Below are 57,671 nucleotides of genomic sequence, written 5' to 3'. Positions count from 1 at the left end.
ACCTCCTTATCAAGCTTAACGGGAGTAGTTTTACGCGTTTTTATCACTTCTTCAATATCATGTCGTGACCAACCAGGCATGTTTTTAAGAAGCCATACGTTTAAATCGATTATATTTTTTACACGAACACACCCTGAGGTTTCAAAGCGTGCAGTTTGACTAAACAAAAAAGGTTCTGGAGTATCATGCATATAAGAGTTATTTTGACTATAGAATTCAATCTTAGTCGAAGCCATTGCATTATTCTTCCCAGAATCCTGCCGAAAAATGAAATGAGGAAGATCCGCACTATTCCAATCCACATCTTCTGGAAGAACTTCTTTCCCCTTATCATTTATTATATGGATATTGCTCTCTTTCAAATATTCAGGAGATTCCCGCACTAACTCCACCAAATCTTTCTTAATAATAGAGCGTGGAATAACCCAATATGGATTTAACATAATACGATCTATTTTAGAATGCAGAATAGGAGTCTGACGATCAATTCTTCCAACTATAGCGACACTACGTAATGCCACCTTATCATTTTCAACAGCTTCCATCGACGCAGAAGGAATATTAATTAACACATAACGACTACCCATCTTTCTTTTTAAAAGATTGCTAATGCGCAAAAGATTTACACGCAATTGTCTAAGTCTCAGATCCGCAGGAACGTTGATAGCCTTGAGAGTTGCTATATCAACAACTCCATCAGGAAATAGCCCATGCCTAGCTTGAAAAAATTTTACCGCAGATTCAACATATGAATCAAATACCGAAGAAAATCCTTTTGAAGAATCAAGATCACCTGAAATTATTAATCTTTCGCGTAATTTCTGTACTAAAACACTAGAATCACCTAAACGCAAAGGACGATTTGCCAATTGTTGCCAGCCACCCCTGCTAACTATATCTTGATAAAATACAATCGCCTTTTCAGTATTGGTAATTGTTTCATTACTAACAATTGCAGCATATGAATCAATCCCAATATCCGGACGAGAAAGCAACGTATCAAAACGATTATCCACATTAGCATGATACGATTCTTTAGTAATTTCATCTAATATATCAGCACGAACAGGATATTTCACAAGAAATAAACCCATAAGTAATATTAAATAAGTAAAAAAACGATGTACAACATTAATTATTTTTAAATAACTAATCATATTCCCTTCCCTATACAAGCCTTGTAACTAGAACATTATGCGAAAATAATATTACATATTTGCAACAATAACATAAAATAAAATAAAATCGCGAACATAATTATAAATACAAAGCAAACTACGGAATATTATGCATGGAAAGGGAAAATTGCTAACTTAAGCAATAAATACCTAATCAATTATTCTCATAAATTATATCTCTATTTGTCAAAGACGATATGCAATTTGATCTCCCCAAAAACGATTTAAACGCTGTAATAGTTTGTTCATTTCAATAAAGTCATCAACAGACAATCCTCCTACTTTATCAATCGACTCTATATGACGTTGATAGAGCTTAGAAATAGTTTCTGCCACCTCTTTCCCCGATGGAGTGAGACTAATCCGAATCGACCTCTTATCAATATGTGATCTTTGGCACTTAATGAAGTCAAGATCTATCATTTTCTTTAAATTATAGGATACATTAGACCCCAAATAGTATCCTCTCGAACGCAATTCACCAGCAGTTAATTCAAGGTCACCAATATTAAAAAGTAAAAGAGCTTGTACAGCATTGACATCACTGCGACCCTGCCTCTCAAATTCGTCTCTTGTAACATCCAAAAGACCTCTGTGTAAACGTTCAACTAAACGCAAACATTCCACATATAAAGAGGATATATTATTTTCCATATTACCATCTGTTTTTAAAATTATTTTTGATCCTATATTATTTTTCATAAATATGCCTCTTTGGTTTTAAAAATCATAGTTCTCGGAACCATGTAAAGAGAGATATTAACGCATAACTATTCAAGTTCTAATTAAAACTCAGCCTTAATTCCTCGTTATCAAATATAATATTTATATTATTAATATGAATTTTATTCCTACATACCAAAATGTTATAAATGTTACATGTTAAAAATACACATTTACTTTTAATATATTAAAATTAATATATCAAAATAAATATTTGTCAAAAAAAATCGCTCATTCCCATCATCTGGTTTTTAAATTTTTAAATGTTAATCTGGACAAATAACAAAATGAGCAGAGTCAAAAAACCACATTCTAAGATCGCTTAAAAACATACAATGAGCCATCCTTACACTCCAAAAATTAGTATTAACAGTATATTTTAATTTGATATTTTTAACTTTTCTCTTTATATTTTATATGATACTCCTTGATTAAATAGTACGAGAGGACAAGCATTTGTGCGATGCCAAATACAATGAGTCATAATATATGCTGCCATAAACGTATGAGACGCAATCGTAAAGCCATCTGGATACGAGAACTTGTTCGTGAACATCAGCTGTCCGTTAATGATCTCATCTTCCCTATGTTTTTAACTTCTGGGAAAAATATAATAGAACCAATAGACTCTATGCCTGGCATTAGTCGTATGAGCATTGATATGGCAGTAGAAAAAATAAAACAGGCTGCCGATTTAGGAATACCCGCTATTGCCATATTCCCTAACATACCAATAGACTTACGCGACAATACAGGATCACATATTATTGATCCTCATAATCTTATTAATGAAGGTATTCATGCTATTAAAAAAAATATTCCTGATATAGGTGTCATCACAGATGTTGCCTTAGATCCTTTTACTATACATGGGCATGATGGCATATTACGCAATGGTCAAATTATTAATGATGAAACCGTAGAGATCATCTCACAGGCAGCAGTAATACAAGCAGATGCAGGTGCGGATATCATTGCTCCATCAGAAATGATGGATGGACGCGTGCGCGAAATTAGAAAAAGACTTGATGATAAAGGACATATAAACGTTTGTATTATGCCTTATGCTGTCAAATTTAACTCTTCCTTCTATGGACCATATCGCGATGCAATTTCTACACGAGGACTTTTGAAAGAGGATAAGAAAACTTATTATCTTGATCCTGCTAACGCACAAGAAGCAATTCGTGAAGCCTCTATGGATATTCAAGAAGGCGCCGATATGCTTTTAATAAAGCCAGGATTGCCTTATCTAGATATCTGCTTTCGTATCAAAGAAAAATTCGGATTACCTACTTTTGCTTATCAAGTATCAGGTGAATACGCTATGATCAAAGCCGCTTCTATCCAAGGATGGATCGATCAAAATGACGCAATGATGGAAAGTCTGTTATCTTTTAAACGCGCAGGATGCGACGGTATCTTTACTTATTTCGCAATGGAAGCAGCTCATATTCTTAATCATTCTTAATTGCAACATCAGATTAAAATACCAAAAACAATCAGTTCACGATTACAATAGCGCGCGTAATATCTAAAACATCCGCCCTACAAAAATCTTGTTTTTAAAAAATATCCCAAGAAAAAATCAATAACATTATTTACTAAAAAAATTACCTGAACGGGGGAATCCTTTCGGAACTAGAGATCCTGCCCCTCCACGCTTACCCAACCATCTTATCAAATCATCTTTGGATCGATTAAAAGAACGCCCCGCACTATCTACCCAGGTGAGCCCTTCACTTATATTAAAACATACAACATCAGAAACACCACCATCTTTATATGATTGCAGACGCACACCTTTTCCTCGATTCATTTCAGGAATCTGATCTATTGGAAATATCAAAAGCTTACGATTTTCTCCAACCACAGCAACATTATCACCAATTACTTTGACAACTAACTTCATTGAATCTCCAGAAGAAACCTTGAAAAATTGTTTGCCTTTACGAGTATTGGGAATAATCTGCGATTCCTGTACTATAAAAGCGTTGCCCTTATTGGATACAAACAATAATTTACATGTCGGATCCTGAACAAATGCAGCCATGATGTCTTGATTATGGTTAATATCAATTAAAAGCTGTATCGCTTCTCCATGACCACGTCCACTCAATAAATTTCCAACAGGAAGGGTATATGCTCTTCCATCAGTTGAGAAAAGCAATATTCTTTCGGTAGTATAAGCATGGAATGCTATTTTTAAACCATCACCTTCTTTGAAATTAAGGGCAGATAAATCTATAGAATGTCCTTTTAAAGATCGAATCCAACCTCTTTTAGAAATCACGACCGTTACTGGTTCTTTTTCAATCATAGCTTGTTGCACTGCTACTTTATCAGTTTTCAATGCCTCACAAAATACTGTGCGTCTTCTACCCAAATCCGTTGATTTAGAAAAAATCTCTTTCACCTCACGAATCTCGCAAGCTATTTGATCCCATTGTTTTTTTTCTGAGTTCAACAATAAATTAAGATTGTCTTTTTCAAGAAGCAAATTATCTAATTCCGATTTTATCTGATATTCTTCTAACTTACGTAACGAACGCAATCTCAAATTGAGGATAGCATCAGCTTGATTCTCCGTAAGAGAAAAACGTGATATCATCACCGATTTTGGCTTATCTTCATTTCTAATAATAGCAATGATCTCATCAATATTCAGATATGCAATTGAGAGACCTTTCAATACTTCTACTCGACGATCAATCGCTTGCATACGAAAAGATGATCTCCGCAAAAGAACTTCCCGGCGATGTACAAGCCATTCTTTTAATACCCCATCAAGTGACATAACTTGAGGAACGCGACCCATTGAAAGAACATTCATATTCAATGGAAATCGTGTTTCCAAATCACTTAATACAAACATTGATTCCATCAATAAATCTGGATCTACTGAACGATTTTTAGGAAACAATACAATTCGTATATCTTCAGCTGATTCATCACGAATATCCTCTAACAGAGGGATTCTCTTCGTCATAATGAGATCAGCAATTTTTTCAATTAATCGTGATTTTTGAACTTGATAAGGTATCTCACTAACCACAATACACCATGAACCACGCCCAAGGTCTTCAACGCACCACTTTGCACGGACTCGGAATCCCCCTCGTCCTGAACGATAGGATTCAAAAATGCTTTCCCGACTTTCAACAATGATACCACCCGTTGGAAAATCAGGTCCAATAATATGCTCAAGCAACTTTTCTAGCGAAGATTCTGGATCATTAATCAATATGAGAGCCGCTTCACAAATTTCTTCAACATTATGTGAAGGAATAGAGGTCGCCATCCCAACAGCAATGCCAGACGAACCATTAGCTAAAAGATTGGGGAACTTGCCTGGGAAAACAACCGGTTCAGAATCTTCTTCATTATATGTATCACGAAAATCAACCGCATTTTCATCTACTCCCTGCAAGATCAAGTCAGCGACTTGAGTCATACGTGCCTCTGTATAACGATAAGCTGCCGCACTATCACCATCAATATTACCAAAATTACCCTGTCCCCTAATAAGCGGATACCTTTGAACAAAAGATTGGGCCAGACGTACTAACGAATCATAAACCGATTGATCTCCATGCGGATGCAACTTACCTATCACTTCGCCAACAATACGAGCACTCTTTTTAAAAGCAGCATTGAAATCCAAACCCATTTCACTCATTGCATGGATAATACGTCTATGTACGGGCTTAAACCCATCCCTAGAATCTGGAATTGCGCGCTCCTTAATTGTAGATAGCGCATAGGCAAGATATCTCTCTTCAAGAGCTGATTTTAAAGAAACAGAGTTAAAATTCTCTTCAACCAAATCATCTGAATTAGGTGTTTTATCAGAGCCCATAGACCTCATCCATCATAGAAAAATACCTCAATCAATCCCCCTAAAAGTTATCTATTCTCATATATTTTTTAACACTGACTGTGTGACACGCAATTACTTATTTCTAACAAAAGATATATATGCGCAATATTGTTTCTTAAAATCAGAAAAAACAAAAAACAACGCATCTTTCAAAAAACAATGAAATGTTCAATAGAAAAACACTAACCTCTAATGCTCGTTACAACAACACCTTTCCATTTTAATCTCTCTTAGCTCTTTCCTCTAAAGGCACATAATCACGCTTCACAGATCCTGTATAAAGTTGACGAGGACGACCTATTCGACGAGATGGATCCATTATCATTTCTTTCCACTGCGCAACCCAACCTGCCGTACGAGCCAATGCAAATAATGCCGTGAATAAATTGGTTGGAAAGCCTAAAGATTTTAATGTTATCCCAGAGTAAAAATCAACATTCGGATAGAGTTTTCGCTCAATAAAGTACTCATCGCTAAGAGCAATTTTTTCTAATTCAATTGCAACTTGTGCTATTGGGTCATTGATATTCCCTGTGGCCTCCAATACTTCATACATGGTCTCTCGCATAATGCGACATCTAGGATCATAATTTTTATAGATACGATGCCCAAAACCCATAATCCGAAATGAATCATTTTTATCTTTAGCGCGCATTATATACTGAGGAATACGTTCGGGAGAACCAATCTCCTTCAACATATTAAGCGCTTCTTCATTCGCTCCACCATGTGCACGCCCTCCAAGACAAGCTATACCAGCAGCAATGCATGCAAAAGGATCTGCCCCAGAAGAGCCCGCTAAACGCACCGTAGATGTAGAGGCATTTTGTTCGTGATCAGCATGCAAGATAAATATACGATCCATAGCACGGGCTAGCAAAGGATTAACATGATATTCTTCACAAGGAACCGAAAAACACATGTGTAAAAAATTCGACGCATAATCAAGATTGTTTTTTGGAAATACAAAGGGCTGCCCTATAGAATGCTTATAAATCATTGCAACTATAGTGGATATTTTGGCAATCATCCGCAAGGATACAGTCACACATTGCTCAAGATCTTGAACATCGGAGGGACTGTAATAAAAAGCCGACAAAGCACCTACCGCACTAACCAACATGGCCACAGGATGTGCATTACTTGGAAATCCTGTAAAAAAACGAGACATATTCTCATTTAATAAAGTGTGCCTTGAGATTTTATAATCAAAGTCCTTTTTTTGTTCTGCGTCGGGAAGCTCTCCATGTAACAATAAGTAACAAACTTCTAAAAAATCACTCTTCTCTGACAACTGTTCAATCGGATAACCGCGATACAACAATGTTCCATTATTACCGTCAATAAAAGTTATTTTCGATTCACAAGAGGCTGTGGCAGAAAAAGCAGGATCATACGTAAAAATCCCACTCTTATTAAGAGACGATATATCTATCACAGAAGAGCCGAGACTACCTCTCCTTATAAGCAGATCCATCTGCTCATTTTCTAAATAGAGTTTTGCAAATTTATCCATCATAAACAACTTTCCTCAAAATAATCTTATGTCGTATTTAAAAGCGAAATTAATAATCAAAATACCTAGTATCCGAATACACAAAATTGTGTATGCTACATAATAGAAATGTTCTTAATATAAATACTAAAATATTATTTCAATCTTATAAAAATAACTTCGAGACAACCTATCTTCCATAAACCAATCAATCATATGCTTCAAAAAAAAATTTTTAATAATTTTCATTATACTATACAACATTTAAAGCACCTTATACAACTAGAACAAGAATATGGACGTTTCTTCTTATTTATTCCTGTTTTTATGGCATTTGGAGCAACATTTTGGTTTACAAAAAAAACAGAAATACCCACTTGGGTAATTGTATTTAGTTGCATTATTACAACTCTCATATCACTCAAAATTCGATATTCGCACCCTAATACATTTCTTATAGCAAGCATCCTGACATATTTTCTAACAGGAATGACCCTTGCTGTTATTGAAACTCTACGCAATCCTACTATCATGCTTTCTCACCCTATTACAACTACTTTACGTGGAATAGTAAAATGGCGTGAACCTATGCAAGATGGAAAATGGCGTTATCTAGTTAAAATCCTTGAAACAAATCATTATCATTCAGAATTGTTGTCTCAACAGGTAATGTTATCCGTCACTAAAAAACATGACCCCTTTCCTTCTGGAAACATAATAGAAGGAACCGCAAGACTATCCCCTCCATCTGGACCTGCCCTCCCGGGGCTTTTTGACATTAGTTTTTTTTCTTATTATAAGGGCATTGGTGCTGTTGGCTATTTCTATTCCACTCCAAGAACAATACCTTTCTCTGATTCACATAATAATTGGAAACAATTTTTAATCACACCACAATCTTTTTTGTATGATATTCGAGCAAAAATAGGAATATACATTCGCACAAAACTTTCCGGCGATATCGGTGCTCTTGCTGCGGCTCTAATAACCGATGAACGCCGAGCCATATCTAGCGAAACTATAGAATCTCTTCGCAAATCTGGATTGGCGCATATAATAGCCATTTCCGGAATCAATATGACAATAGCGGCGGGTCTTTTTTTTTTCGGCATGCGCTCAATCCTTGCTTGCTTTCCAATTTTTGCAGAAAGATTTTCAATCAAGAAAATATCATCTTTCGGCGCTCTTTTAACAGTAACTACTTATTTTTTAATATCGGGGGCGAGTATCTCTGCTCAAAGAGCCTATTTTATGACCGTAATAATTCTATTTTCTTACTTATTTGACGCATATTTCATCGGATTACGTAGTATAGCAGTAACCGCCATTTTCATGATTTGCATTGCTCCCTCAGAAGTAATGGGACCTAGTTTTCAAATGTCTTTTGCAACAACCGCCGCTCTCATAGCAAGCGGATCTATCTGGCAAAACGAAATTATCCTCACCCTTTACTCAAAATGATGCCCGATCAAGGAATCATTCTGACTGCAATAATCCATTTTTTTAAAGTGATTTTTCTCACATCGTTAGTAGGAAGCGTTGCGGCTTCAATTTTTTTAATCAAACATTTTCACTGCATACCTATATACGGTTTAATCGCAAATATTCTTGCGATACCAATCCTATCATTTGTTGTTATGCCAGCAGGGCTTATAGCAGCCTTATTAATGATTTTTTCTTTAGATGATATCCCCTTACATGTGATGGGCTGGGGAATTAATATCATTATTCACATTGCACATACAATTTCAAAAATAGGCAATGAATTCTGCATAGGAAGAATATCCCAAACTTTATTCATTAGCATAGTCATTGGATTTCTATTATTAGCGTTTCTCAAAACAAATATTCGCCATATTGGAACTGCAATTATCGGGATTGCAATAGCCATTCTCTTTATTTATCCCTATCCCCCTCTCCCTGACCTTCTCATATCCGAAGATGGAAAACTTGTTGCATTTGTGAACAAAAACACTCTTATGTCCAATTATGTAAATCCTCCACCTTTTATATTTTCTCAATGGAAATCAGCCTTAGTAACTCCATTCCACGAAGCACCTCAGGTACAAAAAGAAGATATCCATAACATAAGTCAATCTACCTTAAAAGAAATCCTTCAATCAATGCAGCCAGGAAAATTTATCTGCATCAACAAATCACTTTGCATCGGATACCATAAAAGTGGCATCATTGTGGGCGCTCTTAAAAAGAAAGAAGCAATCCGCCTAGCTTGCCAATTATCCGATATTCTCATAACGACAATAAGGGATATAAATACTAAATTATGCAATGTTTCTCTCTTAATTTCACCAGAAATGTTAAATAAGAATGGATCTTTAGAAATAACAATAATTCCACCGTCTAATAACAATGATAGAGTGAAATTTATTATTCAAAGAACAATAGAAAATATCAAACTTCCATGGACTAAGAATAGAATAGACAGTTTATTTTGAATTTTAAAAGTCAAAACTATGATAGATTATAATAGAATTTTTTCTACGAATAGTAGTGACGTATTAATCCTACTAATTTTCCTTGAATTTTTACACTATTCAAGGGGAATATCCGTGTTTTATATGCAGGATGAGCGGATTCTAAAGCGATAGAATCACCTTTTTGTCGGAATCTCTTAAGAGTAGCATTTTTATCATCTAAAAATGCCAAAACTATATCTCCCGGATCAGCAGATTTACTACTACACATCACGACGATGTCTCTTTGTAAAATACCAACTCCAATCATCGAATCATCTTCCATTTCAAAAGCATAATGCTTTCCTTCCCTCAACATTGTCGAAGGAACAAGAATATCACGCATCCTTTTTTGAACAGAAGAAATAGATACTTCTGCCGCTATACAGCCCATAAAGGGCACCGGTGAATAACAAAATTTCTCTTTTCCCCTTTCCCCACCTACGCCAGAATCTTGCGTAGATCGTTCAGATAATTTCAAATTTTCTGGAATTTTAACAATCTTCAAGGCACGAGCTCGTTTAGGAATTCTGCGAATAAAACCTCGATCTTCCAAAGAAAGGACAAGACGATATATTCCAGACTTAGAAGCAATGCTCAAAGCTTTTTTCATTTCATCAAAAGACGGAGAAAGACCTGTAGCTTCAAAATATTCTTGAATAAAATCCAAAAGCTCTTTTTGCTTAAGCGTCAACATTTTAAGGATTTCTCCTCAAGCGAATATCCACATGGCATATACTGAAAAAACACAATACTAACAACAAAACTCAAATACCCCCTACTTTTCCCCCATTTAAGAATATATCGTGTTGAAAGAAAAAAGATAGCCACCTTTTACTAATTCTATTTTATACAAAGGATTGTACACTCCTTATATATTCTTTAATTTACACAATGCACGGTAAAAATTAAGATCAATAGGAAGAACATGACACATACTAACCTAGAAATTCAACTTGGACATGGTAAAAAACAGGTCACATTTTCTAATCAAAAACGTCTTGTACTCATTGCTGGACCATGTCAAATAGAAAGCCGCGAACATGCTTTTATGATGGCAGAAAAACTGTATGCAATTTGTCAATCTCTCAACATAGGATTGGTATATAAATCTTCGTTTGATAAAGCCAATCGCAGTTCGCTGGCAGGAAAACGCGGCATAGGGCTTGAAAAAGGACGAGAAATTTTTCTGGATTTGAAAAAAAAATATGGCTTTCCTATACTCACAGATGTTCATACTGAGCAACAATGTAAAGCCATAGCAGATAGCGTTGATATTTTGCAAATTCCCGCCTTCCTTTGTCGCCAAACTGATTTATTGATAGCGGCAGCTCAAACAGGACGTGTCATTAACGTCAAGAAAGGACAATTTTTATCTCCTTGGGAAATGCATAATGTTCTACAAAAACTCCATGCCAATGGAGCAATGGACGTGCTTTTTTGTGAGCGTGGAACTTCTTTCGGCTATAATAACCTAGTTACTGATATGCGTTCTTTTCCTATCATGGCATCCATGGGAGTGCCTGTCATTTTTGATGCTAGCCATTCCGTTCAACAACCTGGAATACGTGGAAATTGTTCCGGAGGAGAAAGAGAATTCATCGCCCCCCTTGCAAAAGCTGCGGTTGCTATAGGAATTGCTGGAATATTTTTAGAAACACATCAAGATCCTGACAATGCCCCATCCGATGGCCCAAATATGATCAACATAGACGATCTTCCAAAACTATTATCCCAATTGCTTTCTATCGACAAAGTTATAAAATCACTATAGAATCGATCGGATACAACCATAGTCCAAATATGACAACATTATTCTAGGATCAATTGGAAGAAGACATTATGTTCATTAACAATATTATCGCCCGCGAAGTTATTGATAGCCGAGGAAACCCAACTGTTGAAGTAGATGTCTATCTTGAAGATGGAAGTTCAGGCCATGCTATTGTGCCATCCGGCGCATCTACTGGTATTCATGAAGCTTTTGAACTGCGAGACAAAGAAAAACGCTACTTTGGTAAAGGGGTCCTTAAAGCTGTTGAATTCGTTAATAATGAAATTCGCGCGGCATTGCTAGGGTATGATGCTAGGAACCAACTTCTCATTGATAGAATAATGATTGATCTTGACGGTACCCCCAATAAATCTCGTCTTGGAGCCAATGCTATCCTCGGCGTGTCTCTTGCTGTATCTAAAGCCGCCGCACAAACCTCTAACTTGCCTTTATACCAGTATTGGGGCGGTTGTAATGCCCACGTTCTCCCAGTCCCCCTAATGAATATTCTTAATGGCGGTCTCCATGCCGATAATACTCTTGATTTTCAAGAATTTATGATTCTCCCTGTAGGGGCGGAAAACATACGTGAAGCTATTCGCATGGGAGCAGAAGTATTCCATACCCTAAAACAAGAATTAAAATCACAAGGATATAGCACCGATATAGGAGATGAAGGAGGATTTTCTCCCAAGCTCAAAACTGCTGATTCTGCGCTTGATTTAATCGTTCATTCTATAGAAAAAGCAGGCTATATTGCAGGGAAAGATTTATTTATTGCTCTTGACTGTGCCGCAACTACATTTTTTAAAGACGGTAAATATATCTTAGAGGGTGAAAATTTAGAATTGCAACCAAATGAGATGGTTGATTATCTTGCCAATCTTGTTAAGCGTTATCCTATCTATTCTATAGAAGATGGCATGTCGGAAGATGATTGGCATGGATGGAAAATTCTGACTGATAAGATAGGAACACATTGCCAACTAGTGGGGGACGACTTATTTGTTACGAATCCTGCGCGTTTACATAAAGGAATAGAATCAGGAATTGCAAATTCAATACTCATTAAACCCAATCAAATTGGTTCCGTTTCTGAAACGCTCAATACGATAGAAAAAGCACATATGGCGGGATATCCGAGCATTATTTCTCATCGATCAGGAGAAACAGAAGATCATACAATAGCAGATTTAGCGGTAGCAACCAATTGCGGGCAAATTAAAGCTGGGTCTCTGGCGCGATCAGATAGGCTTGCAAAGTACAATCAATTAATTCGCATTGAAGAAAATCTTGGAAAGCAAGCAAAATTTGCTGGATACTCTATTCTCACTCAACAATAAATACACCATCAAACACAGATGTTTGGTTGACATGAAGATTTTATGACGCATTCATATATAAACTACTGTGAAGAGTGTATCTTATTTCAAGAAGGCGTTTTATTGCAAAGTTTTTAGATATGTGGACAAGACATTATAAAAAGGGTAAATTTTTCCGAATAGTTTTTCGAGTTATAGCTTTTTTTTCCGTAATTTATTTTATTAATCATGCTATAAAAGATGATTGCGGTTTGGAAGAAACAAAATCCTTGGAAAAATCTCTCATTGAACGAGAGCGATTTCTTTTCGAATTACAAGAAGTTCGCTCTAAACTAGAACGTAAAGTAAAACTAATGAGCGATGGGTCTTTAGAGAAAGATCTCTTAGATGAAAAGGCACGTTACAATCTAAATTTATCTCGTAGTGATGAAATTATTTTGTTCTATCCTAATTTTTAGATATAATTATGTCTCCTACTTATGTTAAAAAAAGTATTTTATGCTTAACTTTGTGCGAATTAACGATGTTATTTTATTGGTATGAGGTATATTCTAAAAAAAAATTAAGTTTACTATGATTTATGTAGGCAAAAACAAGACGTGACGTTGGAAATATAAAATGGCTCTTAACACATCTATATCCGGTAAAGAAAATGGAATATCTTCAGTAGATCATATGGATATTTCTTTTTTTAAAGAATTTAAAGTTTCTGAATTTGATAAAACGCAAGAATTGTCGGCTTATCAAAAAATGTTGTTAATTCGTCGTTTTGAGGAAAAAACAGGGCAATTATACGGTATGGGTTTGATAGGAGGATTTTGCCACCTCTGTATTGGTCAAGAGGCAGTTATCATTGGGATGAAAATGGCTATGGCTGAAGGCGATCAAATGATTACAGCCTATAGAGATCATGGACATATTCTTTCTTGTGGGGTAGAAGCATCAAAAGTCATGGCAGAATTGACTGGTCGCCAGGGTGGTATATCAAAGGGCAAGGGTGGATCTATGCATATGTTTTCTACCGAAAACGGATTTTACGGAGGACATGGGATTGTAGGAGCGCAAGTTTCCCTCGGAACAGGAATTGCGTTTGCAAATAAATATCGCAAATCTGATAAAGTGTGTGTTGTTTGTTTGGGAGATGGTGCCGCAAATCAAGGACAAGTTTATGAAAGCTTTAATATGGCCGAACTGTGGAAGCTCGGTGTAATTTATGTAATCGAAAACAATCAATATGCCATGGGAACTTCTGTAGCTAGAGCATCTGCACAACCTAATTTGTCAAAGAGAGGCATATCCTTTAATATACCAGGTATACAAGTCGACGGCATGGACGTGCGATCTGTTAAAGCCGCAATCGAAAAAGCAACTGCATATTGTCGTGCTAACAAGGGTCCAATTATACTAGAAATGCTAACTTACCGTTATAGAGGTCATTCTATGTCTGATCCAGCAACTTACCGCACTCGTGATGAAGTAAATGACATGCGTACCAACCATGATCCAATTGAGCAAGTTCGTGAACGATTGTTACAAAAAAAATGGGCTAGTGAAAGTGACTTAAAAGCAATAGAAATGAGTGTCCGTAAAATTGTAAATGATAGTGTAGAATTTGCCCAATCTGATGAAGAGCCCAATTCTTCGGAGCTTTACTCAGATATTCTGATCTGATCGGGAGTAAATAAAAATGCCGATTTTAATAACAATGCCTTCTCTTTCTCCCACAATGACGGAAGGGAATATCGCTGAGTGGAAAAAAAATGAAGGAGACCCTATCAAACAGGGGGATATCATTTGTGAGGTCGAAACTGATAAAGCAGTTATGGAAGTTGAGTCCATAGACGAGGGATTTCTTGGAAAGATATTTTTTCCAAAAGGTTCGCAGAACGTAAAGGTCAACACTCCTATTGCCGCCATTCTCCAAGAGGGCGAAACTGTTGCAGATATTGAAAAAATCCTATCAAAACAGTCAGATTCTATTACGATATCTAAAAAAATCGAACGCTCAGTACCATCCGTTCCCATCAAAAAAGATGATACTATTAATTATCAAGTCTCTCAGAAAAATACTAAAGATTCTTCAAATACACTTGAATCATATGAAAATATCCCGACAGTTTCTATGACTGTACGAGAGGCATTGCGTGATGCTATGGCGGAAGAAATGCGTCACGACAAAGATGTATTTGTCATGGGCGAAGAAGTAGCTGAATATCAGGGGGCTTATAAAGTAACCCAGGGGCTTTTACAAGAATTTGGCTCTGAAAGAATTATTGACACACCTATTACTGAGCATGGATTTACAGGTATTGGAATCGGAGCAAGCCTTGCAGGCTTAAAACCAATTGTAGAATTTATGACGTTTAATTTTGCGATGCAAGCAATCGATCAAATTATTAATTCAGCGGCTAAAACTCGCTACATGTCTGGTGGACAAATCACAACTTCCATTGTATTTCGTGGTCCTAATGGAGCTGCAGCACGCGTTGGGGCGCAACATTCTCAATGTTATGCTGCTTGGTATAGTCATATTCCAGGCTTAAAGGTTATCATGCCATATACGGCATCTGATGCTAAAGGGCTTCTGAAAGCAGCTATTCGTGATCCTAATCCTGTTATTTTTCTCGAAAATGAGATTCTCTATGGCTCCAGTTTCGAAGTTCCTGTGGCGGATAATTTTATAATTCCAATTGGTAAGGCGCGCATCCATCGTCCAGGGAATGATGTTACTTTAGTCTCTTTTGGCATTGGAATGACATATGCCCTCAAAGCAATGACTGAATTAAAAGAAATTGGCATAGATGTAGAGCTGATTGATCTTCGTACTCTCCGCCCAATAGATTGGCAAACAATATTTGAATCAGTGAAAAAAACAGGGAGACTGGTAACCGTTGAAGAGGGCTATCCTCAATCATCGGTTGGCTCTGAAATCGCTAATCGCGTACAAAGAGAGGTTTTTGATTATCTTGATGCCCCTATACTGACAATTACAGGTAAGGATGTTCCAATGCCGTATGCTTCAAATCTTGAAAAACTCGCTCTTCCTAATGTGGACGAAATCATTGAATCTATTGAATCTGTTTGTTACAAACGAAAAGCGAAAGTCTAATTATGATAAATACAATAACTATGCCTTCTTTATCCCCAACTATGAAAACAGGTAAATTGGCAAAATGGCTGGTAAAAAAGGGCGATAAAATATATCCAGGAGATATTATCTGTGAAATTGAAACAGATAAAGCAATCATGGAGTTTGAATCTGTAGATGAAGGAGTCGTGCACGAAATCCTTACCTCAGAAGGAACTGAAAACATTAAGGTGAATAGTCCTATATTGAATATTTTGATAGATTGTGATGGGGGCGCTCCTGCTCCTATTTTGCCAGAAAAAAATTTCGTCGAAATAGAAAAAGAATCCTCTGATCCCGCTATCTCTTCTTTTGCCCCCACAGAAAAAAAAGTATGCGGACAAGACTTTCCCGCCTCTTCACCTCTTGCGCGTCGTCTTGCAAAAGAAAACGGCATTGACCTTTCATCGGTCTCCGGTTCTGGGCCACGCGGTCGCATAGTTAAAAATGATATTGAACAGCTTATTTTACACAATACAGGCGTCAAACATGCATCAACCGCACAATCTGCAAGTATAGAATCGATGAATTCATCTGTTGATGACGATATTATGAGACTCTTTGCCCCTAATTCCTATGAGATCATCCCGCATGATAACATGCGCAAAACTATTGCTTCTCGACTTCAGCAATCTAAACAGACTATACCGCATTTCTATGTGTCTATTGATTGTAATATTGATAATCTTCTTTCTTTAAGACAGCAAATGAATCTATTTGCACAATCTAATAAAAAGGAAAATATTAACAAGATTTCTGTAAATGATGTGATTTTAAAGGCTTTTTCCTTAGCAATGTTACAAGTTCCAGAAGCTAATGTTTCTTGGACGACAAATGCTCTCATTCGTCATAAGAATATTGACATCAGCGTTGCCGTAAGCATTCCAGGAGGGCTTGTGACCCCTATTGTTCGTCAAGTAAATAAAAAAAGTATTTCTGATATTTCTTTGGAAGTTAAACAGCTCGTTCAACGAGCCAAACAACGAAAACTTAAACCCCAAGAATATCAAGGGGGAACAACTTCGGTATCCAATATGGGTATGTTTGGTATCAGTAATTTTTGCGCTGTGATTAATCCACCTCAATCAACGATCCTCGCTATAGGAGCTGGAGTGCAGAAACCTATATTCCAGAATGGTGCAATAAAAGTAGTAACGATCATGAACGCCACTCTATCAGCAGATCATCGTTCAGTTGATGGAGCTGTTGCGTCAAAATTATTAGCTAAATTTAAAGAATACATAGAAAATCCTGCTTGGATGTTACTATAGCAATTTTTTGTATAAACTAATCAGAGGCCATAAAACGGAGGAATTAGTGTCAAAATCCTATGAAGTAATTGTAATCGGCTCAGGGCCTGCTGGATATGTTTGCGCCATACGCGCTGCACAATTGGGCTTCAAGGTAGCTATCGTTGAATATGACAGCCTAGGGGGTATTTGCTTAAATTGGGGATGTATTCCAACCAAATCCCTTTTACGTTCCGCTGAAATGTTTGATCACATCAAGAATGCACAACATTATGGGATAAACATAGAGGGAAAAATTAAATCCAATATAGAAGATATCGTCAAGCGTTCTCGCAATATTTCACATCGATTAAACCGCGGCGTAGAGTTTTTAATGCATAAAAACAAAATTGATATTATTTGGGGTAAGGCGGTTTTAAAAACTCCATCCGAAATCGTCGTATCAAAATCTTCTAAGCCAGCAGTACAACCACAACACCCTATTCCTAAAAAAATCTTAGGGGAAGATACTTACACAGCTAAGCATATTATTATTGCTACAGGAGCTCGTCCACGCAATATATCGGGGATAGAACCAGATGGTCATTTAGTATGGACTTATTTTGATGCATTAAAACCATCTAAAACACCTAAATCCCTTATTGTTATGGGATCCGGTGCTATTGGAGTTGAATTTTCTTCTTTCTATAAATCTTTAAATGTAGACGTGTCTCTCATCGAGGTAAAAGACCGAATTTTACCTACAGAAGATTTAGAAATATCACAGTTTGTCCAGAAATCTCTCCAGAATAGAGGGATTAAAATACTAACTGAATCAAAAATTTCTAATATAAAAACAAAAGGAGATACAGTATCTGTTCAAGTGGAAAATAAAGATGGTTCAGTTTCTTCTTTAAAGGCCGAACGGCTTTTATTATCTGCTGGTGTTCAGGGCAACATTGAAAACATTGGCTTGGAAGAATTAGGTGTTAAAACCAATAATGGCTGCATTGTTATAGATGATTATGGAAACACTAATATTCCCGGTATTTATGCTATTGGAGATGTGGCTGGAGCACCAATGTTAGCTCATAAGGCTGAACATGAAGGAATAATATGCATCGAAAAAATAGCTGGAATATCCAATGTTTCTCCGATTGATAAAACAAAAATTCCTGGATGTACCTATTGTAATCCTCAGATTGCATCTATTGGTCTTACAGAAGAAAAGGCTAGAGAGCAAGGTCTGGATATTCGCGTTGGTAAACACAATTTTTCCGCAAATGGCAAAGCTATCACACTTGGAGAAGATGCTGGGATGATAAAAACCATTTTTGACAATAAGACGGGAGAATTGTTAGGGGTTCATATGGTTGGACCAGAGGTCACTGAACTTATTCAAGGTGTTTCTATTGCGATGAATCTAGAAACTACAGAGGAAGAGTTGATGCATACTATTTTCCCACATCCTACACTCTCTGAAACAATGAAAGAAAGTATTCTTGATGCTTATGGACGTGCTATTCATTCTTAAAATAATGACTATTACTACCATTTTTAGAAAAAAATTATTTAGATCTAATAATGAAACATTCTAAAATTTATTCTCACCAACTTTACGGGGAAAATCAGATGATTATTTGTTGAAATCAATGATTATCGTTTATTAAGTAATCGTCGCATTACAATGTTTTTGTTGTAAAAAGAAATTGTCTGTTAATTAGGTAACAAAAATACTTCGCATTCTCTCAGATCTATTGGAAAAATTTATGGTTACAGTATTTAATACAATCGATAGAAAAAAACATGCATCACATGTGACTGCAAGTAGAGAAAGGATTCGACATCCTGAAAAAGCATCTAATGCTGATACAGAAAGAATGGAGAAACCTGCTTGGATTCGTGTTCGCGCCTCCGTATCAGACGGATATAAAGATACTTATAAAATTCTACGATCTCGTAACTTAACTACTGTTTGCGAAGAAGCAGGTTGTCCTAATATTGGAGAATGTTGGAATAAAAACCATGCTACTTTTATGATCATGGGATCAATTTGCACAAGGGCTTGTGCATTTTGCAATGTTGCTACAGGAAAACCAAAATCATTAGATTTGCAAGAACCTACAAACATATCTTGGGCCGTTAAATCCATGGGTTTATCCCATGTAGTTATTACATCGGTGGATCGTGATGACCTTGAAGATGGTGGCGCACAACATTTTGCAGAAGTAATTTCTGCGATAAGAAAAACTTCTCCATCCACAACCATTGAAGTGCTTACACCTGATTTTTTACGCAAACCCCATGCCTTGGAAAAAGTTGTTTTAGCAAAACCCGATGTATTCAATCACAATCTCGAAACAGTAGCCTCAAAATATCTGACGGTTCGTCCTGGCGCTCGTTATTTCCATTCGCTAAGAATACTGCAACGTGTAAAAGAATTAGATCCTCTTATGTTCACTAAGTCCGGTATCATGCTTGGTCTAGGAGAAACAAGAAATGAAATATTGCAACTAATGGACGATTTACGTATTGCTGAAGTCGATTTTTTAACTATGGGGCAATATCTACAACCAACACGCAAACATCACAAAGTAGAATCCTTTATCACGCCACAAGATTTTAAATCTTATGAAACTATCGCTTATACAAAGGGATTCTTAATGGTTTCTGCAAGCCCCCTTACCCGCTCTTCTTATCATGCGGGAGATGATTTCTTAAAATTGAAAAAAGCCCGTGAAAAACAATTTTCATAAGAAAAAATCAAGGCAAATTTCAAAAAAATAAAGCATTTCATTCCGTTAATATAAGATCACAAAGGTTAATCATCCATCTCATGCATCATTTTACGGCTGATCGTATCGTTAACTATAGTTCCAAACAAATGTTTGACTTGGTGGCTGATGTAGAAAAATACCCTGAATTTGTACCTCTTTGCAAAGAACTCGTAATCCATGAAAGTGAGCAGCGAGGTAGCGATAAAATACTCATAGCCAGTATGAAAATAAGTTATGTAGGAATACAAGAAACTTTCGTAACACGGGTACAAATCGATGAACATCAGAATCGCATCTCTGTTAGACACCTTAAAAACTTATTTAATTCTCTAGAAAATGATTGGTATTTTGAAGAAATTTCTGGGAGTAAATGTATAGTACGCTTCTCTATAAAATATGAACTCCAAAATCGTCTTTTTGATAAAATGCTTAGAGCAATATTCGAACCTGCTTTCTCTGCTTTTGTGAAAGCATTTGAAAGACGAGCAAAAAAAATATATTTTCCCTTATCCCTAGAAAATAAAAAATTCACTGAAAAATAATTGTTTTCATATTACAATTAAAAAGAGATTCTACGGGTATGAACATCCCTAGATCTCACCACTTGAAGCCGTTTTAGTCTCTTAGAGCTAAAAGAAAAAAGTATATTCCAATAAAATAATCCATAATTAATGCCAAAAATACAAAAAAATCAGCAAAAAATATAGTATTTCTTTGCATATCTCTTTTTTAAAAAAATGCTAGAATAAGAAAAAAGAAAGAAAGAGACTAAGAGAAAATACGGTAAACATAATAATAGAAAAATTCTTTTTCATCATACTGCTTTTCTCTTGCGCATTGCTATTCTTGTCTTACGAATAACTTTTGAAAGTATAATTTTTTCCTCAAGTAAGCTTTTTACAAGAGCTTTAAATATTGCATTTTCAAAGGAATCTTTTTCAATCATTCAAAGAAAATCTCCTATTACACTTCTCTGTTTACACGGTGGAAAACGCTTCTACCAAAATTTCAAAGACACAATATGCATTGTAAATATCACTTGAAAGATATTTGTATTAATAAGGTTAAAAACCTGCTATAAAATTATAATGAAATCCTCTTTGCATCATATTTATCTTGATAATTTAGCTAATGATCAATGAAATATCCGAATTAATCGGGAAATGAAAAATTATAAGATCATGAAAATACTGATAAAAATAAGATATCAAATGCTTTTTGAAAAAACAACGAACTCATTTCATTAACTCCCATGATTATCAAATCATCACTCGTTGAAAGATGCCGCACTATCATCACGTAAAGAAAATAATCATATACTACATCTAATATATTAAATTATCATAGATGGATATCTTCTTCATAATATGATAAAGTTCGTTGGTATTTAAGAAGATCGTAGAACATTAGGGAATAATAGGATGTTAAACGTAAATGTGTTTGATATTTTAACTATCGTAGTATTATGTATTATATTGACACTTAATTTTCACTATTTCTGGTCATTAATACGCAATCCCATAAATTCATATAAAAGAATACGCAAAGCTTTTTCTGAAATTTACAAAAGTCAGCGCAATATATCTCCTAACTCTTCCACCCCCCTCAAAAAAGATTTGGAAATAAAACCTACGAGGAAAAAACAAACGTCTAAAGATACAACAGAAGAAAATAAAAAAAAACATCCAATAAATCTTGCAATGAGAAAAGAAGAATTGTAAAATAAAAGACATATTTCTATTCCATTCTCCTTGTAAGCTATCCCTATCTAAGATAATAAAATTTTTGCAAAGAGACAAATAGACCAACAGACAAGACGTATAGGTTTATTTTGCGGATTATTGTTCTAATTAAGCGTTATAGTGTTATTTCAAAATTATTTTTTTTGAATCTTTTAGTATAGTAATGATCTTTTGGAAATCGCACTTGCCTTCTTTAACCTCCTCCTCTATTAACTATCTATAGCGTAAAATCAGCAGAATATGCCAACCTCTGTACAAACATTTCTGAATTATAAAATAGTTATTATTTTATTATCGGATTATAGGAAAATAAGATGCTGGATATACAATGGATTCGCCAAAATCCAGACACATTTGATATAGCTTTAAAGAAACGCAATCTTGAACCTCAATCTGAATGCATTTTATCCTTAGATACGCAGTATCGTTCCCTTATAAGACAAATTGAAAAGATAAGAGCACAGCGCAATTCCAAGTCCGAACAAATTGGACAAGCTATAGCAAAAGGAAATCTACTACTTGCGGATACAATAAAAGCCGAGGTATCCACTATAAAAGAACAATTACCCTTGCTTGAAGCAAAAGAGAATGAAATAAAATCTTCGTTGAATCAAATTCTTTCCTGTATCCCCAATATTCCCCTAGAAGATGTTCCTATCGGTGCAAATGAAAAAGAAAATATCTTGATACGTTCCGTAGGAAATAAACCCAATGCAATACATCTTTCTAAAGAACATTTTGAAATCGGAGAAGAGCTTGGCTTGATGGATTTTGATCGTTCTGCTAAATTATCAGGAGCGCGTTTTTCTATATTAGCAAGCCATCTTGCCCTTTTAGAGAGAGCATTAGGCCAATTTATGCTAGATCTTCATACTTCAGAACATGGTTATACGGAAGTATCTGCCCCTTTATTAGTGCGGGATGAAGCCATGTATGGCACAGGACAGCTTCCCAAGTTTGCAAATGATATGTTTTGTACAACCGATGGACGCTGGCTTATTCCAACGTCTGAAGTGAGTTTGACTAACATCTTTTCTAACGAAATAATAGATTTTAATCTTTTACCGTTACGTCTTGTAGCCTTAGCCCCCTCTTTTAGATCAGAAGCTGGATCTGCCGGTCGAGATACACGCGGCATGTTAAGACAACACCAATTTTGGAAATGCGAACTCGTCTCTATAACTAAAGAAGAAGAGTCCCATATAGAGCATGAACGTATGTTATCTTGTGCAGAAAAAGTTCTTAAAAAGCTGGATTTGCATTATCGCATTGTATCATTATGCTCAGGAGACCTTGGATTTAGTGCATGTAAAACCTATGATTTAGAAGTATGGTTGCCTGGTCAAAATCTTTATCGTGAAATTTCTTCTTGTTCCAATTGCGGGAGCTTTCAGTCTCGACGCATGAACTCTCGATACCGTGATTCATTCAATAAATCTTTAAAATTTACCCATACACTCAATGGCTCAGGAGTAGCAGTAGGACGTTGTCTTATTGCAATTTTAGAAAACTACCTTAATAAAGATGGATCAGTTACCATACCAACTATTCTGAGGCCATATATGCATAATTTAGAAGTCATTAAAAAGAACATATTATGGAGTAATAGATGAGAATCCTACTTACCAATGATGATGGAATTCAATCCAAAGGATTAATAGCCTTAGAAGATATAGCCAGAAGCATCTCAAACGATATATGGATATGTGCTCCAGAAATGGATCAAAGCTGTTTGGCAAATTCTTTAACAGTCTCTAGAAGTTTAGCTTGCCGTACAATCAGTGAAAAACGCTTTGCAATCCATGGAACACCTGTTGATTGTGTCGTCGTAGCTCTCCAGAAAATACCTGGGAAAAAACCAGATTTAATCTTATCTGGCGTAAATGTCGGGACCAATACCTCCAACCATGTTGCGTATTCCGGAACATTAGCAGCTGCTTTTGAAGGAAGTTTACAAGGAATTCGCTCCTTTGCTCTGAGTCAAGCTTATACCTATGAAAATATGATTCCTTGGGGAGTGGCAAAGACACATGCACCTAAAATTCTACAGCAATTATTGAAAGCCAATATTCCTAATAGTACTCTCTTTAATATCAACTTTCCTCGCTGTTCTCCACAAAACGTAAGAGGAGCAGTAGTCACAGCGCAAGGAAAGCCTTATTTTTCAATTGACGCAAAACAAATTTCTGAAGATGGAAATTTATCGCATTATTCCTTGGATTTTCGTGATCGTTCAGAAACTATGTGCGAAAAATCTGATGTTTTTGCTATACAAAACGACATGATTTCGGTCACTCCTATTAAAACCGATCTTACAGATTATGATTCGCAAAAATGTATATCCCTATCTTTTGAAATATGATTTTACATACGTAGAACGATAGAATGTTCGTCAAATTATTTTGAGGGAGAATAATCATGGTGCGGAATAATAGGATCTTTTTTATAAAATAATAAAAATACTCTCAAAAAATTATTTTGCAGTATAAAATAAACAAACATTTGCCCTAATAAGTTTCTTTTATAAGAAAGAAATTTCTGATCTTTAGGAAAATATATTTATGAAATGAAGTAGATTTTTATATTTTCACTCAAATATAAACTTTGATAACCTTATATTCCCCATATAAATAAAGGGAAGCCAATGAACGTATTTTATAGATATATAAATAAATATTATAAAATTTTAGCGAAGACTATTTTCTGTTTTCTGTTAATATTAGTTTCGACAAGTGACAAAACAAATGCAGAAAATATTTTAGTACTACCTAGTAAAATTACCAACTATCATAATAGATTAGTAGAACAAAAAAACAACCCTGAAAAACAGGTTATTCCAATTCCACTTCCAACTAAACAGGAATATCCAAGTAATACTAATAATAAAACAATTGATCAAAATACCCTTCTTGCAAAAAAAGGTTTTGTTGATAAAAATAACCTTTATAGTAGCATGTATTTAAGTAAAAAAATTCCTTTACCGAATAAATGTTTATTATTTCCTCCTGATAACAATAGCTTGCATCTTAATAATTGTATAGAAAATAAATCACCGAATTCTAGTAAAAAAAATATTTCGCATACAAGAAAAATACCAAAATATAAAAAAAACAATCCAAAAAAATCAGGAAATATAGCCCCCGCTTTTAAAGTGAAAAATAACCAAAAAATCAAACATATTCAGTATAAAAAAAATAACTATTCCCCCCAGATTCACCCGATAAAAAATCAAAAAACAAAAAACAATTTTCCCAAAAGTACTGTAAAAACTATTGAAAATAACCAAAATAAATCTGAAGGTTATTTATGGCCGGTTAAAGGAAATATAGTCAATTTTGTAAAAAATAATAATGGTATTGATGTTTTGGTTCCTCCTAATACACCAATAAGAGCAGCAAAAGATGGTATCGTTATTTATGTAGGAAATGATCTTATAGAATTGGGAGATATGATTTTAATCCGTCATGATAATGAGATGGTAACTGTTTACAGCCATATCAATACGCCGTATGTCCAAAAAGGGCAAAAAGTATCTCGCGGACATACGATTGGCATTTCAAGAATCAGCGATGATAAAAAAATATCAAAAGTACATTTTGAATTAAGACAAAATGCAATAGCAGTAGATCCTATAGCATTTCTTGAAAAAACATCTTACACTCAAAAAAGCGACCAATAAATATCCTTATCAATATCTCCTCATCCTGAGATGTATAAATAATCGTGGAAATTAGGAGTTATATTCAAACCGAAAAGGAAAACTAACTGCTTTTCTTTTCTTCAATATTGCAAGAATAGCCTTGCATATTTTATTTTTTCGATATAGACTTAGAAAGTGTAATTTTATAAGGATATTTGGGCCTTTTTGTGGTTTTTATAGAGCTTTTTTATGAATTTTTCTGATCTCGGCCTGAGCCCAAAGGTTGTTTGTGCCGTTGCAGACGCGGGATATGTTGATCCTACGCCTATACAGGTTAAAACCATTCCTTTAGTTCTCCAAAGACACGATGTATGTGGCATTGCGCAGACCGGCACGGGGAAAACAGCATCTTTTGTATTGCCTATGTTGACTATCCTTGAAAAAGGTAGAGCTCGTGCTCGTATGCCTCGCACTCTTATATTGGAACCCACAAGAGAGCTTGCATCACAGGTTGCAGATAACTTTCAAAAATATGGGAAGAATTATAATTTAAATATCGCCCTCCTCATCGGCGGCATCCCCTTTGAAACGCAAAATAAAAAATTAGAACGAGGCGCAGATGTCTTGATATGTACCCCAGGAAGAATTCTTGATCATTTCAATCGAGGCAAATTGTTGATGAACAACATTGAAATCCTTGTTATTGATGAAGCCGATAGAATGCTTGATATGGGTTTTATCCCTGATATTCAGAGTATTACCAGTCTCATACCATTTACTCGTCAAACCCTTCTATTTTCAGCGACAATGACAGAAGAGTTGCAAAAAGTATCTGAAAAATTTTTGCAAAATCCTAAGCGGATTGAAGTGAATACACCTTATTCGACTGCTGAAACTATAGAACACTGCTTTGTTGCAACATATCCACAATATTCTAAAAAATTTGGCCTCGTACAAAAATTAATACGTGAGCAAGATGCAATTAAGAATGCTATTATCTTTTGTAATCAAAAAAAAGATGTTGCAAGTCTTTGTTGCGCATTAGAAAAGCAAGGGTTTTCAGTTTGCGCTATTCACGGGAACATGGATCAGAGATCCCGCATTAAAATATTGGATAGTTTTAAAGAGGGAACTATCCAGCTAATGGTTGCATCTGATCTAGCAGCACGTGGATTGGATATCCCTGATGTTGGACATGTATTCAATTTTGATGTTCCAAATCGCCCTGAAAATTATATTCACAGAATCGGGCGCACAGGGCGCGCAGGACGCTCCGGAAAGGCTTTTACGCTTGTCACAAGCGAAGATGTTAAATATATTGACGCCATTGAAAAGCTAATAGAAAAAAAGATTAGTTGGCTCGATGGAGATCTATCGACTCTACAACCCTCAGAAAAATTGGATGAGACACAACGGAGTAATACTACTAAAAATAAAAACATACAAAACACTTCAACGAAATTATCTCATAAGAAAAAAAAATACTCTTCTCAAACATCGCGTATCCCATCAAAAGAAGAAGTGGTTATATCTCAGCCGTATCAAGATACCCAAGAACATGACATCGGCGCCGTAGGATTCAAGGGGAATGTTCCTGCATTTATGCTTCCTAGAGAAAAGAAAATTTAAATTACCAAAGATCACCGTAAAATCCCGTCATTCTGGAGGGATATATAAAGAGCAAATCCCGAAGAACTTTAAAGGTTATAGGCTTTTGCTAAAACATAAATATAATCCTGATCTTTTACGCATTATATCTTGAAAAATAATTTGCTGATCATCTATTTTGATCATAATATAGTCTTGAATAGTTTTCTCTTTGTTATAGCTGAGGATCATGATGGTTTCGTCAGAAAAAAACGAGCGTTATCAAGAAAATAATTCCTTAGGATGTTTGTATAACCAAGAAGAATTAGAAAAAATTTTTTACCTTTTTCCTTAAAGTGGCCATCACCTAAAGGAGAACTATATTATGTCAATAACTTTACATTGGCCATAGCCGTATTACTGTCAGCGCAATCTACAGATGTCAATGTCAATAAAGCGACAAAATCCCTATTTGATATAGCGGATACACCTCAAAAAATGCTCGCAATAGGAGAGAAAAACCTCCAGAATCATATAAAAACTATCGGGATTTATCGTAGAAAAGCAAAAAATATCATTTCCCTATCACATACGCTTATCAATGAATTTGACAGCGAAATACCCAAAACACTAGAAGAACTAACAAGACTCTCTGGAATAGGACGAAAAGGAGCAAATGTTATCCTATCTATGGCTTTTGGAATTCCAACTATCGGCGTAGACACACATATATTTCGCATCGCCAATAGAATTGGACTGGCCCCTGGCAAAACTCCTAATCAAGTTGAACAATCTTTATTACGTATTATTCCTCAAAAACACCAATACAACGCCCACTATTGGCTTGTCCTACACGGACGATATGTTTGCAAAGCCCGCAAACCACAATGCCAATCGTGTGTTATTTCTAATATTTGCAAACGAGTACAACAATAGCCTATAAAAATTTATTTTCTGATCAATTTATATTTATTCACTAAAATCAAAGATCGTATCTTGAAAACTATTGGGCCATTCAAAAAAATTTTCACTCAAATCTTCTTTCGGATCAAAAAAAGTAGATGTATATTTGTGCTCTTGCGATTTTTCCGACAAACTAAAACTATGTTGCATGGAATCATCCCTATACATAAATCCTGGATTACGCCCTTCTCGAAATCCATGAGTAATATAGTGTCGAGTCGCAGAATCCTTATCAGAACCAAAGACCTGGCGTAAATCATCATAACTACCAAGATATAAATATGGATTAAAAGTGATATCTCTTCCTTCTCGCAGACCAAAATCAACAAAATGTTTCTTAGATGCATTTACATCATTGCCTATACATTGTACCAAATCTCCATAAGAAGCAGTATATTCTAAGATAGATTGTTGTTTTATATCAGCTAAATCAATTTGGTCATTAGAAAAACGTAATGACTCAACATCTATTATATCATCCACTTCATTTCTGAACATATCATAAATAATAGCTTCATTCTTAAAACGATATATTTTATAGTCATTCTTTAGCATAGAATAGACCATTACATCCCATCCATCAGCGCCATAGAAAGTATCATTCCCACCAGATTTAAATAGAGTATTATTCGCACTATTGCCAATTATGGTGTCATTACCAGCCCCTCCTATAACCGATTCTATAATAGTATCCCGTGCGATGGTCACATTTTTCTTGTAACCACCAATACTAGACCAAGATTCTGGATTGAGATCAATATAATTATCAAACGTTCCAACAGATTGCACATCTAATAAATCACTGCCACCTGAATCATAAATTGTTTGAATAAAAGGACTATAACCTTGTTTAACTTCAATTTTATGAATAGTATCTCCAACAAGTGTTTTAGGAGCGCCATATATCTTTTGCACAGCGACAATATCAGCAACCATTGGCGTAGCACAATAACCAAAAGAAGCATCTGTCGTACGATTCTCATTTTGATCAAAGTAAGACATAACTGACGTTAAAAAAGAATCATTTGCATATTGATTATCAACCCCATATGTTGGCGATCCTCCATTATATGGTCCTGCATGAAGCAATCCTAAGGCATGCCCAATTTCATGAATTGCATTATGCGATAAAATAGTTCCTTTATCTATTCCATAAAAATCTACATCTCTCGCATCTAGGTTAATTTCCATAAAATATCTGAAATTATTCTTAGGGATACATATATACCCAAAATCATTACTTTTAAATTGAATATCAGATAGATTCGAGGTTTCTTCAAAAGTAATATTTACAACTTTAGACCATTCTCTAAACGCCCAACGAACAATCTCTTGTCCATTAGCATTCAATTCGGTCACGTCAAAAGATAATCGATGATCTGTATATACAGTAGGCTGATATTTTAAAAAATAATTAGCCCAATATGAATCTCGCAATAAGTAATCTGCTATGCTTTCTGTGGTATACACAGGCTTGATATCATCCACTTTTTCAATACCTCATAGCTATAATATCTAAAATAAAAAACATAAGAATCTCCTTCCGCTAGAAATTATTAATATTTTATTTTTTACCAAATTGATATTTCAAATAAAGTTAAAATTTATACCAATGATATTCTTCGACTATTTATAATTAAGTGCCATTAAATAAATATTATATATTTTCATTATTGCTAAATTAGCTCAAGTAATATATTTTATAGCATTACAATCTATTTTTACAACATATTTTTTTTAAAAATAATTTTTATAAAATTTTTATATTATGATTAAAATAAATTTTTTAATTATAATAGTATAAAAAGGAATTTTTATGTATTATTTAAAATACTTATTTAAAATTAGAGAAATATATTATTCTTTTTTTTCTTACTATATTTCCAAGTCTTTTCATAAATATTCTTTATTTGACTAATCCCCTCTACATGATGCATATTTATGATAGCGTCATCGGGGCACAGAGCCAAACTAACCTTATCGCCCTAAGCGTTATAACACTTTTTCTTTACGCACTTTTTTTTGGCTTTGACTTGATACGCTCAAGAATGTTTATTGAATCCTCTCATTCAATAGAACGTCTTTTTAAATTTTATATCATAACTACCATAAAAAAACATGATTCAGACCATACTTCCCTGCTATCAACAGTTTCTGCGTTAGATCAACTCAAACAATTTATTAGATCACCTGTTTTACCCGCTTTTTTCGACCTCCTGTTCACTCCTATATTTATTATATCAAGTCTTTGTATCCATCCATTGCTAGGATCTTGGGCGATAGTAAGCGCAATTCTTCTCCTTACAACAAGCTATTTGTTTCAAAAAAAGAATGAACGATTGGAGCAAAGGAACGCCACCAATAAACAAAATGAAATAAATTTTAGCAAAGCAATACTGAGCAATCCAGAATACATGCATATTCCTACTACACGTGATTTTCTATTAACACACTGGGATCAAAGGCGTTTTTCCTCACAGGCTTCTCAATCACTCATAGCGAAGAAAAACTTTTTTGGAATATCCTTGATCAAAACACTCCGCATGACTTTGCAATCATCAATTCTAGGAACAGGTGCTTGGTTGGTTATCCATCAAAATTTATCAGCCGGCTCCATTATCGCAACTTCTATTATCACTACTCGAGCAATTGCTCCTTTAGAACAAATGATGAATGCTAAAAAATATCTTAAAATTGGCTTTGAATCTTTGAAATATCTCATAGATTTAAAAAAAAATTCTGATCTTTTAAATTCATCCAATCAAACAAATCATCCCATCACCACACAACTACCAAATAGTACTATCATCTTCAACAACATAACACTACGACACAAAAAAACATCTCGCCTTATTTGTAAAAATTTATCTTTTACCATTCCAGAAGGAACATGTTGTGTTGTTTCTGGGCCAAATTATTGCGGAAAAACTAGTTTTTTTCTTTGTATGCTTGGACTACATTCTTTAGAAAACGGAACTATATCATGTGGAGATAGAGAGATATCCCGCAACTTTATCGAATATTTCCCTACACAAATTGGTTATCTTTCACAAAATTGCACTTTGTTCCCAATGAACATTATAGAAAATATTACCCTATCTAATGATGAAAATTCATTAAAAATAGCACAAAAAGCAACAAAAACTATAGGATGCGACGATGATATCTCTTCTCTAAAGGATGGATATCAAACCATTTGTCCTTCTCAGGCAATATCCGATAACCTCGCACAAAAAATATGTTTATCACGCATCATAGCACATAATCCTCAAATCCTTTTGATCGATGAATCGCTCCATCAATTAGATAATGTAACGAAAAATAATTTTTACATGCTTCTCAAAAAATTTAAAGAAAACAAAAAAACAATAATCATCGCCTCTCATGATCCTAAAATTATCGACATATCAGATTTTGCGTTGATATTTAATCCTATAACAGACCCCTTTTTTGGATCAATACAAGATATTTTTAACACCAAAGTATCTGCTAACACTCAAATAAAAACTTAAAATAATGTACAATATTTTTTGGAAAAATTTTAAAAAACATCACCTTACAACTCTTGCAAAAACGATTATTCTTTCTACTATTGGAATCGTCGGGCTTATAATATGGTCGATTCTGCTTCCTATAGAAATACGCGTTTCTTCTCTTGGAGAAATTTTATATGATAATGATATTGTTGAAATAAAATCTCCTTTTTCTGGTATCATCAACAAATTCCAGGTGAATAATGGTGCCCAAGTTCTACAAGGAGATCCTCTTTTAACATTTGAAGATACCGAAACAAACGATCTTCTTAACCTAAAAAAATCATCAATTACGGATCTCAAATGCCGAATAGATACCGCCAATTCAGCATTAAATTTCCTAAATAGTAAATATGATGTCATCAAAAGGGCTTTTGATATACGCGACGAACAACTATTAGATTTTCTGCGTAATTATCCACCTACTTGTTCCAAGGTTTTTAATTATGAGATATCCAAATTATATAGATCATTAAAACTAAAATTAACTCGTACGCACAATCTTTATTCCAATTATCTTGACCTAGAAGATAAAATATCTCTATCAAATATGCTGTTATTATCTCATAAAAAAGATTTAACAATAACAAAAAATCTTTTTAAAGATAATGTTGTTAGCAAAAACGAATTAAATCAACAAGAGAGAGTTGTACATAAAAGTGCACTTGAATTAACAACAGATCTCAATGCACAGAAAGCTATGTTGCGCCATATAAATGAACTATATGATGAAGCCAATGTAGAGTTTGCTAACTACTTGAAAGACATATCACGCGATTTAGACCATAATCAACGCACTCTCATAGATGAAATCTCAAAAGCCACTATACTCGAAAAAAAAATATCCCAACACACAATTCTGTCTCCGATTATGGGAACAATTGTATACAACCAAAGTTTTTCTTCTAGTAACTATATACAAGAATCACAGCTCTTAATGAAAATAGTTCCTCGTTGTGATCTTACTCATATCAGAGCAAAAGTCGCTCCACAACAAATTCAAAGCGTCAAAAATGGTCAGATAGCTACCGTGCGTTTTCCACATTATCCTGACATCAGAGAAAAAAAATTCAAAGCAATAATCGAAACAATTAATCCAATTATTTCACAAAGGAACAATGATTCTTCGCAAACGCAAAACTATTATGAAGTTATTTTAAAAATTATTGATCCTGCTTACTTCGACAATAAAATAGAACTGCGTAATGGATATCTTGCCGAAATTCTATTTACAGCCGAATACACCACACTTGCTAAAGAAATCATCCGCCCTATTACTAATAACTGGCCTAAAATATTTGAACGATGAAAAGATTGAGAGGAAGTTCGAATAAAAAACATTTGACATCAATCCCTATCAAACATTCAATATAAAACAATTTTTTCCAGTAGGAATCCTTACATAATATACAAAAATATTATTTTTACATAAAATATAACTTCTCTAATACGTCATTATGTTGTAAGAGATACCTTAAAAAGTAATATAGTATAATTGGTAATATTTTTTGCTAGTGAGAAATTTTTATAGATTTTACATAAATTATATGCAATTATGTTCCTTTAGAATTTAAGAATTATTTTACAGATATTTATAAGAGGCATACCATGAATATTAAGGTTTATGAAGATCGCCAACCTCCTCCCCTATACAAACGTCTTTACATCCAAGTACTTGTAGCAATTTCCATAGGCATAGCGCTCGGTCATTTTTTCCCACAAATAGGCGTGCAAATGCAACCATTGGGTGAAATTTTTATAAAAATCACAAAAATGCTTATTACACCAATTATATTCCTTACCGTTTCTACAGGTATGGCACGCATGACAGACATGAAAGTCATCGGAAGGATTTTCTGGAAGTCTATGGTCCTATTCACTATATTTTCATTATTAGCACTGGTGATTGGATTAGTTGTTGGGAATATAGCAGGTCCTGGAGTCGGAATGAATGTCGACTTAAAATCATTGAATCAAACGGGCATATCAATGCCTATCGGGTCATCTCATTCAAAATCTTTTGTTCATTTTTTAGAGGATATGATTCCTCATACAGCTCTCAGCGCTTTGACGTCTGGAAATATATTGCAAACACTAGTCGTTGCCTTGTTGTTTGGAATCTCTCTCTCTCTCGTTGGTAAAAAATCAAGCACTATTACGAAATGTCTCGAAGAAATTAATTTTCCAGTTTTTAAAATGGTCTCTATCGTTATGCGAGCTGCACCTGTGGGAGCATTTGGTGCAATGTCCTTTACAATAGGAAAGTATGGTCTATCTTCAGTTTATAATCTTATCTTTTTAGTCGCCTGTTTATATATGACATCTGCTTTTTTTATTCTGGTCATACTGGGATCTTTAGCACGTTTCTTTAAATTTTCTGTAATCAAATTAATACTCTTTTTAAAAGAAGAAATTCTTTTGGTTTTAAGCACTTCTTCTTCAGAATCTGCCTTACCAGGTTTAATGAAAAAAATGGAGGAGGCTGGATGTGACCGTTCAATCGTGAGTATGGTTGTTCCTACAGGATATTCTTTTAATCTTGATGGAAGTAATATCTATATGACGTTGGCAACGTTATTCATTGCACAAGCGACAAATATTCCCATGAGCTTAGAAGAACAAATTTCCCTCGTCCTTATTGCAATGGTATCATCAAAGGGAGCAGCAGGAGTTACAGGATCAGCATTTATAACGCTAGCCGCAACAATATCTTTGTTTCCATCGCTCCCCATTGCTGGAATGACATTGATATTAGGGGTAGATAGATTTATGTCAGAATGCCGCTCAGTGACAAATTTTATTGGTAATGCAATTATGACAGTTGTTGTAAGCAAATGGGAAAATAAATTAGATCAAAAAGAATTTAAAAAACATATCGGGATCGAGTAAATCCATCGTATTAATTGATTAATTATTTTGAATAATATCTCTTATCTATCCAGTAAAACTACTTTTAAAACCTTTAACAAGCAATGTCAGCGTTGAATAATTTTTTATAGGATAGAAAATAGTCTTTCCCACTTAATATAAGTTATGAAGAACGATTTATAATCGGTATGCTGAATGCATCCATTTAAAGTTATGATTTTTTATTAGAAAGTGATGGAAAAAAACAAATAGGAATATTAATAAAGTACAAAAAATCTATATGATCTATCTCTTCTTTCCTAAAAACGTCTTGTTACGTCATCAATATTTCAAATATTATATAAATACCTTACAGGTTATATACTCATAAAAAATATGTACTAATTAGTAAAAAAAACAACAACTTATGATAGTCTAACTCTGAATCAGGGGATCTTGATTTATAGGTTTTTTATACTATACCACTTTCGTACCTTTTAACATCAAATAATCTTAAGATATAAAAAATATTAATTATGAGAAAGCTCCTCTTTTTACGTATATAGAAGAGAATAATATTTAGATGTATCTAATTAGATTGCAACCATCTTCCTATCCTCATAAATTGAGTAATAGAATATCAAACATTATATTTTTCCCGACTTTTATTCAAACTAATTTATCTACTATATCTCTCAATATTAAAAATTCCTTTACTATTCCAAGAATGATCTCATCATAAATAATTATTTACTCTTAGCGTTCTTTGGGAAAATAATTCTTTATCTCCTAATTTTTACTAATCGTTCAAAAATAGCATCACCTATATGCTCCTTAAAAATCATATTGAGCTTATCGGCATCATAAGCTTCAAAAAACTTATCTGGACTGGCACATCTACTTAGGAAATCATTTGCTTTTTTTCTCTCAGAGGAATCCACTGAATAACTTATTGTAAATATTTTTATTCCTTCTTCTTTGGCAGCATCACAAATTTTTAACACAGAATCAACAGAATGAACGCCCTCATTCTGTGCACCATCTGTCAGCAATACTATAAATTTTTTCACCTCAACAGAATTTTTCTTTTTATGCTCATCATCTTCATTTTTACTATGAAGTTTATTATATGCTTCCTGTAAAATAGGATGGATATCTGTCGCGGTATTCTCGTGCTTTCTTTTATAATGTGAGGAAACCTCTTGTTTAAACTCTTTTATTCCCCAAGTCATAGGAAAATAATGATCAATCCTTTCATTAAAATACATGAATGACATCCGCAATTTATCTTTAAGATTATCAATCTTCCTTACACGCTTGATAAATGTTGCTAAAGCATCGCGTACAAGATATCTTTTACGAATATAATACTGGCTATGATTATCAAGGTTTTTTTCTTCTAAATCATCATCCTCTAGTATCTTTTTATCATTCAATACATAATACAAAGATCTATCACAAGAAACCAGCTCACCAACAATCGGATAAAACGAATCCGAAGTATCAGCATTCTCATTTCTAACAATTCCAATTTTACTACCGACATTATATTGTGATTTTAACTGCTTACTACCAAAACAAGCTCTATCTATAATACTACCCATGGAGCCAGAGTCATCTATTAACCATTGAACCGACACTCCCTCTTCTTTGTGATAATTCTTCTTACTCGTTACCTCTGCTTCACCCACTGTTGTTATTGGCCATGATTTTATGTTTATAAGATTCATAAAAAACAAGGAAAATGGATTTAACGGTAAATTATAGTGCGAATATACGTTAATTATATGGGTGCCTTTTCTATTATAAATATTTACCTTCGTATGCTGAATAATACGTTGACTATCCATCTCTCCAAAATTATTGTATAGACTAATTTTTAAATTATTAAGCAAATATTGCTTTATATTGTTTTCTCCCAGCACAGAAGATAATGCTTTTTCTTTAGATTTATCTTCCACGGAGTTTAATAATTGAACTGAAGCAGAAAGAGCTGCTGTATTCACTGCTTGCACCAAAGAGTTGTGATAATATCCCCAACGAACAAGATCAATAAGTAGACCAATTACCATAAATATAACTGGTAATAGCAATGCAGAAATCACAAAAAAACTGCCGTTGTAACATTTCTTTAACCGTTTGAAATTGAAAAAAAGACTTTTGTTAAAAACCATAAATTGTTCCCGTAATAAATTTTTTGGAATATATATTTCTTAAAATAAAAAAATTGTCTTTGGACTATAAAACTAATTAATCCACAATAACAAGATAGCTTTCATCTTTATAGTCAATAACTCAACAAAATGTACAGATGAAATGTTTTTATTAAAAAACAACAAGGAATAATGGCTTGTATAAAATATAGTTTTTTTGATTTCTTGTTTCATTTAATCTCTATTAAAAGTAGAAAAAAAATATTACGTGTATAACTAATCTAGTCATGATAGATATCGTCAATGCTCTCTTCCAAACACAAAAAGAGATATTATCATAAAATATTCAGATATAGATCTATTGTTATTCGATTTTAACAAGGATCTAATAGCCCAATAATACAAATCCAATTTTTAAATAGTCGATGCCATTTAATTGATGGAATAATTAATTTGATCATCTTAGCATATCTCTAATATTATATTTTTTGCATATCCCAAAATATAATAGAATATCAGTTGTATTGAATGCTCAATACAAAAAGAATAAATTTTCATGTTGCAGTACGAAAGGTAAGGAATACCCTCCATACGCCACAAATAAATTAAAAAATATTATAATCTACTGGTATAAAACGCAGACTGCGCTACCCGAAAATTTCATTTTTAGCAAACCAATAGGATATTTCTTCTACAGCAGTTTGCAAAGAATCCGATCCATGAATTGAATTTTCACCAATTGAAAGACCATATTGATTGCGAATACTACCCTTAAATGCCTTCTTAGGATCAGTATCACCCATAATCTCACGGTTTTTAGATACAGCATTTTCTCCTTCAAGAACCTGTAAAAAAACTGGACCTGAAGTCATTGCCTGTACTAATTCAGAAAAAAAAGATCGATCTTTATGAATAATATAAAAATCCTCAGCCTGCTTTTTATTCATCAAACAAAACTTAGCAGCAACCATCCGTAACCCATTATCCTCTAATTCTTTAATAATAGAACCTATTAAATTACGCTTTACAGCATCAGGCTTTATCATCGAAAAAGTTCTTTCTATACCCATATCAATCCTATCCTTAACTCTATAATCTTCTACTTATCATCGAATTCCACATTAAATTCACTGCGAAATATCCTTTTTAACCTATCTCCAAATATCATGAGCATATCATGCTATATTGCGTTACATTGCAATTATATTTTATATCCCAAAGCATTATTTTCCAATAACTTACTACCATCATTATAAAAAAGTTAGTTTATACCCATTACTTTTCAGGTTTTTCCAATTTGCACGCCCCCATTTAAGACTTGCCTGATCATCGGTATCAATAATAAAAATTATTTTTTTATAATGATCCATATCTCCTATATGCATAGATGCTTGATCAACAAAAAATCGTACCATAGATGCATTAGCGTTATTAGAACTTACTGTTAATAAAATTGGCTGAAAAGAGGCAAGGGCTTCTTCCTCCCCTACATCTATACCATGAGGCATAAAACTGTCTTTTTTCCAAGTCCACAACCGCTCATTCAATGCATCTCGTATTCTTTCAGAGCCACATTGGATAGAGATTCGCAAACCATTTTGGTATTCGCTTTCCAACAAAATAAGAAAGTCATTTTGCCAATTATGCTTGAAACGACAGAAAAGAAAATCTGTCATTTCTCATAAAAGTCTCTCACAAATGTATCTAATAAACGTACTCCAAACCCTGATGCCCAAGATTGATTAATTTCTTTAGGATGATTGCCCGTAGCTGTTCCAGCAATATCTATATGTGCCCACGAAGTATCCTTTACGAATTTTTCTAAAAACTGAGCGGCAACGATAGATCCAGCACCTCGTCCCCCAATATTTTTCATATCAGCAAATTTACTTTCAATGAGTTTATTATACTCATCATTCATAGGCATACGCCAGAGAAGCTCTTCCGTAGACAATCCCGCAGAAAGCAATTGTTCTGCCAACGGATTATTATTTGCAAATAATCCAGCATAAACATTTCCTAAAGCAACAACCATTGCACCAGTTAACGTCGCTAGATCAATCATTAAAGCAGGCTTATAATGGGTATGACAGTACCATAAGGCATCCGCAAGAATAAGTCTTCCTTCTGCATCAGTATTAATAACTTCAATGCTCTGTCCAGAAAGTGACCTCACTATATCCCCAGGACGCTGCGCAGAAGAATCTGGCATATTCTCAACAAGAGCTAAAATACCGATTGCATTGACCTTTGCCTTTCGTTCTGCTAAAACGCTCAGCAATCCAGTAACAGCCGCAGCTCCCGCTAAATCACCTTTCATTTCTTCCATACCATTAGATGGTTTAAGAGAAATACCCCCACTATCAAAAACCACTCCTTTGCCTATAAAGGCAAGAGGCTGATCACATTGATTTCCACCATTCCATTTCATAACCACTAAATATGGAGGACGAGATGATCCTTGAGAAACAGCTAAAAGGGCATTCATTCCAAGCTGAGCCATAGTATCCTTATCAAGAATATCCACTTCAACGCCAAGGCTTTCAAGTTTTTTCACCTGCTCACAAAACTCATCTGTTCCCAAAACATTTGCAGGCTCATTAACAATATCTCGAGCTAGATTTACTCCGTTAACAACGGATTTAATATCTGCTACAACTGGATTAGATTGCTCAAACGTTTGTGTTATAAACGTGACAGAAATACTATCATTAATACTATCATTAGACTGAAGAGAACTGTCTTCTTTCTTCTTGGTCTTATACCGATCAAAATTATAAAGCTTCAATATAAATCCAAGAGTAAAATCTCTTATTTCTTCTTTTGTTATAGGATACTCAGGAACATCAACAAATATTTCAATATTCTTATCTTCTTCAATGAAAGAAGCTGCATTCCCACCTGCCTTTAACCAAGAAAATTTTTCATCTTTAATCCTAGGATCACCTATCCCGACAACAACCAAGCGATCCCAAACACAACCCTCGGGAACTAGAATATTTAAATGTGATTTAGATTCACCCGTAAAATTTTTAACAGATGCTGCCCGCTCCACAACACCTAGAGAACCAACAAAAGAAAGACCTGTCACATCAGAAAAATTTGTTTTTAAAAGAATCGCCATACCCCCTTTTTTAATAAAAGGATTCCTTGCGAATGAAAACTTTATATCCATAATTTTGATTTCACCTATTTGTGTTACTATCTTATGAGAAATCTTCTTTCTCTATAAAATACAAAAATATGGCTGACAATTCTTCCTATATGTAATAAGGTAGAATCGGTAACCGCTCAGTTATACAAACAAATCATACTATTTTTTTATCAACAATTTCAATACCCTTGGGTTATCAACAATTCACATAAACCTTATATGGATTATTTATTGTCTCTATGAAATTATTTGAACTTTATATATTGCGTCGCATATGCTGGTCGTTTCTGCTTTCATGCTTATTCATAATGTTGATTGCATGGACAATGCAAATCTTACAACGTATCAACCTTGTATCAAATAATGCTGAATCAATAACCATTTTATGCCAGATATCCTACCTAATTTTTCCAACAGTTATCCCAATGACAGTGCCTTTTTGCTTTACCATGGAAACTACTAACGTCCTCACTGCCATGAATAGAAACGCAGAACTTTTTATCATTGATAATACAGGAACATCCCGCATTACACTCATAAAACCTGTTTTGTTTTTTGCTATCTTATTAAGTATATTCTTATTCATCTTAGAAAATACACTAGAACCTAAATATCGTACTGAAATAAAAAGACTCGGTGCACAAGCATACCTAAACCTTACATTGTCTTCTTTAGAAGAAAACCTATTTTTCAATCTTAATAATAATTTTTATATCAAAGTTTCAAAACGAAATCCCAATAATACAATGCAAGGAATTTTCGCAATAGACTCAAGTGATCCCATCATACATAGAATATACTATGCAAAAAGTGGGTTTGTAGATTTAGAAAAAAAAATCATAATCTTACAAAAAGGTGAAGTGCATAGAAAATCATCTGTATCTAAGGATATATCAATTATGAAATTTGATTCTTATGCCTTGGATATGCAATCTTTATTAGCTAAACAAGATATTACTCTAAAGGCTCATGATCAAAATCTATCCTTTCTCTTAAATCCTGATCCTAATAATCCTAGTTATCGAGAAAACTTTATCGGGAAATACCGTTCCGAATTGCATAAACGATTAACGCAGTGGCTATTCCCTATAGTATTTGGGTTAATTTCTATATTATCTATCGAAAAAACAAGCTCCCTACGTCACTATAGGAAAGTACACCCTTCATTGATAGCGCTTTTGTTATCTTTTTGCGTTTTCTCGGGATTTTCCTATATTATACAAGGAATTGAGCAAAGCCCTTCTTATATTCCCATCCTATACCTATTCTTTTTTGTCTTATCCAGCATACTTGTTCTTTTGATTAAGAAAAAATATGTGAAAATATAGCAAGATATAAAACATGTTTATGAACCCGGCGGAGATTTTATATTGGGCATCTTATGGCGGTATTTTTTCAAATACTATCTGAAAATTACCTGTTATTTTATATTGGGCATTACCGTAGTAATTTTCGTCGTTGACTTGAACGAAGTACAAGTTAACATGAGTGAGCTTCCTGGATACAGCACATCCCGCGGGGCTATGTTATCAGTCACACGTTTACCATTAATCATCCAACAAACCATTCCATTTATAAGCTTAATTGTTAGTATGATTGTTTTTTTTAATCTTAATAGAACGAATGAATTAGTTATAACGCGCGCCGTAGGAGTTTCTATATGGCAATTGCTATCTCCTTTTACAACTGGATCTTTTTTATTAGGAATGTTTACAATATTAGTTATCAATCCAATGGCTGTTTCCGGAGAAAAAATGGGAATATCTATGGTCAACAACTGGAGAACTCATGATCAAAAAACACTAGAGATAATTCCTTGGATTCATATAGAAAATAAAAAAGAAGATTTCTTCATAGGTGCAAAAAAAATATTGCCAGAAAAAAATATTTTAGAAGATTTCACTTTTATCACGGTTAATAAAGAAAACGATACTATTTTTCGACAGGATGCTCATTTCGCTATTGTGCAAAAGAATAATATCTATCTTAAAGAAGTAGTGGAATACAAATATGGAGCTCTCCCTGTTTTTAAAAATTCAACGATACTCAATATCGCTATCAAAATGAATTATTTTCAGAAATTTACCGAACAATTCACATCTCATTCTTTCTACGAAATCATCAAAAAAGTCATTTTTTCTCATCAATCGAGTGTTTTTCGAAATTATTTTTCAGAAACTCAATTCTATTTTATGATATCTATACCTTTCATGCTTGTTGCAATGACGTTGATAGCCGCTGCTGTCTCTTTAGAATTTAACCGATCTAATCAACCTCGCATTATCGTCACATATGGGGTATGTGCTGGATTTATGCTTTATACAATTATAACGCTTATGAAATCATTTGGGAAAAGCGGCATTTTACTTCCTTTTGCCGCCGCATTAATTCCCATTATTTCTATAATTTGTCTGAGTATATTTATTCTTCTTAAAAAAGAGGATGGTTAAGGTGCAATACAGTTATAAATTTTTAGTAACCATAATAATATTTCTAGCGCTTAGTACAATCTTTACAGTCGCTCAAGAAGAGACGTCATCAAATAAAAAGGTTATTAATAATTCTTCCCCTAATAAAAATGATCGGGAATACATTCTTGACAACAACCTACTGGTATCGTCAGATACGCTTGTATTTGATCTTAACAAGACCACTATCAAGGGCAAAATAAAGATAGAATATAATGGTTATCATATGTTTGCCGATCATATAATGCTGAATCGTCAGAATAAAAGAATTGTTGCTAATGGCGGTATTAAAATTATTAAACCTAATAAACATATAATACATGCAGAATACCTTAATATAACTCAAGATTTTAAAAATGGTATCATTAAAAATCTCACTATTGATTTACCTAACAAAACCTATATTACCGCATCAAAAGCAAAGCTCATAAATGAAAAAAATACTATTTTTACTCAAGGCACATATACTGCTTGCGCTAAATGTGTCCAATCACCCAATTCCCCTCTTTTTTGGATGGTGAAATCTAAAAAAATTATACTCAATAGACAAACGCATATGATACGCTTAGAAAAAACGTATTTAGAATTCTTTGGATATCCTGTAATCTATCTTCCTATGATTGAAATTCCAGATGAAACCGTAACGCGGAAAACAGGGCTTCTGACACCAATATTTTCCATTGGATCAATGCAAAAATTTGGATTTGGAATACCCTATTATGTAGTTATATCTGATAGTTCAGACGCAACCATTACTTTTTCTCCTTATCCTCGAAAAGGGATTTTAAATGAAATCGAAGTTCGTAAATGCTTTAAAAGTGGTATGCATACATTGCACGCTGCGTATATGTATAATGCATTTAATGTTGCTAATAATCAAGAAGAACCACGCCATCAAGCAATGTTATCATCCATTGCAAAATTCCAAATAAATCCTATATGGAATTTTGGATGGAACCTCACTGCACAAACTCCTCACCAAACTTCCTATATCTACTATTCATCCCCCCTTTCCCTAAAAACAAAAGAAAATAAAATTTATCTTACAGGGACAGGGGAAAAAAATAGCATTGATATACGAGCATTACACTATTACACACAGGGATCACTCTCACCGCGAGAATCACAACTTACACAAGCTAATGTTTATCCTTTAATAGACTATCTCTACGTTAATCCCCAATATTCTAAAAGAGAAGAACTATCAATTACTGGGAATATTACCGCAATATCTCGTGCAGAACCAAAAACTATTGTTAATTCAACGAATCCTTATGAAATAAGGTTTCCTTATGGCTTAAATAAAAGATTAAGCATGGATTTGGACTTTAAACGTAATTTTATAACGCCTCTCGGCATATCTTTAACCCCCCTTTTAAATCTAAGAGGAGATCTTCATAGTCTTTCTAGTAAAAAAGATTCCTTAAATCATAGTCTCTTACGAGATAATAAAAATTTTATTGTACGTGGCATGACAACCCTAGGAATCGATATACGATATCCAATTGTTGCTATCACACAAGCATCGCGACATGTTTTGGAAGGAATATCGCAAGTTTACCTAGGAACAAACGAACAATCTATCAAAAATATACCTAATGAAGATGCCCAAAGCCTTATGCTTAACTCTACATCTCTCTTTACGCGAAATAAATTTTCAGGTTTTGATCGGATAGAAGGCGGAAGCCGTGCTAATATAGGAGTACGCTATACAGGAGTTTTTAAAGATAAATTTACAATTCACGGAATATTAGGACAGTCGATTCATTTGTTTGGGAAAAATTCTTTTTCTTTGCCAGATCCTATCGGAATAGAACAAAACTCAGGACTTGAAGATAAATTATCTGATTATGTTGGGGCAGCAAAACTATCTCTTCCTTCTAATATCATGCTTTCTATTCAAGCTTTGATTAACCAGAAAAAATTAACTGTACGCCGCATGGATACAAGTATTGACTATACTTTGAATTCATTCCAAAGTAGCTTGAATTTTACACATATTCCCCGATATTCTTTGTATCATCACAATGATGTCCGCGATATGGTTCAATCCAAAGTAAAATTTAAAATAAACAATGTTTTTTCTGCAAACGCATCTTTAAAATGGAATATAAATAATCAGAATGCTAACTATATCCCATCCCATTCAATTGGATTGTCTTATCAAAATGACTGTACTACCTTTAATATTTCTTATAACAATCTATCGTCAAAAATAAATAATTATACAATTAAGGCTGAATTATCCCTTAGAACCATTGGAGAAATCGAATCGTCTCCTTAGTTCAACGACGATTAAGATATGTTCAATCATTTATTTTTAATCTATAGAATATATCTGCATAATATTTTTTAAAGTCTCAAGATACGAGTTAAACATAAGGTATTTAGATGATCTTACTAGGTTGTAGTTCTTTTAATGGTTTCTCAAAACTATTAGCGGTATGTGTTGTATTAATAGCATGTTTTTATCCATATGAATCATCGGCTATATCCAGCCAAATATCCATTACGGTGAATGGGGAGGCAATTACTGATGGTGATATTTCAAAACGCATAGCTTTTTTAAAACTACGGAAGATCAATGGTGATCTTAAAAAAATAGCGAAACAAGAACTTATAGCGGAAGCCTTAAAAAAACAAGAATCAGAAGGTTTCGGTATTATATTAAATCCCAATTCTATGAATTATTTTTTTGCACAATATGCTAGAAATACTGGAATCTCAGCAGAAGAATTCAGTGATATGTTGGAACATCTAGGAATTGGAGAAAATCATTTCAAACAATACCTTGCGATACAACTAGCATGGGATGAAATCGTAAGAAACACTTTTATAATGAAATATAGAGGTTTGGGAATGGAAATGCCGCCTTCTATAAAAGGAAGGGGAAAGAACCTAACTGTTCGAGAATACCTTGTAAAAAAAATTATTTTTTCAGTTCCTTATAACAAACATAAAAATGAAGATTTTATTCAAAAAAGAATCGATGAAGCAGAAAAATCTCGTTTTCACTTCCCGACAAATTGCAATAGAGTCGAAGAATTTGCCTCTGCGATGCATGATGTATCTGTTAGCAATCCTCAATACTTTTTAGAATCTGATTTACAACCTCAATTAAAAATTCTTTTAAAAAAAACAAAGAATAATACAACAAATACCTATGTTACAGAAAAAGGCGTCGAATATATTGCTATTTGCAATATAAGAGATATTGGCGGTGAACTTGCTTTAAAAGCATATTTTAACACTCAAGAAATCCCTAAAAAAATGAAAAAATACGATGAAGAATATATGAAAACTCTACGTGCAAATGCAATTATCCAATTCTACCAATAGATTGAATATACTTTATGGACAAATCTTTTTTTTCGTTGCCTCTTATCCTTACGCAAGGAGATCCTGCGGGCATTGGCCCTGATATATCTCTTAAAGCATGGGCAAATCGTCGAATAAGATCAATCCCTCCTTTTATTTATATTGGAGATCCAGACGTATTAAATGAGCGAGCAAAACAACTTAACCTTAATATTCCTCTCTATGAAACAGATTGTGCGCATGCGGTTTCATCTTTTGAAAAAGCATTGCCAATCATTAGTTCTCCATGTGGTTTTAAAATTATAACAGGAATACCCCAGCCCAAAACGGCATCTAATACTATTGCTAATATTGAAAAAGCTGTTTCTCTCACTCTATCTGGCCAGGCACTAGCAATGGTTACCAATCCAGTTTCAAAGTTTTTATTATATAAAGAAAAATTCAATTTTCTTGGACATACAGAATTTTTAGCTGAGCTAGCAAAAAAAAACACAGGTATAACTTATAAACCAGTTATGATGTTGTCTAATCCACAATTGCGAACTGTCCCAGTAACAATCCACATACCGCTTGCAAATATTGTCCATATTCTATCAAAAAAATTAATTATAGAAACATGCCACACTGTTCATAACGCAATGGAAAAAAACTTTAAAATCAACCATCCTCGTATTGCTATATCAGGTCTCAATCCACATGCGGGAGAAAATGCAACTATTGGCATGGAAGAAAAAGATATAATTTCTCCAGCCATTGTGCAATTGAAAAAAGAAAACAAGAATATTATAGGACCCCTTCCCGCCGACAGCATGTTTCATCATAGTGCCCGCCAAAACTATGACGTCGCTATATGTATGTACCATGATCAAGCTCTTATTCCAGTTAAAACTCTTAGTTTTAATCAAACGGTCAACATCACACTCGGCTTGCCTTTCATACGCACATCCCCTGATCACGGCACTGCCTTTGACATTGCAGGAGGCCCTAATGTTCATGAAGAAAGCCTAGTTTCGGCTCTTAAAATCGCTGCACAACTTGGATATCAAAAGAACTCATTGTGATGATCTCAAAAAATAAAAAAAATTCCCTCAAAAATATTCTCTCTCGTTACGATATTGTACCTCATAAAAACATGGGACAAAATTTTCTTTTTGATATCAATTTGCTTAAAAAAATTGCAACAACATCCGGTTCATTGAATGGTGTTACCGCTATAGAAATTGGACCAGGACCAGGAAACTTAACTCAGATTCTGCTTGAACTAGGAGCGCAAAAAGTCATCGTTGTAGAAAAAGATCCACAGTTTTTGCCAATTTTAAACAATATTTCTTTACAATATCCCAATCGACTAGAAATCATACAAGGCGATGCCTTGAAAATTGACTTCAAAGAATTATCGCACATCCCTGCCCCTATTCGCATCATTTCAAATCTTCCATATAATATTGGAACACGGTTATTATTTAACTGGATTACTTCTTCTACTTGGCCACCTTTTTGGGAATCATTAACACTACTTTTTCAAAAAGAAGTAGGAAAACGTATAACAGCTCAAAAAAATGATCCTCATTATGGAAGATTAAGTATCCTCACCAGTTGGAGGACAAAAGCCAAGATAATGTTTGATATTCCTCCTCATGTTTTTTTCCCTAAACCTAAAATAACATCAACTGTTGTTCACTTCACTCCACATTTAAATCCTATCCCCTGCTGCCTAGAATCTCTTAAAAAAATCACTCAAGAAGCTTTTGGGAAAAGACGAAAAACACTAAGACAAAGTTTAAAACCACTAGAAGGTGAAAATTTATTGCGCCAAGCAGGAATAGAATCAAGCCTCAGAGCTGAAAATCTTTCCATAGAAGATTTTTGCCGTATCACAAATATATTTTCTGAAAATAACAATGTTTCGTGATAAAACAACAGCAACTCCGTTATAGAAATTACTTATATTTCGAGATAAAGTAATATAATTATGCGCTAGTATTTATTTCTATCAATAATTATTGCTTTGCAACTCCTGATAAACTTGTATAATCAAGTATGTTTCATTCAAAATGTCGCGCTCCATGAAAATTAGAAAACTTTCTGAAAAAATCGTTAATCAAATCGCTGCTGGTGAAATTATTGAAAGACCTGCTATTGCTATCAAAGAATTAATAGAAAATTCTCTTGATGCAGAATCTACTTGCATTGAAACTGTGATTTCAGGGGGAGGAAAATCCTTCTTTCAGATCACTGACAATGGTTTCGGCATGACATCGGAAGAAATCCAAATGGCAGTACAACGCCATTGTACATCGAAAATATTTGATAATTTTTCCAATATATGCACATTTGGTTTCAGAGGAGAAGCACTTCCTTCAATCGGCGCTGTAGCTCATCTTACGTTGATGAGTCGTTCTCCTCAAAATAACACTGGCGCACAAATCACCATTTCTGGAGAAAAAATATCCTCTGTTCGTCCTGTTGCTATGAATCCTGGTACTATTGTAGAAGTTCGAGATCTTTTTTTTACAATACCTGCAAGATTAAATTTTTTAAAAAGCGAACAGATAGAAACTAACTTAATTGCTAATGTCATCCGACGCATGGCCATTGCTTATCCCGCAGTACGATTCACATTTTCAACGACTAAGAATAATCGTTATACAATGGATTTTAAATCTACTGATGGCAATTTCCCCGATCGTATTTCTCAGGTCATTGGAGAAGATTTTATTAACAATGCAGTTGAAATAAATGAAACATCCCCTAATATTACCCTTCGGGGATACGCAGGCATTCCTACTTTTAATCGAGGAAATGCAAATCAATTATATGTTTTTGTCAATGGTAGAATTATTCAAGATAAATTGATTCTTTCAACAATTCGAATAGCTTATTCTGAAACTATACCACTAAGACGCTATCCTGTTATTGTGCTTTTATTAGAGATTAATCCAACACAAGTAGACGTCAACGTCCATCCTGCAAAATCTGATGTCCGTTTTCGTGATCCTTCTATGGTACGTAATTTTATTATTCAAAGCATTCAGAAATCAATTAATAAGAAAAGAAACTTCACTTCTTCTATTCTTTCTAATAAAATGATTTCTTCTTTTCATCAAGAAAATGCAGAAAAATTTCGCCCTATAACATATGAACATAAGGCTATACCCTCACATTCTCAAGAAAAACTTGTACTTCAAGAAAATAATTTATCTACAAAAGAGTTGTTAACTACTAATAATAAATATTTTATGGATGATAATTCTATTAACGATACCACAACATCAAATTATCCGCTTGGGATGGCATGTGCACAAATTCACCAAAATTATATTATTTCTCAAACCTACGATGAATTAATCATTGTTGATCAACACGCTGCACATGAGCGACTCATTTTTGAAAAAATGCGACAGGATTTTAATATAAATGATAAAATTACTTCGCAAACGTTATTAATACCAGAAATAATTGATCTTCTTGAAGGGGAATGTGCACTAATCTTAGAGCATGATGAAGATCTTCGTCGACTAGGAGTAACAGTTGAACGTTTTGGACTTAATGCCATTGCTATTCGTGAGATCCCTGCAATTCTTTCTAAAAACAATGTCTCACAACTCTTACGAGATATTGTTGATGAAATTATAGAAAACAATACGAAGAATAATTTGACCGATAAAATAGATAAAATTCTTGCAACCATGGCTTGCTATGGATCTATCCGTTCAGGGAGAAAAATGCATCTTACAGAAATGAATAGATTATTAAGAGAAATGGAACAAAATAATAATAGTAGTCAGTGTAATCATGGACGCCCTACTTTTATCAAACTTAAATTATCTGATATAGAAAAATTATTTGGACGTTAAAAATAACAAATTACCTGTTCCATACTAATATAGAAAGAAGATGAGCAATATGTATAATAAAATTGACTCGAATGAAAATGAAGCAGTCATTCAATATAAAGATGGCACATTTAAGGTTATACGTCCTGGAACATATGTAATATGTGCAATTACAGGACAACGTATTCCTTTACAAAAACTTTGTTATTGGAATGTTGATAGACAAGTTCCTTATGCCGATTCAAAATCTTCTTTAGAAGCCGAAAGACGTGCTGGCACAATTGTTGATTAAATACATGAATTTCTATTATCAAAAGAAAGAATCGTCTTATCAACTATATCTGAAAGATTAGTTGGGTCTTGAAAAATCATATCGACTCCAATGACTATACTTATAGACAAAAGTTTTTCAGCTATTCCAGAACGTTTGTATAAACGCATTGCATCTTTCTCAGTCGTTACCAAAACTAAGTTATCCTGTTGAGCTTGATCAAGAATACACTCTATCTTCTTGTCGCTAAGATGCGCATGATCTCCAAAAGAGTAATGTTTTTCAATAATTGCACCTAATTTTTGAATAGTAGTAAAAAATTTTTTTGTATCTGCAATACCAGAAAAAGCAAGAACTCTTGTCTTAGAAAAGTCAAATTTTAAACGTGGTTCTAATTTAGAAAAATAAATAAGTTTATTCTTAATGCTAGGAATTATATTTTTTGTATCACCTACATAAAGAATAGCATCAACATACAAAAGTTGTCTTGACAACGGAACTCTTAAAGGTCCTGCTGGAAATACTAATCCGTTCCCTAATCCACGATGAGAATCCACCACTATAAGAGAGAAATCTGCTCGTAAATCAGCAGAATGGAAACCATCATCCATAATGATAATATCCACTCTTTCTTGGAGTAACATTTTAACTCCCATTTTTCGATCATTCGTAACAACGACTGTTGCTCGTTGGGCGAGCAAAAGTGGCTCATCTCCAACATCATAAGCTCCATGTTTTTCTAAATCAACACGAAGAGATAGAGTTGATTTTCGACCATATCCACGTGATAAAAAGCCTGGTTTGAGATTTTTATCAATGACGGCTGAAGCAAGTGCCAACGCAGTAGGCGTCTTTCCTGTCCCCCCCATAACAAAACCACCAACACAAATAATAGGAATTGGAGCATTCCAACGCTGACCATATTTCATACGTATCGATGAAATAGCACCATAAATTAAAGAGATGGGATAAAGAAATAATGAACACAACCCTTGTGATTTCCACCAAAATAACGGAGTCTTAATCATGTAACGCACATCAAATATCTTCAACACCACTCCCAACAAGTTTGTGTAAAAACAACTGAAATGAAAATTTTTTTATATTTTCAACTTATCCAAAAAATATTTTATCTACCACAATACAATTCCTGAGACAACAAATGAGGTTGCAAAACAAGAGAACTAATATAAGGATCTAAGGCACATAACGTTATTTTAAGAGGACCCTGCATCTTTTTTACTTCATTCATAGCCGTATTAATCATTTCATCTCGCATTGTGGGATCAGATAGCAACGAATGTACCATACTAGCCAATTTTTCAACATCTTCTATTATCCGCACAGCACCAGAAGATACCATTTTTTGATAAATATTTCGAAAATTTTCTACATTCGGACCGGATAGAATAGCACAGCCAAGCATAGCTGGTTCAAGAGGATTTTGCCCTCCATTAGAAGATAAAGATCGACCTACAAAAGCAATTTCAGTCATACGCAAATAAAGACCCATTTCACCAATCGTATCCCCTAAAAAGATATCTACATCTGCACTCAAAGCATCTCTTCGAGTATGTCGAGCAACTTTTAGTCCTTTAGAAACGAGTCTTCGTTCTATCGCATTACAACGCTCAGGATGACGCGGCACGAGGATAGTTAGAATATCCTGACGAGATCTAATCAAATTATGAACATATACCGCTGCATCTTCTTCCCCTTCAAAAGTTGAAATTGCTGCCCAAGTACATCGTCCTGCAATTTCTTTCTGATATACAGAAAGTAATTTATCATCACATGGAAGGGGGACGATATCTACTTTAAGATTACCGGATACAACTAATTTCTTTGTCCCTAACTCTTTATAATGTATAAAATCACTCTCAGATTGAACAACAACCAAAGAAAATTGACTAAAAATTTTTTTTGAAAAATAAGGAAGAATACGCCAATTTCTAAAAGAACGATCAGACATGCGTGCATTAACGATAATCTGAGGAATGCGTTTCTTAGATAATTCAAAGACAGTTAATGGCCATATTTCTGATTCCGACAATATGAAATAATCTGGATGCCAATATTTTAAAAAACGCAAAAGAACAGGCTGTATATCAAAAGGAGCGTATTGATGGATTACTTCTTGACCCAAATATTTTCGCGCTACTCTAGCAGAGGTGAGAGTTCTCGTCGTTAATAAAACATTAATATTACGATTTCGTATCGCACGAATAAGTCCGATAAGCGCTATAGTTTCTCCAACACTTACAGCATGAAACCAAATAAGCGGACCCATAGGACGAAAAGAACTAGGATAACCTAACTTCTCTATCCCTATTGTGGCTTTTTCCTTATCAAATAATTTCTGAAAATGTAGATAAAACGATAGAAAAGGCATTAATAGAATGCCACCCCAGCGATATATTCCAAAAAGTATATAACTTACTATAACATCCAATAAAATAAATTCCTTGCGTACCAAATATTTATTTTTCTGTTGTAAATTCTACTGGATATGAGAAACAATCAAAAAAAAATACGTCCATATCCCCACTTTAACAGATTAAAAAATATTAGATCTATTTTTTTTCCAAATCACAATACGGAAAACGAGAAATATCTACGACAAAATAACGCATTAATGCATTATCGACTGTCTGTTGAGATTTTTCCTTCCAAGCATCGTAAGCGCTAGAATAGCTAGAAAATATTCCGACAACATCTATATCATCAAGATTACGAATTTTTTTCTTTGTGATTTCTTCTAACTCTCCACCAAATACAAGATATAAAGCTTGCTCTTTATCGATATCTTTAGTCACAATCATTACTCTCCATTAATTACAACTATTGCTATTCTGATTAAAAATAAGAAAATATTTGCTCAACTCCATCTATAAAGTTGATAAATGCGGTTTAAAAGACGCAAAATGACATTTAGTAGAAGCAAATAATACGTCATGACTGACCTGAGAACGGTTATATGTTAATAATTTTCCATCCACATCAACTAGTTCACCTCCAGCACATTGAAGCAATAAGTCAGCAGCGGCAAGATCCCAATCATTAGAATTTCGATTAACAATAACGGCATCTATTTCCCCACTTGCAACCATAACTAATCGTAAACACAACGATGATACACAAGGTTTTTGTTGGAAGTGAATATAAGATTCTAGTCCCTTTAATAAAAAATCCCCTGCCATTACCATTAAACAATCTCCTATTGCGGAAGAAGCAACAGATATATTTTTCCCATTACAAATTGGTTTCATCCCAACAGAAACAAAAAATTCCTTATCAAAAGCTGACGCATGCACCACACTAGTCACAGGACGACCGCGATGAACAACTGCAACGCTAATACACCATTCTTTTCTACCATCAATAAATGCTCTTGTCCCATCGATAGGATCAACTACAAAAAGAGTCTCACAATTTAACCGCTGTAGATCATCATCCGTTTCTTCAGAAAGCCATCCATACGAAGGACGCAAAGGCCTTAAAAATGATTCAAGATAATCATTGACGGCAATATCAGCATCACATACCGGAGAAGATCCTTCGTTCTTCCACCAAACATTAGGAGAGTGAAGGAAATACCGCATAGCTATCGCACTGGCTCCTTGAACCGCTGATCTAACTATATCAAGGTCTTTTTCCCATTCATACATAAAACTCGTATCCATCAAACACAATTTTTCCGCACTAGTACAAATCCATCTTATCAAACATACTCTGCAACATTGACATTAATTGATAATATCATTATCTTTGCGAAAAATTGAATATATTTTCTTAGATAATAAAAATAATTTTTAAATTTAGATAGTAATATCAAATTACCCTGTTGTAATTTTTACCATTACTAAAAAATTGCATCGCAAGCAAAAATAAGAACCAATATAATATATATTATCATCTAAATAATTCATACTTGTATATTGTAAAAATATTTTTAACACTATACAAATGGAAACAATCGTCAAATTATAAGTTCTTACATTATAAAATTACCGTAAGACATTAAAAAACATTCTCAGAACACAATTTTTTCAAAGCACCTCTGTGCATGAATAAGAAAAATGTTTTTCATCAATAAATATATTTGAGTCCTCTCAATCCTCACACAGGATGATAATAGAAAAAATGGATTTTCGTATCACCATATTTACGATATTGAAGAAACTTAAACGCAGACCCAACTGATACATCACTTCCTGCATATTCTTCTACAACAACCAAAGCATTCGGCTCCAACCATCCCTCTTCATCTACTGTATCTAGTACTTCCTGAACAAATCCTTGCCCATATGGAGGGTCTAAATACAACAATTTAAACGGCTTTATATTTCCGATCTTCCTTAAATGCAAAACATCTTTAAAAAAAATATTACAGCTCTTTTCTACACCTAAAAATTCAGAATTTTTACGAATCAACCTTATGCTTTCAGCATTATTATCGACAAATAAAACATAATGGCAACCCCGAGATAAAGCTTCGAACCCCACGGATCCTGTACCTGCAAACATATCTAACATGCGTGTGGAAGCCAAATAATCAGGATAAACATGCGTTAAAATATCAAAAAGGGCTTTTTTTGTCCGACTATCACTAGGACGAATAGATCGATTCTTAGGCGTATATAGCAAACGTCCTCGAAACTTACCTCCAACAATCCGCATCTCACTAACTTTTGTTATCTACACAATTATTATCATGGGAATGATGTCTTTGCCTCTTTATGGGCAAAAATTTATTGACAATATCTAATGGACTTTTCTTATGCAATTTTTTATTTCTTTTATGAGAGTACTTCCTTTTTTTAAAACCGGTATCATGCATCGATTGATAATCCTTCTCTCCCTGCTTCTCATATGGAAGAGACGAATGAATACCTTGTGCCATCCATACATTAGAAGAACGATTCCTTCTTTGTATTGGAAAATCCACATGTTTTTTCTTATTAAATCCATGGACTTTACTTTTCTTATTCTTTGTTTTCGAAATATCGTCAGACTTTACTTTCATCTTCGAATGATCCCGAATTGGCGTTTCAGAAGAATAAACGAGTCCTTCTAAATTAACTCTTGCTTCTTTTAAAAGATTTGCACCCAACTGCTCACGCAATACTTTCTTTGCAACTTCCCTCGTATCCCCTTCTAACAATTCTCCCAATTGAAAAGGGCCATATGAAATACGAATAAGACGATTTACTTTCCAATTAAAAAATTCAAAAACCTTTTTTATTTCTCTATTTTTACCTTCACGTAGACCTACTGTAAGCCAAACATTTGCACCTTTTTGCGAATCAATAGTGACCTGCATTCCCCTATAATGAATACCTTTAATGACTATGCCTTCCTTTAATAAATCCAGCTTCTCTTGATCTATTTGCCCATAAGCACGCACACGATAGACACGCAACCATTGTGTAGAAGGCAATTCAAGAATACGAGCAAGTCCCCCATCATTGGTCAGCAGAAGGAGTCCTTCTGTATTGATATCAAGACGACCCACCGAAACGACACGCGAAACGATACTAGGTACATTATCAAATACAGTCGAGCGTCCAGTAGGATCGGAATGAGTCGTTACTAATCCCACAGGTTTATGGTAAAGCCATAAACGTGTTCTTTCTGCTTTTCGTAGAGGAACATCATCTACCTCAATACAATCAGTAGAAATAACATTTACTGCCGCTCTTTCCAGGCAAACACCATTTACCTTTACTCTTTTCTGCGTGATCATGCGCTCTACCTCACGCCGAGAAGCAATGCCAGCACGGGCAATAACTTTCGATACTCTTTCTGGCATTAAATCTTCTGGTACTATTTGCCCATCTTTCAAGAATTCAATCTCCTTATTCATACTCCTATGCTACCTTATCTTGTAAAATAGACAGATACTTAGTAGCATGTTTTACGATACAATTCATTTCTATATAAGCATTATAACTTGAAAAACCATCATGATCCTCAAAAATAATTTTATGTCCCTTGCCTTAGAAGAAGCACTGAATGCTTCTTTACGTAACGAGATTCCTGTCGGAGCAGTAGCTGTCTTGAATAATAAAATTATTGGCAGAGCAGGAAATAGAAACCGTGAACTGAAAGATGTTACTGCACATGCTGAAATATTAGCTATCCGTATGAGCTGCCAAACATTGTCACAAGAAACTTTACCCGGAGTCGATCTTTATGTAACATTAGAACCCTGCACAATGTGTGCGGCAGCTATCTCTTTTGCACGCATTCGTAGGCTTTATTATGGCGCCTCTAATCCCAAAGGAGGAGCGATAGAAAATGGAATCGAATTTTATACGCTTGCAACATGTCATCATAAACCAGAAATATATTCTGGAATAGCAGAAAAACGTAGTAAACAAATTATGCAAAAATTTTTCAAAGAAAGGCGCATGTAATATTCATTTTACTACGTAAAAATATATAGCGTACTAATACAAAAAATCATAATAGCTATATTAACGAAGACTTACTTGTCTCTAGGGGGGAATAGGAAAAATATGGAACAAAAAATGCCATTGAATGAACAACATATTTCAAATGTAATCCAGAATTTTCAAAAAGGTAACATGGTTATCGTGACAGATGAAGATGATCGTGAAAATGAAGCTGATTTAGTACTTCCAGCTATACATTGCACGTCCGATAAAATGGCGTTTATTATTCGCCATACCTGTGGAATCGTTTGCACACCCATGCCTTCCCAAAATGCACGTAAACTCGGACTTAATCCTATGGTATTAGAAAACGAATCAGTCCATAAAACTGCTTTTACTGTATCCGTTGACTCTAAACATGGTATTACTACAGGTATATCTTCTGCTGATAGGACACATACTGTCAAAAATCTTACTAATCCACAAAGCACTGCAAATGATTTTGTCCGTCCAGGACACATCTTTCCCCTCATCTCTCGTGATGGAGGAGTGCTAATCCGTCCTGGTCATACAGAGGCATCTGTCGACTTATGTAAAATTGCAGGACTGCCCCAAGTAGCGGTTATTTGTGAACTAGTCAATGATGATGGAACAATCAAAAAAGGAAAGCAAGTCATTGAATTTTCAATAAAACATGGATTAAAAATTATTTCAATCAAAGATTTAATTGCTTGGCGTCAACAAAAAAAAGTATAATCTATCCTTTAATATTTTCTAGAGAGAGCAACAGGTAAGGTCTGCCCAAAAAACAATTTCTAATTTTTCATAAGTAAAAAACTATTATTGAACATGCCATTCTACTCCATGTGAATAGAAATAAAATCTAAAATATATAAAACGTATCCAGAAAAACCACTTGTCCAATCGCATAAATTATATTTTCAGTACACTTCTTTCCTATTGTAAATAAATAATCGAATTTTACTATACTGTTTGTTATCTACCCCGTACAACAAGTTTTCCTATTAGGTAGAATCTCGCAGAGTATTGGATTAGATCATAAAATTTGATAATATTCTATAAAAAATAGTATTCTATTGTTTTTATACCTATAAGGTGATCAACCATCAAAATTGAAAATAATATAAAAAGGTAGCTTATAGATGTTAAAAAAAGTTTTTTTATAACAATAATACTTTGTTCTTCTGTGCACAAAAATGTTGCACGTAATGCCCATAAGACAAAATTACATCCCAAAAAGAATACTATAATTCCATATAAAATACTCGCAAAACCCAGTATTGTTGGAAGAAATCCAACAATAGAAGTCAAAACTGTATATACAAGAATATGTATTTTAGTTGTCCTATCCGTGGAAACATTTGGCAACATGGGGACGCCAGCCATTTCATAATCATTTTTATATAACAACGCTAAAGACCAAAAATGCGGCGGCGTCCACAAAAAAATGATTAAAAACATAACCAAGCCTTCTATAGATATATCACCAGTAACAGAAGACCAACCAATCATTGGAGGAATAGCGCCGGCTATTCCTCCAATTACAATATTTTGCGGAGTACGACGTTTTAACCAAACCGTGTATATAATAATATAGAAAAAAATAGATAAAAAGAGCAATGTCGCTGACATCCAATTGATAGCTAGACCCATTATCGTTATTGAAAGAATTGCAAGAAAAATTCCAAATACTAACGCTTCCCATGGCGCAATTTTACCTATTGGAATAGGCCGAGATGCTGTACGCATCATCACTTTATC

General features: G+C 34.2%; 47 protein-coding genes and 2 pseudogenes (2 of these 49 running past the window's edge). 31 read left to right on the top strand and 18 right to left on the bottom strand.

Translation table 11 applies throughout. The features are described from left to right. A protein-coding gene (locus CKC_RS02345; RefSeq protein ID WP_013461883.1) for a L,D-transpeptidase family protein crosses the window boundary here: on the bottom strand, nt 1–1,157 show its 5' portion. It extends 139 nt beyond the left edge of the window; 1,157 of the gene's 1,296 nt are visible here — the first part of the coding sequence; it begins with the start codon at nt 1,155–1,157; the stop codon falls past the left edge of the window. Between the two features lie 207 nt (nt 1,158–1,364). Beyond that, nucleotides 1,365–1,880, bottom strand: coding sequence for a transcriptional regulator LdtR (gene ldtR / locus CKC_RS02340; RefSeq protein WP_013461882.1), 516 nt, complete (start codon nt 1,878–1,880; stop codon nt 1,365–1,367). A gap of 484 nt (nt 1,881–2,364) precedes the next feature. Here ldtR and hemB point away from each other — a divergent pair, with 484 nt between their 5' ends. Then, entirely contained in the window at nt 2,365–3,372 is a 1,008-nt protein-coding gene (gene hemB / locus CKC_RS02335) for a porphobilinogen synthase (protein WP_013461881.1), read from the top strand. Between the two features lie 126 nt (nt 3,373–3,498). Here the strand turns inward: hemB and parC are convergent, their stop codons facing one another. Both parC and CKC_RS02325 read right to left on the bottom strand, forming a co-directional pair. Then, on the bottom strand, nt 3,499–5,760 hold the full coding sequence (parC, locus tag CKC_RS02330) for a DNA topoisomerase IV subunit A (protein ID WP_013461880.1): 2,262 nt from the start codon (nt 5,758–5,760) through the stop codon (nt 3,499–3,501). A 241-nt stretch (nt 5,761–6,001) separates the two neighbouring features. Next, nucleotides 6,002–7,300, bottom strand: a complete 1,299-nt coding sequence (locus CKC_RS02325; protein ID WP_013461879.1) for a citrate synthase — start codon at nt 7,298–7,300, stop codon at nt 6,002–6,004. A 192-nt stretch (nt 7,301–7,492) separates the two neighbouring features. Between CKC_RS02325 and CKC_RS06390 the strand changes: the two genes are divergently transcribed. Together CKC_RS06390 and CKC_RS06385 are read left to right on the top strand one after the other, a co-directional pair. Continuing rightward, nucleotides 7,493–8,737 (top strand): ComEC/Rec2 family competence protein, encoded by a 1,245-nt coding sequence (locus CKC_RS06390; protein ID WP_080550987.1) that lies wholly within the window; start codon nt 7,493–7,495, stop codon nt 8,735–8,737. Between the two features lie 47 nt (nt 8,738–8,784). After that, nucleotides 8,785–9,732, top strand: coding sequence for a ComEC/Rec2 family competence protein (locus CKC_RS06385; protein ID WP_338028862.1), 948 nt, complete (start codon nt 8,785–8,787; stop codon nt 9,730–9,732). A gap of 43 nt (nt 9,733–9,775) precedes the next feature. On the opposite strand, the gene lexA is transcribed toward CKC_RS06385, so the two are convergent. Continuing rightward, the gene (gene lexA / locus CKC_RS02310) at nt 9,776–10,447 is read right to left on the bottom strand and encodes a transcriptional repressor LexA (protein WP_013461878.1); all 672 of its coding nucleotides are present in this window, start codon (nt 10,445–10,447) and stop codon (nt 9,776–9,778) included. A gap of 231 nt (nt 10,448–10,678) precedes the next feature. Here lexA and kdsA point away from each other — a divergent pair, with 231 nt between their 5' ends. From kdsA to CKC_RS02265, 9 genes are all read left to right on the top strand, one after another. After that, nucleotides 10,679–11,524: a 3-deoxy-8-phosphooctulonate synthase gene (gene kdsA, locus CKC_RS02305; protein WP_013461877.1), complete on the top strand. Its 846-nt coding sequence runs from the start codon at nt 10,679–10,681 to the stop codon at nt 11,522–11,524. Between the two features lie 68 nt (nt 11,525–11,592). Next, on the top strand, nt 11,593–12,867 hold the full coding sequence (gene eno / locus CKC_RS02300; RefSeq protein WP_013461876.1) for a phosphopyruvate hydratase: 1,275 nt from the start codon (nt 11,593–11,595) through the stop codon (nt 12,865–12,867). 119 nt (nt 12,868–12,986) lie between these two features. Further along, nucleotides 12,987–13,304 (top strand): FtsB family cell division protein, encoded by a 318-nt coding sequence (locus tag CKC_RS02295; RefSeq protein ID WP_044054076.1) that lies wholly within the window; start codon nt 12,987–12,989, stop codon nt 13,302–13,304. Between the two features lie 217 nt (nt 13,305–13,521). After that, on the top strand, nt 13,522–14,517 hold the full coding sequence (gene pdhA, locus CKC_RS02290) for a pyruvate dehydrogenase (acetyl-transferring) E1 component subunit alpha (protein WP_050780915.1): 996 nt from the start codon (nt 13,522–13,524) through the stop codon (nt 14,515–14,517). A gap of 16 nt (nt 14,518–14,533) precedes the next feature. After that, entirely contained in the window at nt 14,534–15,955 is a 1,422-nt protein-coding gene (locus tag CKC_RS02285; RefSeq protein WP_013461873.1) for a pyruvate dehydrogenase complex E1 component subunit beta, read from the top strand. A gap of 2 nt (nt 15,956–15,957) precedes the next feature. Beyond that, nucleotides 15,958–17,244: a pyruvate dehydrogenase complex dihydrolipoamide acetyltransferase gene (locus CKC_RS02280; protein WP_013461872.1), complete on the top strand. Its 1,287-nt coding sequence runs from the start codon at nt 15,958–15,960 to the stop codon at nt 17,242–17,244. A 46-nt stretch (nt 17,245–17,290) separates the two neighbouring features. Then, complete coding sequence (gene lpdA / locus CKC_RS02275) at nt 17,291–18,736, top strand: dihydrolipoyl dehydrogenase (protein WP_013461871.1); 1,446 nt, start codon at nt 17,291–17,293, stop codon at nt 18,734–18,736. A gap of 235 nt (nt 18,737–18,971) precedes the next feature. Beyond that, nucleotides 18,972–19,958 (top strand): lipoyl synthase, encoded by a 987-nt coding sequence (gene lipA / locus CKC_RS02270; protein ID WP_013461870.1) that lies wholly within the window; start codon nt 18,972–18,974, stop codon nt 19,956–19,958. A gap of 80 nt (nt 19,959–20,038) precedes the next feature. Then, nucleotides 20,039–20,521 (top strand): type II toxin-antitoxin system RatA family toxin, encoded by a 483-nt coding sequence (locus tag CKC_RS02265; RefSeq protein ID WP_013461869.1) that lies wholly within the window; start codon nt 20,039–20,041, stop codon nt 20,519–20,521. Between the two features lie 272 nt (nt 20,522–20,793). Here the strand turns inward: CKC_RS02265 and CKC_RS06380 are convergent, their stop codons facing one another. Continuing rightward, nucleotides 20,794–20,925: a hypothetical protein gene (locus CKC_RS06380; RefSeq protein WP_013461868.1), complete on the bottom strand. Its 132-nt coding sequence runs from the start codon at nt 20,923–20,925 to the stop codon at nt 20,794–20,796. 475 nt (nt 20,926–21,400) lie between these two features. Here CKC_RS06380 and CKC_RS02260 point away from each other — a divergent pair, with 475 nt between their 5' ends. From CKC_RS02260 to nth, 6 genes and pseudogenes are all read left to right on the top strand, one after another. Beyond that, nucleotides 21,401–21,700 (top strand): hypothetical protein, encoded by a 300-nt coding sequence (locus CKC_RS02260; protein ID WP_013461867.1) that lies wholly within the window; start codon nt 21,401–21,403, stop codon nt 21,698–21,700. Nucleotides 21,701–22,035: 335 nt separating this feature from the next. Continuing rightward, the gene (gene serS / locus CKC_RS02255; RefSeq protein WP_013461866.1) at nt 22,036–23,334 is read left to right on the top strand and encodes a serine--tRNA ligase; all 1,299 of its coding nucleotides are present in this window, start codon (nt 22,036–22,038) and stop codon (nt 23,332–23,334) included. Then, entirely contained in the window at nt 23,331–24,083 is a 753-nt protein-coding gene (surE, locus tag CKC_RS02250; protein ID WP_013461865.1) for a 5'/3'-nucleotidase SurE, read from the top strand. The genes serS and surE overlap by 4 nt, the downstream gene beginning before the upstream one ends. 282 nt (nt 24,084–24,365) lie before the next feature. Beyond that, the gene (locus tag CKC_RS02245) at nt 24,366–25,400 is read left to right on the top strand and encodes a murein hydrolase activator EnvC family protein (RefSeq protein ID WP_013461864.1); all 1,035 of its coding nucleotides are present in this window, start codon (nt 24,366–24,368) and stop codon (nt 25,398–25,400) included. A 210-nt stretch (nt 25,401–25,610) separates the two neighbouring features. Beyond that, nucleotides 25,611–26,990 (top strand): DEAD/DEAH box helicase, encoded by a 1,380-nt coding sequence (locus tag CKC_RS02240; RefSeq protein ID WP_013461863.1) that lies wholly within the window; start codon nt 25,611–25,613, stop codon nt 26,988–26,990. Nucleotides 26,991–27,198: 208 nt separating this feature from the next. Next, nucleotides 27,199–27,884: pseudogene (nth, locus tag CKC_RS02235) on the top strand (endonuclease III). Nucleotides 27,885–27,917: 33 nt separating this feature from the next. Here the strand turns inward: nth and CKC_RS02230 are convergent. After that, nucleotides 27,918–29,399, bottom strand: coding sequence for a M10 family metallopeptidase (locus CKC_RS02230; protein WP_013461860.1), 1,482 nt, complete (start codon nt 29,397–29,399; stop codon nt 27,918–27,920). Nucleotides 29,400–29,839: 440 nt separating this feature from the next. On the opposite strand from CKC_RS02230, the gene CKC_RS02225 reads away from it, so the two are divergent. From CKC_RS02225 to dctA, 3 genes are all read left to right on the top strand, one after another. After that, a complete protein-coding gene (locus CKC_RS02225) occupies nt 29,840–31,423 on the top strand; it encodes an ATP-binding cassette domain-containing protein (RefSeq protein ID WP_244391986.1) in 1,584 nt (527 codons plus the stop codon). A gap of 4 nt (nt 31,424–31,427) precedes the next feature. Continuing rightward, nucleotides 31,428–32,753: an HlyD family secretion protein gene (locus CKC_RS02220; protein WP_013461858.1), complete on the top strand. Its 1,326-nt coding sequence runs from the start codon at nt 31,428–31,430 to the stop codon at nt 32,751–32,753. A gap of 299 nt (nt 32,754–33,052) precedes the next feature. Then, nucleotides 33,053–34,333 carry a C4-dicarboxylate transporter DctA gene (gene dctA / locus CKC_RS02215; RefSeq protein WP_013461857.1) on the top strand — a complete coding sequence of 427 codons (1,281 nt, stop codon included), beginning with the start codon at nt 33,053–33,055 and terminating at the stop codon, nt 34,331–34,333. Nucleotides 34,334–35,073: 740 nt separating this feature from the next. Here the strand turns inward: dctA and CKC_RS02210 are convergent. The 4 genes from CKC_RS02210 to CKC_RS02195 form a co-directional block, all read right to left on the bottom strand. Next, nucleotides 35,074–36,465: a vWA domain-containing protein gene (locus CKC_RS02210; protein WP_013461856.1), complete on the bottom strand. Its 1,392-nt coding sequence runs from the start codon at nt 36,463–36,465 to the stop codon at nt 35,074–35,076. A 626-nt stretch (nt 36,466–37,091) separates the two neighbouring features. Further along, entirely contained in the window at nt 37,092–37,514 is a 423-nt protein-coding gene (gene ndk, locus CKC_RS02205) for a nucleoside-diphosphate kinase (RefSeq protein ID WP_013461855.1), read from the bottom strand. 180 nt (nt 37,515–37,694) lie between these two features. Beyond that, nucleotides 37,695–38,120 carry a DNA polymerase III subunit chi gene (locus tag CKC_RS02200; protein WP_013461854.1) on the bottom strand — a complete coding sequence of 142 codons (426 nt, stop codon included), beginning with the start codon at nt 38,118–38,120 and terminating at the stop codon, nt 37,695–37,697. After that, nucleotides 38,117–39,619 carry a leucyl aminopeptidase gene (locus tag CKC_RS02195; RefSeq protein WP_013461853.1) on the bottom strand — a complete coding sequence of 501 codons (1,503 nt, stop codon included), beginning with the start codon at nt 39,617–39,619 and terminating at the stop codon, nt 38,117–38,119. Before CKC_RS02195 ends, CKC_RS02200 begins: the two co-directional genes overlap by 4 nt. 218 nt (nt 39,620–39,837) lie before the next feature. Between CKC_RS02195 and CKC_RS02190 the strand changes: the two genes are divergently transcribed. The 8 genes from CKC_RS02190 (at nt 39,838) to CKC_RS02155 (ending at nt 49,512) form a co-directional block, all read left to right on the top strand. Further along, nucleotides 39,838–40,926: an LptF/LptG family permease gene (locus CKC_RS02190; RefSeq protein ID WP_044054075.1), complete on the top strand. Its 1,089-nt coding sequence runs from the start codon at nt 39,838–39,840 to the stop codon at nt 40,924–40,926. 42 nt (nt 40,927–40,968) lie between these two features. Continuing rightward, nucleotides 40,969–42,048, top strand: a complete 1,080-nt coding sequence (locus CKC_RS02185) for an LptF/LptG family permease (RefSeq protein ID WP_244391985.1) — start codon at nt 40,969–40,971, stop codon at nt 42,046–42,048. Further along, complete coding sequence (locus tag CKC_RS02180; protein WP_013461850.1) at nt 42,041–44,350, top strand: LPS-assembly protein LptD; 2,310 nt, start codon at nt 42,041–42,043, stop codon at nt 44,348–44,350. The genes CKC_RS02185 and CKC_RS02180 overlap by 8 nt, the downstream gene beginning before the upstream one ends. A 107-nt stretch (nt 44,351–44,457) precedes the next feature. Continuing rightward, a complete protein-coding gene (locus CKC_RS02175; protein ID WP_013461849.1) occupies nt 44,458–45,405 on the top strand; it encodes a hypothetical protein in 948 nt (315 codons plus the stop codon). A gap of 14 nt (nt 45,406–45,419) precedes the next feature. Further along, nucleotides 45,420–46,445 (top strand): 4-hydroxythreonine-4-phosphate dehydrogenase PdxA, encoded by a 1,026-nt coding sequence (gene pdxA, locus CKC_RS02170; RefSeq protein WP_013461848.1) that lies wholly within the window; start codon nt 45,420–45,422, stop codon nt 46,443–46,445. Continuing rightward, nucleotides 46,445–47,296, top strand: coding sequence for a 16S rRNA (adenine(1518)-N(6)/adenine(1519)-N(6))-dimethyltransferase RsmA (rsmA, locus tag CKC_RS02165; RefSeq protein WP_013461847.1), 852 nt, complete (start codon nt 46,445–46,447; stop codon nt 47,294–47,296). Before pdxA ends, rsmA begins: the two co-directional genes overlap by 1 nt. Before the next feature lie 154 nt (nt 47,297–47,450). Continuing rightward, a complete protein-coding gene (mutL, locus tag CKC_RS02160) occupies nt 47,451–49,241 on the top strand; it encodes a DNA mismatch repair endonuclease MutL (RefSeq protein WP_044054270.1) in 1,791 nt (596 codons plus the stop codon). 49 nt (nt 49,242–49,290) lie between these two features. Continuing rightward, on the top strand, nt 49,291–49,512 hold the full coding sequence (locus tag CKC_RS02155) for a DUF2093 domain-containing protein (RefSeq protein WP_013461845.1): 222 nt from the start codon (nt 49,291–49,293) through the stop codon (nt 49,510–49,512). On the opposite strand, the gene lpxK is transcribed toward CKC_RS02155, so the two are convergent. The 6 genes from lpxK to CKC_RS02125 all read right to left on the bottom strand — a co-directional run bounded on the left by lpxK (nt 49,509) and on the right by CKC_RS02125 (nt 55,357). Further along, the gene (lpxK, locus tag CKC_RS02150; protein ID WP_044054269.1) at nt 49,509–50,519 is read right to left on the bottom strand and encodes a tetraacyldisaccharide 4'-kinase; all 1,011 of its coding nucleotides are present in this window, start codon (nt 50,517–50,519) and stop codon (nt 49,509–49,511) included. The genes CKC_RS02155 and lpxK overlap by 4 nt on opposite strands. Nucleotides 50,520–50,620: 101 nt before the next feature. Then, on the bottom strand, nt 50,621–51,883 hold the full coding sequence (locus CKC_RS02145) for a 3-deoxy-D-manno-octulosonic acid transferase (protein ID WP_050780913.1): 1,263 nt from the start codon (nt 51,881–51,883) through the stop codon (nt 50,621–50,623). A gap of 181 nt (nt 51,884–52,064) precedes the next feature. After that, nucleotides 52,065–52,313 (bottom strand): DUF4170 domain-containing protein, encoded by a 249-nt coding sequence (locus CKC_RS02140; RefSeq protein WP_013461842.1) that lies wholly within the window; start codon nt 52,311–52,313, stop codon nt 52,065–52,067. 66 nt (nt 52,314–52,379) lie between these two features. Continuing rightward, nucleotides 52,380–53,174 carry a 3'(2'),5'-bisphosphate nucleotidase CysQ gene (locus tag CKC_RS02135; RefSeq protein ID WP_244391992.1) on the bottom strand — a complete coding sequence of 265 codons (795 nt, stop codon included), beginning with the start codon at nt 53,172–53,174 and terminating at the stop codon, nt 52,380–52,382. A gap of 436 nt (nt 53,175–53,610) precedes the next feature. After that, nucleotides 53,611–54,171 (bottom strand): 16S rRNA (guanine(966)-N(2))-methyltransferase RsmD, encoded by a 561-nt coding sequence (gene rsmD, locus CKC_RS02130; protein WP_013461840.1) that lies wholly within the window; start codon nt 54,169–54,171, stop codon nt 53,611–53,613. Between the two features lie 4 nt (nt 54,172–54,175). Beyond that, nucleotides 54,176–55,357: a pseudouridine synthase gene (locus CKC_RS02125; RefSeq protein ID WP_013461839.1), complete on the bottom strand. Its 1,182-nt coding sequence runs from the start codon at nt 55,355–55,357 to the stop codon at nt 54,176–54,178. A gap of 100 nt (nt 55,358–55,457) precedes the next feature. Here CKC_RS02125 and CKC_RS02120 point away from each other — a divergent pair, with 100 nt between their 5' ends. Together CKC_RS02120 and ribB are read left to right on the top strand one after the other, a co-directional pair. Next, nucleotides 55,458–55,910 carry a nucleoside deaminase gene (locus tag CKC_RS02120; RefSeq protein ID WP_013461838.1) on the top strand — a complete coding sequence of 151 codons (453 nt, stop codon included), beginning with the start codon at nt 55,458–55,460 and terminating at the stop codon, nt 55,908–55,910. Nucleotides 55,911–56,024: 114 nt separating this feature from the next. Continuing rightward, a pseudogene (gene ribB, locus CKC_RS02115) lies at nt 56,025–56,639 on the top strand (3,4-dihydroxy-2-butanone-4-phosphate synthase); the annotation flags it as partial. Nucleotides 56,640–56,966: 327 nt separating this feature from the next. Here the strand turns inward: ribB and CKC_RS02110 are convergent. Beyond that, nucleotides 56,967–57,671 carry the 3' portion of a heme o synthase gene (locus tag CKC_RS02110; protein ID WP_044054259.1) on the bottom strand. Its footprint extends 204 nt past the window's final position, so the window shows 705 of its 909 coding nt (coding positions 205–909); its start codon lies off the right edge, out of view — the gene reads right to left on this strand; it ends in the stop codon at nt 56,967–56,969.

The organism is Candidatus Liberibacter solanacearum CLso-ZC1 (assembly GCF_000183665.1).
In the GTDB taxonomy this organism is placed as follows: Bacteria; Pseudomonadota; Alphaproteobacteria; order Rhizobiales; family Rhizobiaceae; genus Liberibacter; species Liberibacter solanacearum.
Note: the sequence above shows the minus strand (reverse complement) of the source record. Positions and strands in the feature narration are given on the sequence as shown.

What these genes read in the sequence shown, in the direction of transcription:
- ldtR (WP_013461882.1), bottom strand. Translation starts at nt 1,880, where the DNA reads ATGAAAAATAATATAGGATCAAAAATAATTTTAAAAACAGATGGTAAT.
- hemB (WP_013461881.1), top strand. Translation starts at nt 2,365, where the DNA reads ATGCCAAATACAATGAGTCATAATATATGCTGCCATAAACGTATGAGA.
- parC (WP_013461880.1), bottom strand. Translation starts at nt 5,760, where the DNA reads ATGGGCTCTGATAAAACACCTAATTCAGATGATTTGGTTGAAGAGAAT.
- CKC_RS02325 (WP_013461879.1), bottom strand. Translation starts at nt 7,300, where the DNA reads ATGATGGATAAATTTGCAAAACTCTATTTAGAAAATGAGCAGATGGAT.
- CKC_RS06390 (WP_080550987.1), top strand. Translation starts at nt 7,493, where the DNA reads ATGCTTCAAAAAAAAATTTTTAATAATTTTCATTATACTATACAACAT.
- lexA (WP_013461878.1), bottom strand. Translation starts at nt 10,447, where the DNA reads ATGTTGACGCTTAAGCAAAAAGAGCTTTTGGATTTTATTCAAGAATAT.
- kdsA (WP_013461877.1), top strand. Translation starts at nt 10,679, where the DNA reads ATGACACATACTAACCTAGAAATTCAACTTGGACATGGTAAAAAACAG.
- eno (WP_013461876.1), top strand. Translation starts at nt 11,593, where the DNA reads ATGTTCATTAACAATATTATCGCCCGCGAAGTTATTGATAGCCGAGGA.
- CKC_RS02295 (WP_044054076.1), top strand. Translation starts at nt 12,987, where the DNA reads ATGTGGACAAGACATTATAAAAAGGGTAAATTTTTCCGAATAGTTTTT.
- pdhA (WP_050780915.1), top strand. Translation starts at nt 13,522, where the DNA reads ATGGATATTTCTTTTTTTAAAGAATTTAAAGTTTCTGAATTTGATAAA.
- CKC_RS02285 (WP_013461873.1), top strand. Translation starts at nt 14,534, where the DNA reads ATGCCGATTTTAATAACAATGCCTTCTCTTTCTCCCACAATGACGGAA.
- CKC_RS02280 (WP_013461872.1), top strand. Translation starts at nt 15,958, where the DNA reads ATGATAAATACAATAACTATGCCTTCTTTATCCCCAACTATGAAAACA.
- lipA (WP_013461870.1), top strand. Translation starts at nt 18,972, where the DNA reads ATGGTTACAGTATTTAATACAATCGATAGAAAAAAACATGCATCACAT.
- CKC_RS02265 (WP_013461869.1), top strand. Translation starts at nt 20,039, where the DNA reads ATGCATCATTTTACGGCTGATCGTATCGTTAACTATAGTTCCAAACAA.
- CKC_RS06380 (WP_013461868.1), bottom strand. Translation starts at nt 20,925, where the DNA reads ATGATTGAAAAAGATTCCTTTGAAAATGCAATATTTAAAGCTCTTGTA.
- CKC_RS02260 (WP_013461867.1), top strand. Translation starts at nt 21,401, where the DNA reads ATGTTAAACGTAAATGTGTTTGATATTTTAACTATCGTAGTATTATGT.
- serS (WP_013461866.1), top strand. Translation starts at nt 22,036, where the DNA reads ATGCTGGATATACAATGGATTCGCCAAAATCCAGACACATTTGATATA.
- surE (WP_013461865.1), top strand. Translation starts at nt 23,331, where the DNA reads ATGAGAATCCTACTTACCAATGATGATGGAATTCAATCCAAAGGATTA.
- CKC_RS02245 (WP_013461864.1), top strand. Translation starts at nt 24,366, where the DNA reads ATGAACGTATTTTATAGATATATAAATAAATATTATAAAATTTTAGCG.
- CKC_RS02240 (WP_013461863.1), top strand. Translation starts at nt 25,611, where the DNA reads ATGAATTTTTCTGATCTCGGCCTGAGCCCAAAGGTTGTTTGTGCCGTT.
- CKC_RS02225 (WP_244391986.1), top strand. Translation starts at nt 29,840, where the DNA reads ATGATGCATATTTATGATAGCGTCATCGGGGCACAGAGCCAAACTAAC.
- CKC_RS02220 (WP_013461858.1), top strand. Translation starts at nt 31,428, where the DNA reads ATGTACAATATTTTTTGGAAAAATTTTAAAAAACATCACCTTACAACT.
- dctA (WP_013461857.1), top strand. Translation starts at nt 33,053, where the DNA reads ATGAATATTAAGGTTTATGAAGATCGCCAACCTCCTCCCCTATACAAA.
- CKC_RS02210 (WP_013461856.1), bottom strand. Translation starts at nt 36,465, where the DNA reads ATGGTTTTTAACAAAAGTCTTTTTTTCAATTTCAAACGGTTAAAGAAA.
- ndk (WP_013461855.1), bottom strand. Translation starts at nt 37,514, where the DNA reads ATGGGTATAGAAAGAACTTTTTCGATGATAAAGCCTGATGCTGTAAAG.
- CKC_RS02200 (WP_013461854.1), bottom strand. Translation starts at nt 38,120, where the DNA reads ATGACAGATTTTCTTTTCTGTCGTTTCAAGCATAATTGGCAAAATGAC.
- CKC_RS02195 (WP_013461853.1), bottom strand. Translation starts at nt 39,619, where the DNA reads ATGGATATAAAGTTTTCATTCGCAAGGAATCCTTTTATTAAAAAAGGG.
- CKC_RS02190 (WP_044054075.1), top strand. Translation starts at nt 39,838, where the DNA reads ATGAAATTATTTGAACTTTATATATTGCGTCGCATATGCTGGTCGTTT.
- CKC_RS02180 (WP_013461850.1), top strand. Translation starts at nt 42,041, where the DNA reads ATGGTTAAGGTGCAATACAGTTATAAATTTTTAGTAACCATAATAATA.
- CKC_RS02175 (WP_013461849.1), top strand. Translation starts at nt 44,458, where the DNA reads ATGATCTTACTAGGTTGTAGTTCTTTTAATGGTTTCTCAAAACTATTA.
- pdxA (WP_013461848.1), top strand. Translation starts at nt 45,420, where the DNA reads ATGGACAAATCTTTTTTTTCGTTGCCTCTTATCCTTACGCAAGGAGAT.
- rsmA (WP_013461847.1), top strand. Translation starts at nt 46,445, where the DNA reads ATGATCTCAAAAAATAAAAAAAATTCCCTCAAAAATATTCTCTCTCGT.
- mutL (WP_044054270.1), top strand. Translation starts at nt 47,451, where the DNA reads ATGAAAATTAGAAAACTTTCTGAAAAAATCGTTAATCAAATCGCTGCT.
- CKC_RS02155 (WP_013461845.1), top strand. Translation starts at nt 49,291, where the DNA reads ATGTATAATAAAATTGACTCGAATGAAAATGAAGCAGTCATTCAATAT.
- lpxK (WP_044054269.1), bottom strand. Translation starts at nt 50,519, where the DNA reads ATGATTAAGACTCCGTTATTTTGGTGGAAATCACAAGGGTTGTGTTCA.
- CKC_RS02145 (WP_050780913.1), bottom strand. Translation starts at nt 51,883, where the DNA reads ATGCCTTTTCTATCGTTTTATCTACATTTTCAGAAATTATTTGATAAG.
- CKC_RS02140 (WP_013461842.1), bottom strand. Translation starts at nt 52,313, where the DNA reads ATGATTGTGACTAAAGATATCGATAAAGAGCAAGCTTTATATCTTGTA.
- CKC_RS02135 (WP_244391992.1), bottom strand. Translation starts at nt 53,174, where the DNA reads ATGGATACGAGTTTTATGTATGAATGGGAAAAAGACCTTGATATAGTT.
- rsmD (WP_013461840.1), bottom strand. Translation starts at nt 54,171, where the DNA reads ATGCGGATTGTTGGAGGTAAGTTTCGAGGACGTTTGCTATATACGCCT.
- CKC_RS02125 (WP_013461839.1), bottom strand. Translation starts at nt 55,357, where the DNA reads ATGAATAAGGAGATTGAATTCTTGAAAGATGGGCAAATAGTACCAGAA.
- CKC_RS02120 (WP_013461838.1), top strand. Translation starts at nt 55,458, where the DNA reads ATGATCCTCAAAAATAATTTTATGTCCCTTGCCTTAGAAGAAGCACTG.